Raw genomic sequence first — 57,270 nt, 5'->3', positions numbered from 1 at the left:
GGCGGCGGAAGCCGCACTGGCGCATGTGGAAGACGGCATGCGCCTGGGCATCGGCACGGGGTCGACCGCCGAGGCGTTCGTGCGGCTGCTGGCCGAGAAGGTCGCGGGCGGCCTGCGCGTCGAGGGCGTTCCCACATCCGAGCGCACCGCGCGGCTCTGCCTGGAGCTCGGCGTGCCGTTGAAGTCGCTCGACGAACTGCCGGAACTGGATCTGACCATCGACGGCGCCGATGAAGTCGACGGCCGGCTGCGCCTGATCAAGGGCGGCGGCGGCGCGCTGCTGCGTGAGAAGATCGTCGCCTGCGCCTCCCGGCGCATGATTGTCATTGCCGACGAAAGCAAGGTCGTCGAGACGCTCGGCGCCTTCAAACTGCCGATCGAGGTCAATCCGTTCGGCCTCGTCGCCACGCGTATCGCCATCGAAAAACTCGCGACGCGCCTGGGCCTTTCCGGCGCAATCGATCTTCGCGCGTCCGGCGACGGCACCTTCACCACGGACGGCGGGCACTACATTCTCGACGCATCTTTTGGCCGCATTCCTGATGCAGATGCGCTCGCAAGAAACCTCAACGACATACCCGGAGTCGTCGAACACGGCCTCTTCATCAATATAGCGTCGCTGGCCGTCATCGCGGGACCCGCGGGAGCACGCACGCTGACGGCGAAAGAATAGACAGGAGCAAAGACCACATGTCCAAATTTGCTGGTTTCGGCCGCACCCTCGCAGTGACCCTTATCGTTTCGGCCAGCCTTGCCGGCGCCGCCAAGGCGCAGGACGTCACGGACGACCAGATCAAGGCCGCCCGCGCCGCCATCGACGCCATCGGCGCGACGAGCGGTTTCGACAACATCCTTCCGAGCCTTGCCGCTCGCGTGAAGGCGACCTTCGTGCAGGCTTCGCCCAACTTCGAGGCCGAGATCAACACCGTCGTCGATGAGCAGGCGATTGCCCTTGCTCCGCGCCGCGCCGATCTCGAAAAGGAAGCGGCCACGATTTACGCCAAGACGTTCACGCAGGACGAACTGAAGGCCATCGCGGATTTCTATTCCTCGCCTGTCGGCAAGAAGCTCCTGTCGGATGGCCCGATCGCGACGCGCGAAGTCATGAAGGCCGCCGAAATCTGGGCCGCCGGCGTCAGCCGCGACCTGCAGACGGAAAGCGGCAAGAAGCTGGACGCCACGATCGGTGCCGCCGCTCCCGCCGAGGGCGGCGCGCAACAGCCGCAGCAGTAAGACAAAAAAGGCGGCCCTGGGCCGCCTTTTTCATTCCGTCGCCGGGCATGGCGGTCCGGATCGGCCTATTCGTGGATCGTGTATTCGCCGAGTTCGCAGAGGTTCTGCGTGTCGGTGGTCGTGTCGAGGTCGGAATCTTCAGAGAATTCGAAGCGCATATCGTATTCGCAGACGTCGCGGCCGTCTGCGATGGTGATTTCGATCGTTTCACCGGGATTGAGCACGTCCTGACCGAACACATCCTCTTCCCATTTGTCGACGCCGACCGGTGAGGTGTGGAAGCGGGTGAGCACGGAATTCGTGCCGTTCTTCAGGTTGAAGACGAGATCTTCGGCAGAGGCAGCGCCGGCAACCAGGAACAGTGCCGCGGAAGAGATTGCCATCAGTTTCGATTTTGACATTTTTGTCATCCGTTCAGCCCACGATTGAGCGATATCTCTTTTAAGTGTTGCCTCACATTCGGTAAATGAAAATAGCGTTGGACGGCCTGCCGTCGGGCGAGAATCGCGCGGTTGCGAACAACGTCTTCGATGGAGACGACGGGCTTTCACTTTTGTGCTGGCTGCACCTATATGGGAGGCACGCAAGGCCGTGGATTCGCCGGCCGTTCTCAACGCCATCGTCCGGCCACGTCCGCAGGAGATCCCCATGACGGCTTTCGATTACGACCTCTTTGTCATCGGTGGCGGCTCCGGCGGTGTGCGCAGCGCGCGCCTGGCCGCGAGCATGGGCAAGAAGGTGGCGATTGCCGAGGAATTCCGCTTCGGCGGCACCTGCGTCATTCGTGGCTGCGTACCGAAGAAGCTCTATGTCTATGCGTCGCAGTTTCCCGAGCATTTCGAGGATGCCGCCGGCTTCGGCTGGACGGTGGGCGAGAGCACCTTCGACTGGAAGGCGCTTGTGGCGGCCAAGGAGAAGGAAATCACCCGCCTCGAAGGGCTCTACCGCAAGGGACTGGACAATGCGGCGGCGACGATCCTCGCCACGCGCGCCGTTCTGGTCGGACCGAACACGGTGCGCCTGACGGCCACCGGTGAAGAGGTGACGGCCGAGCGTATCCTGATTGCCGTCGGCGGGCATCCGACGCCGCATCCCGACCTGCCGGGACACGCGCTGTGCATCACCTCCAACGAAGCCTTCGACCTGCCGGAAATGCCGAAATCCATCGTCATCACCGGCGGTGGCTATATCGCGGTCGAATTCGCCAACATCTTCCACGGGCTCGGCGTCGAGACGACGCTGATCTATCGCGGCAAGCAGATCCTCTCGCGCTTCGACCAGGACATGCGCCAGGGCCTACAGTCGGCGATGATCGCCAAGGGCATCCGCGTCCTGTGCGAGGACCTCATCATCGACGTCGCGGAGGCGGCGGACGGGCGCCGCACGGTCACGACCAAGGCGGGCGAGACGCTGCATGTCGATCAGGTGATGCTGGCGCTGGGCCGCGCGCCCAACACGGGCAGCCTTGGGCTGGAAACGGTGGGCGTGAAGACGGATGAGCGCGGCGCGATCATCGTTGACGACTATTCACGGACAAACGTGCCCGGCATCTTCGCGCTGGGCGACGTGACCGACCGCGTGCAGCTCACCCCCGTCGCCATCCATGAGGCCATGTGCTTCATCGAGACGGAGTTCCGCGGCAACCCGGTCTCTCCCGACCATGACCTGATCGCCACCGCCGTGTTCTCCCAGCCGGAAATCGGCACGGTGGGCCTCAGCGAAGAAGAGGCGGCGAAGAGGTTCGACGACCTTGAAATCTACCGCGCCGAATTCCGGCCGATGAAGGCCACGCTTTCGGGCCGACAGGAAAAGACCATCATGAAGCTCGTCGTCAATGCCGCCGACCGCAAGGTGATCGGCGCGCATATCCTCGGTCATGAAGCCGGCGAGATGGCGCAGCTGCTCGGCATTTCGCTGAAGGCCGGCGTGACCAAGGACGATTTCGACCGCACGATGGCGGTGCACCCGACAGCGTCGGAGGAGCTGGTGACGATGTACCAGCCGAGCTACCGCGTCAGGAACGGCCAGCGGATCTGAGGGCCGCCGGTTTCGCAGCCGACAGGCGGCCCGCGAAGCGATCCTCATGGCGCTTGAACAGAGCCGCGAGCCGGTCGAGCGCCAGGCGCATTTCCGGGCGATGGCGGTCGTCGTCGTTGACGGCCAGCCAGAGGGGATGGGTGAGTGCCTCGATCGGATCGCCGTCGCGCGCGAGCGCCGGCAGGGCATCTCCCACGAAGGTCGGCAGCACGCCGCGCCCCGCGCCGCCGGCAATCAGCCGGGCCAGGATATCGGGCGCGTTCGTCCAGGTGTGGATCTGGTTCTCGTGGTGGCGGAACACCCATTTCTCCGGCTCCGATATGGCAACCTCCGTGCCGATCGATATCCAGGGCAGCGCGTCGCCCGGAACGGCACCGGCCGCGCGATAGACCGCATAGGCGACGTCGACGGACTTGCGCACGGCGACATTGCCGGTCCTGGGCGCATCGTGGAGAAGCGCGATCATGCTGTGGCGATGGGTGAGATCCCCGATGGCCGACAGCAGCTTGCAGCACAGCCGGAAGCCGTCATCCCTGCTCCTGAGTTCGGCGAGGTTGTCGGCGACGAAGCCGGCCAGCCAGATATTGCCGGCGACCGACACGATGGGCAGCGTGAAGGCATCGCCGTGCCAGCGGGTGATGTCGGCCGTCGTGCGGCGGATGGTCTGCACATGCTCGAACAGCACGGCGCCATCCGGCGCCAGCCGGTAGCCCTGCTGGCTGCGGACGAACAGCGTGCGGCCCATGGAGCGCTCCAGCGCCAGCATGCGCCGCCCGATCGTCGGCGCGCTGATGCCGGTTATCGCTGCTGCGCCCGCAAGGCCGCCTTCGGCTGCGACATGAAAGAAAAGCTGCAGATCGCTCCAGTCGACTTCCGACATTCCCGTTCCCTCTTCACACCACCCTTCTTAGCGCAAATTGCGCCGCTCGGCATCGCTCGCCGGTGAAACGGGCGTTTCATTCGTGCATCTACGAAGCGCGGGCGCCAGCCGCTACCTCATGACGGACATCAAGACAGGAGTTTGTCATGAGCCCGGAATGGATGATCGCCTTCGACCGGCAGGAGGCCATGTCGCATGAAACGAGACGCAAGAGCCTGGCCGATCCGCTCGAGCGGGTGGAGTGGCGGGGCCTGCAATGGGTGAACACTCTGTTCGGCCGCATGGCCGCCGCCCGCAGGCGGCAACGGTTGAAATCGAGACAAAGTCCTGTTTCCAGATGGATATTCGCGTCCGAAGTGTCTCGACGTCGCTGACAGGCAACGCCGCTTCGATATTCTGTGCTTTACCGCCTGTTACCGGGATGGCGCAGCCGTCGCAATTGCATTGCAGGCGCTGGAACTGCGGCTATGCAAGAACCATCTAACGGTTTATAAGCCCGCATCTTCAAACGGAGAGGCGCCCGCCGGTTTCGGGCGCTTCAGGACAGGTGAGTATCATGGCACAGAATTGGACCCCGAACAGCTGGCGGCAGAAGCCCATCCAGCAGGTTCCGGAATATCCCGATCTCGCCGCATTGGCGGCGACCGAAGAGCGCCTCGCGAAGTTTCCGCCGCTCGTCTTCGCCGGTGAGGCACGTCGCCTCAAGGCATCGCTCGCCAATGTCGCAGAAGGCAAGGGCTTCCTGCTGCAGGGCGGCGATTGCGCCGAGAGCTTCGCCGAACACGGTGCCGATACGATCCGCGACTTCTTCCGCGCCTTCCTCCAGATGGCCGTGGTCCTGACCTTCGGCGCCCAGCAGCCGGTGGTGAAGGTCGGCCGTATCGCCGGCCAGTTCGCCAAGCCGCGCTCGTCCGGCATCGAAAAGCAGGGTGACGTGTCGCTGCCGTCCTACCGTGGCGACATCATCAACGGCATCGAATTCACCGAGGAAGCCCGCATTCCGAACCCGGAACGCCAGATCATGGCCTACCGCCAGTCGGCTGCGACGCTGAACCTGCTGCGTGCCTTCGCGATGGGCGGCTACGCCAATCTCGACAACGTGCACCAGTGGATGCTCGGCTTCGTGAAGGATAGCCCGCAGGCCGAGCGTTACCGCAAGCTCGCCGACCGGATTTCCGAGACGATGGACTTCATGAAGGCCATCGGCATCACCTCGGAGAACCATCCGAACCTGCGCGAGACGGATTTCTTCACCAGCCACGAGGCGCTGCTGCTCGGCTACGAGCAGGCGCTGACGCGTGTCGATTCCACCTCGGGCGACTGGTACGCGACCTCCGGCCACATGATCTGGATCGGCGACCGCACGCGCCAGGCCGATCACGCGCATATCGAATATTGCCGCGGCATCAAGAACCCGCTCGGCCTCAAGTGCGGCCCGTCGCTGACCGGCGATGGCCTGCTGGAGCTGATCGACCTGCTCAACCCGTCGAATGAGGCCGGCCGCCTGACGCTGATCTGCCGCTTCGGCCATGACAAGGTCGCCGACAACCTGCCGAAGCTCATCCGCGCCGTCGAGCGCGAGGGCAAGAAGGTCGTCTGGTCCTGCGATCCGATGCACGGCAACACGATCACGCTCAACAACTACAAGACGCGTCCGTTCGAGCGCATCCTGTCGGAAGTCGAGAGCTTCTTCCAGATCCATCGTTCGGAAGGCACGCATCCCGGCGGCATCCACATCGAGATGACCGGCAATGACGTGACGGAATGCACCGGCGGCGCGCGTGCGCTGTCGGGTGACGATCTCGCCGATCGCTACCACACGCATTGCGATCCGCGCCTCAACGCCGACCAGGCGCTCGAACTCGCCTTCCTTCTTGCCGAGCGCATGAAGGGCGGCCGCGATGAAAAGCGCATGGTCGTGAACGGCTGATCGCCTTTCGTTCTTGCTTCGGTTCCCCTCGATGAGCGGGGCTGATGGAAGCATTCAGGAATGTGAAATTGACAGGACCGGGCCAGCTGGACAAGCTGGCCCGGTTTTCATTTGCGCGCTGCGCCTGCCAGGGGAAGAAGGACATGAGCGAAGTCCACACGGGACATTGTCTTTGCGGCGCGGTGCGGTTTCGCACCTCCGGTCCGTTGCGCGCGGTGACGGCATGCCATTGCAGCCAGTGCCGCCGCCAGACCGGGCATTTCTACGCGGCGACCAATGTGAGCGACGACCGGCTGGAGGTCGAGGGTGGCGAGAGCGTGACCTGGTACCGGGCGAGCGAGGCGGCGAGCCGCGGCTTCTGCCGCATCTGCGGCTCGGCGCTGTTCTGGAAGGGCGATGGATCGGACAACATATCCATCATGGTCGGTGCTTTCGACCTGCCGACGGGACTGGCCATCGGCAAGCATATCTTCTGTGCCGACAAGGGCGATTACTACGAAATCGAGGGCGACGCGCCGCGCTACGACGCCGCGCGGTGAGCCGTTCTTACTGCACCAGGGCAGGACGCTGACAGCGCACGCCCGTTACGCGGATATCGGCCTCGCCGATGCGAACGCCGACGACCAGCAGCAGATTGTAGAGCAGGTCGTCGATGGCTGGCGTCACCGCGCCGAGCGTTGCGGCCAGTGCTGCGGTCAGCACCTTCGGCGTGCCGATCGTGAGGAACAAGACCTGGATGTCGAGATCGAGATTTTCCAGCAGGGACTTCGTGATCGAGGTGAGGGCATCGCGCGTCGAGGCGGTTTTCGTGGCGCGGGCGGCGATCTCCGTCGGCGAAAAGGTGATCCTGCTTTTCGTCAGGTTCTGGGCTTCGACATGGGCGATGGCATCGATGTTGACCAGGCCGGAATCGACGATCCGGGCCTTCTTGACGCGCGGCTCGGTGGAGAAGTTGGAAAGCACGGACGGATCGACGGCGCCGATCGCGATTTCGGCAAGCCCCGGCACGGCGTCGATGGTGACGTTGGCATTGGCCGTGGTGCCGCCGAGGCAGCGGATATCGGCAAGCTTCGCCTCTGAGGCTGCCACTTCCACATAGAGCGGCAGCTTTATGCGGATGCCGGCGAGGGCCGCAAGTCCGTCGACACCGACCTCGACGGCAAGGCGCGTCTGGGCGCTGCGCACCGCGCTGCCGGGGGCGCCGAGGCGGTGGGCCGGCGTTTCCACCGGCGGCTCGCCGATGGCGAGAGCCACCTTGACGCCGGCGAGGCCCGGCACGCCCGCACCGAGGTCGAGCGCCACCTGGTTCGTGCCGTTGGCAAGGGCCGCACCGGCGGACACGATCTGCATGGCATTGACCGACATATCCCAGTCGCCGCCCGTTGCCACCGCGATGCCCTTCTTCGGGTCGAGGTTGAGAATGCGGGAAAGCGGCAGCTTGACCTTGCTCTTGCTCGTTGCCTGCTCAAGGGCGCGCAGAGCCGAATTGACGGTGCTCGACAGGCCTTGCACCGTGCGCATGGATGCCAATAGTTCCGGCATGGTGATGCCGGCGTTCAGCACGTCTTCATAGGTCCCGGCCGTCAGATTGAGCTTTGTCGCGACGGCCTTGAGGAACGGCTGGACGGCGATGTCGGTATCGACGAGCGCGCGGTAATCCATGACCTTCAAGGACAGGTTGGTGCCGAGAAGCTTGCCGAGCAGTGCGTTGAGGATGCCGTCGTTGAGGCTTGCGAGCCGGGTTCCGATCGAGAAGGCGGCTGTCTTGGTGCGCGAAGCCGCACCCGTCGCCGAAAGCACGGGCGAACGCGGCATGAACATCGAGGCGACGAAGAGGTCTGCCGGGCGCGTTAGCTGCACCCGCGCCGCATCCGCATCCGTCGTCGACGGCGTGAAGCGATCCTGCGGCAGCAGGTCCGGGTCGGCGACGTAGCGGCCGCGCTCGACCGTGGCCTCGGCAACCGTCGTCTTGCCGAGGTCGAGCGATGGGTCGGCCGGGAAGGACAGGCCGTTCCTGCCCGTGACATTGGCGGGCACGCGGTTGAGCGAGAAGAAGGCGGCCGTGGCCTTCTCGGCTTCCATAACATTCGAGGCGGCGGCGATGGCGGCGAGATCGGCATCGGCCTGAAGCGCGCGCTGTTGCACCGTGAGGTAACCGAAGTCCACGCCGAGCGCGAGCGAGAACACCATCAGCGGCAGGCTGAGGGCCGCGAGCGTGCCGATATTGCCCGCGCGGTCTTTCAAGAAGGGAAGACGGTCCATTTCACATGCCCCCCACGCGCACCGTCGCGTAGCGGCGGATCTCTTCCTGCGGCAGGGCGAAGGTGAAGAGCTTCCAGATCGGCAGGTCGCTCGAATCGTAGGCGATGGTCACCGTGAACTGGTCGGGGTTGCCCGGATCGTCTGCGACGACGACGTGCATCTTTGCCCTGTTGATGAAGGAATAGTCGAAACGCGAGGCGTCGAGATAGCGGTTGACCAGCATGACGCGCTCCGCCGGATTGAGGCCGGCCACCGCGGTGCGTGCGGCGTCCGCCGCGATCTGTTGCACCGAGTGGGTTACGCTGAGATAGATGCCGTAGGCGATCATCGTGAAGAGCGCCAGGAAGAACAGCGGCGCGATGATCGCGAATTCCAGCGCCGAGGTGCCGGCGCGGTCTTTCGACAGACGGGCGAGGGCGTGCATGACATCTCCTCCGTGGGATGGTCGGCGGTCAGGCATTTCCGCATCCGGGAGGGATGCACGTTTATCGTGCATCGAAAGTCTTAATTTCTCCTATAGATTGCTTTTTGGACGTGGCGCGCACCACAGGTTGAGGCTGGTTGTCAGTCCCGCTGCCGCAGCGCGTCGTGCAGGCGCAGCACTTCCATCTTCAAGGCGGCGATCTCGTTGAGGAAGTGCGTGTCGATCTTGTGATGAAGCGCCATCAGTTCGATTTCCGCCTTCAGGTTGACCTCATAGTCCTTCGACGCCGCGAAACGGTCGCGCATGGCCTGGCGGTTCTGCGACATCATGATGATCGGCGCCTGCAAGGCGGCCAGCATGGACAGGACGAGATTGAGGAAAATGAAGGGGTAGGGGTCGAAGGCCTCGCGGCTGAGGATGATGGTGTTGAGGACCGTCCAGACGAGGAGGAAGACGAGGAAGCCGATGATGAAGGTCCAGGACCCGCCGACGCGGGCGATGGTATCGGCGACGCGCTCGCCGAGCGATTGTTTGGACTCGTAGGCCGCGTTGGTATCCTCGGCGAGGATGCGCCCGGCGCGCGAATTCATAAGGACCTGGCGTTCGGTCTCGTCCAGCTCCTCGGCGGGCTTGCCGAAGAGGACCTGCGCGGCATCGTCTAGCGTTTTCATGGGGCGGCTCCGGGAAAGCGAATCGAAGCCTAACCTAGCGCTTTTCCGGCGAAAATCAGTAGCCCGCGCTCATCAGTTCCGCATGGGAATCGAAGAAGCGTTCCAGACCGTATTGCTTGCCGAACATGATGTCGTGCTGCAGGAAGCGGAAATCGCGCACCAGCGGGTCGATCGTCTTCTTGCGCGACCAGTCCGTCGTCGCCTTGCCCTTCGCATCGATCAGCATGTAGCGGTCGATGACGCGCAGCTTGTCGTGCACGGCGCCGAGGAAGCCCGTGTAGTAGGGGTGCTCGAAGCCTGCTTCCTTGAGGATGTAGTAGGAGAGGAACGCCGGGCTGATCGTGCCGATATCCTTCTCGGCGCCGGTCTTGTTGGACCAGACGACGAGCGGGGTCTCGTGTTCCTTCTTCATCTGTTCGGGCGTACCTTTACGCGAGGCGGTGACGCCCTTCATGTAGCCGGAATTCTGGTAGACGGTGTTGAGCGGTGGAAGATGATCGCCGAAGACGACGATGATCGTTTCGCGGTCGCGTTCCTTTGCCCAGTCCATCAACATCTTGAGGCTGTCGTCGGCTTCCTTCACACCCTGGGCATAGCTTGCCAGCATGCGCTCGCTGCGCGGATCGAGCGTGCCCTCGACACCGATATCGGTCTTCGCGTAACGGCCGTCATCATAGGGGCCATGGCCCTGGAGCGTGACGGTAAAAAAGAAGAACGGGTCTTCCTGCATATCGGCCTGACGGATGATTTCCTTCGTCAGCGCCTCGTCGGATGTGAAGTTGCCACGCTTGGCCAAAGGCGGCATCTTGTCGGCATCCTTGAAGGTCTCGAAACCGAAGGCCTTGTAGACGCTGGAGCGGTTCCAGAACCAGCCCGAGAACGGATGGATGGCGCGCGCCGTATACCCTTCGGCTCGGAAGAAGGTGGCGAGCGACGGGATCGGCTTGCGGATATACTGCTGGTAGGGAATGCTGCCCGTGGGCAGGAAGGCGTTGGAGAAGCCCGTCAGCGCCTCGAATTCGACATTGGCGGTGAGGCCGCCGAATTCCGGCGAGAAGACGTTGCCGCCCTCGTTTTCGCGGATGACCGGCATCGGGTCGGCGGAAAGCTTCACGGTTTCCAGCCGTGTCGGATCCCAGAGCGACTCGCTCATGACGACGATGACGTCGGGCTTCGTGCGATGGGAGGTGCCGGCAGGCAGAGGTTTGGATGGAATCTTGTCGATGGCATCGACCATGTAGCCCGCGGGGGCCTGCACATTGGCCATGGGCAGGTTGATGGCAAAGGCCATCATGAAGCCGTTGTGGCGATAGTTCTCCGCCTGATCCCACATGATGGGGAAGACTTTCAGGCGGTCACGCATCCAGGAGAACTCGTTGTAATCCATGATGGAGGCGAAGCCGGCCAGCAGCGGCACCGCAAGCGCCAGGCGCGCCAGGCGTTCCTTGCGGGTCAGCGGACGGAAGCGGCGCCAGGCGAAGATCCACAGGGCGATGAGGCCGGCCATGCCTACCGCGACGGCAAGCGCAAGGGCAGCCGCCGTCCACGGACGGTCCTGCACCAGCACGGGCATCAGTTCGAGGATCTGGCGCCCGAACAGCAGGTCGGTCGGGTAGAGAGGATCTGTAAGGAAGACCTGTTTCTGCTGCGAAATCACGCCCATCAGGATAACGAGCGGCGAGACCAGCAGCACGGCCTTGTGCTGCCGCCCGATCAGCGCATCCAGTGCGAGATAGAGCAGGAAGAACACGCCCGTCGTCGTCCAGCCGGGCTGCTGGAGATTGGTGAGGTAGGCATAGGTCTGCTGGACGGAACCGCGCGTGATGAGCTCGATGGCGACGACGGTTGCGAGCGCCAGGATGCCCGACACGGTGAGCGACCGAAAAACCGCCAGCGTCTTGGCATGGCGCGTGAGAAAGCCTATCCTGTCGGTGCGTTTCTCCGTGGCTTCGACTGCCACCGCTGCGGTCGTTAACAGGGCCAAGGCCTTCTCCGATTTCACAAAACTTTCGTCTCTCTGTCATATGGATGTCATCTTGAACAGGAGATGAACGCTTCCTTTAACGTTGCCCATACGCTTTGGTTCAGTCTGTTGCCGCGCAGCAATGGTGGAGCGCCGCATGCGGGCGAACCGGGTTTGCATCCCGTTGTTTTCAATCGGTGCGGCTGTTCATTCCAAAAGTGCGCGGTATGTTCTAAAGAGCTTGCGACCGTCCGAGCGTGCGGCTGCACGATCGGACACAAGAGGAGACGGGTCCGCAGAGATGACTTCCGAGACTGAAAAGACGACGCTGCGCATTGCTGTCGCGCAATTGAACCCGACGGTTGGCGATGTGGCCGGAAATCTGGCCAAGGCGCGCGCCGCGCGTGCGGACGCCGCAACGCAGGGCGCCGACCTGCTTTTGCTGACGGAACTCTTCATCTCCGGCTATCCGCCGGAGGATCTCGTGCTGAAGCCGGCCTTTCTGAAGGCCTGCCACCGCGCCGTCGAGGATCTCGCCGCCGACACGGCGGATGGCGGCCCGGGCGTCATCATCGGTTTTCCGCGGCAGGACGAGACCGGCCGCTACAATGCCATCGCCGTTCTGGATGCGGGCAAGGTCATCGCCGTGCGCGACAAGGTGGACCTGCCGAACTATGGTGAATTCGACGAGAAGCGCGTCTTCGACCAGGGCGCGATGCCGGGACCGGTGAACTTCCGCGGCGTGCGCCTCGGCATTCCGATCTGCGAGGACATCTGGGGCGAACTCGGCGTGTGCGAGACGCTGGCGGAAAGCGGCGCGGAAATCCTGCTGTCGCCGAACGGCTCGCCCTATTATCGCGGCAAGGTCGATATCCGCCACCAGGTCGTGCTGAAGCAGGTCATCGAGACCGGACTGCCGCTCCTCTATGCCAACCAGCTTGGCGGGCAGGATGAGCTTGTCTTCGACGGCGCGAGCTTCGCCTTCAACGCCGACAAGACACTGGCCTTCCAGATGAGCCAGTTCGAGGAGACCATCGCGCTCACGACGTGGAAGCGGCACGGCGACGGCTGGGCCTGCGACGGCGGCCCGGTGTCGCACATTCCCGAGCGCGAGGAAGCGGATTACCGCGCCTGCCTGCTCGGCTTCCGCGACTACGTCAACAAGAACGGCTTCAAGAATGTCGTGCTCGGCCTGTCCGGCGGCATCGATTCCGCGATCTGCGCAGCCATCGCCGTCGATGCGCTGGGCGAGGAGCGCGTGCGCTGCGTGATGCTGCCATACCGCTACACGTCGGAGGATTCGCTCAAGGACGCCGCCGATTGCGCGAAGGCGCTGGGCTGCCGTTACGACATTGTGCCGATCGAGGCGCCCGTGACCGGCTTCCTTTCGGCACTGTCGGAGACCTTCGAGGGCACGGAAGAAGGCATCACCGAGGAAAACCTGCAAAGCCGCACGCGCGGCACGATCCTGATGGCGATTTCGAACAAGTTCGGCTCGATGGTGGTCACGACGGGCAACAAGTCGGAAATGTCGGTTGGTTATGCCACGCTCTACGGCGACATGAACGGCGGGTTCAACCCGATCAAGGACCTCTACAAGATGCAGGTCTACGCATTGTCGCGCTGGCGCAACCAGCATGTGCCGCCGGGCGCGCTGGGCCCGACCGGCGAGGTGATCCCGCACAACATCATCGACAAGGCGCCGTCCGCAGAGTTGCGGCCGAACCAGACCGACCAGGATTCCCTGCCACCCTATCCGGTGCTCGACGACATCCTCGAATGCCTCGTCGAGCTGGAGATGAGCACGGAGGAGATCGTGGCGCGCGGCCACGACGCGGCGACCGTCCACCGGATCGAACACCTGCTCTATATCGCCGAATACAAGCGCCGCCAGTCGGCGCCCGGCGTGAAGATCACCCGCAAGAACTTCGGCCGCGACCGTCGCTACCCCATCACCAACCGCTTCCGCGACCGGGGGTAGCGAGACGGGCGACTGCCCGCTTGCGACTTTCGGCAGATTTCGTGTTGCGGGCTTGATCGTTCGGCCGTGCCGTGCACAATCCGGCCGTCAGGTGCCCGCTTGCGGGAGAATCGGGAAACCGGTGCGGGGAAACCCAGGTCCGGTACGTGCCCAACGCTGTGACGGGGATGGCTTGTCCATAAAACCTTGAATCGATTCAGGGTTTTGCCACTGGTTGTTCAACCGGGAAGGCAGGGCGAGGCCGTGTGAACCGAAGTCAGAAGACCGGCCTGGCGAGATAGACCGAACCGCGCGGACGGCGGCAGGTTTTGCGCATTGTTGGGGAGATGACGATGCGAACCGAACCGTGGGACCCTCTGGTCCGGGCGGATGCCTTTCCATGTGAGGAGAGGCAGGCCGTCTACCGCGCCATCGAAACACGCCGCGACGTGCGCGACCAGTTCCTGCCCGATCCCTTGCCGGACGATCTGGTCCGCAGGCTGTTGCAGGCGGCGCACAATGCGCCGTCGGTCGGCTTCATGCAGCCGTGGAACTTCCTTCTCGTGCGTAACCTGCCCACCCGGCAGGCGGTGCATGCGGCCTTCCTGAAAGCCAATGCCGAGGCGCAGGCGATGTTTTCCGGCGAACGGCAGGCACGCTATCGCGCGCTGAAGCTCGAAGGCATCCTGAAGGCACCGCTGTCCATCTGCGTGACCTGCGATCCGACACGGGCAGGGTCCGTCGTGCTGGGGCGAACGCACAATCCGCGCATGGATGTCTATTCCACCGTCTGTGCCGTGCAGAACCTCTGGCTTGCGGCGCGGGCGGAAGGGGTGGGCGTCGGCTGGGTCAGCATCTTTCACGATAGCGATATCCGCGCGATCCTCGGCATTCCTGACCATATCGAGATCGTCGCCTGGCTGTGCGTCGGTTTCGTCGATCAGCTCTATGGTGAACCGGAGCTGGCCGTGAAGGGCTGGCGGCAGCGCCTGCCGCTGGAGGAACTGGTCTTCGAGGAGCGCTGGCCGGACGTCAGTTGACGTCGGCACCGGCCGGGCGGCCGAGGTCGATCGCGGATTCGTTTTCCGGCAGGAAGGCCGGGCCGACCGTGCGCACCTTTTGCTTGGACGGGTCGTAATCGCGCTCGGCAGCCTTGACCGGAACCTTCGCCTCTTCCTTGCGGGGCAGGGTGTGGATCGTGCTTACGGAGCCGGCCCCGCCATCGGGCGCCGTTTCCGTCGTCGTCTCCCCGCCGGCCGCCTTTTCGCGCTTGATCATTTCCTGATAGTAGGCCGAAAGGTTGCAGCCGCAGGCGCCGGGCTTGGAGAGATCGCGCGTGCGGTAGGCGAAGGCGTTCTGCAATTCGACATAGGCGCGGCCGGTGACCGTGGACGTCATTTGCTCGGTTTCCTGCCCGCGGCCCATCGCCTGGTAGAACAGTTCCGTCTCGGTCTGCGGGCACATCATGGCGCAGACCTGCTGGTCGCGGCGGAAATCCATCGGCGACGCGTTGGAGGAGATCGGGAAGAAGCCACCGTCGCAGGTGCGCACGCAGACGGTGCGCAGGCTCCCGTGCCCGGCATTGCCGCCCAGCGAGCGCAATTGCAGCCGGTCGCTGCCTTCGGGCGTCGTTCCCAGCGGCAGGGTGCGCGTGTCGTCGAGCGAGCGCAGGCGCTCGGTCGCGGCAACCGGCGTCACCTTCGCGTCGTTGCAGCCCTCGGCCTCGAGCCTGGAGAGCAACTGGTTGCGCCTGGCTTTCGACGTGCCGCCACCCGACAGGTCACGCCGTTTGCTGTCGAGGATCTGGAGGTTCTGCTCCATCTTGACGATCACGGTGGCGAGCGTGGCGCAGGCATCGGCATTCGCGCCGCCGATCACGATGATGCTGCCGCTGGAGCAGCGCAGGCGGCGCTGGTCGCTCCTGGCCTGCCGCAGCTGGATGTTCTGGCGGGCGATGGCGGAAGCGTATTTGCGGGCGTTCGCGGTATCCACCACGACCTTGGGGAGGCCTGCGAGTTCCGCTTTCAGGCGCTGGCACACGTCGGCCAACGCCGTGCCGCCGGAGAAAAGAAGCGACAGGCCGGTTGCGACGGCAAACAGGAAGCGACTGCGTCCCTTCACGGTATCGATCCCTATCGATCTTCGAGCATGTCGAAACGGCCGGCGAAAACCGGTCTTCGTCAGCTTATCATAGGGCGCACCGGGACAAGTGCAACGCCGACAGGCATTCGTGATTAACGGCCTCGATATCCGCCTGCCTTGCATCCGCCTTGGTCAGCCCCTAGATTGCGGCCATCGTCAATGCCGACCGGATGGTGCTTCATGGATTTCAACCCGACCACAAATCGACTTCGTTTTGTCATCGGGGATATCCGCATCCATGCCGCATTCCATCGCGCTTTCCAAAATCTCGTGGTCCACGCCTGACGGGCACACACTTCTTTCCGATCTCGACCTGACCTTCGGCGCCGCGCGCACCGGCCTTGTCGGCCGCAATGGCGTCGGCAAGACGACGCTGCTCAGGCTCGTCACGGGCGACTTCGTCCCGCAATCGGGGACCATCACCGTCGACGGCACGCTTGGCGTGCTGCGCCAGACCGTGCAGGTCACCGCTGGCGAGACCGTCGCCGATCTTTTCGGCATTGCCGATATGCTCGACCTCATCGCCCGCGCGGAGCGCGGCGAGGCGGACGCCGACGCGCTTGCCGATGCCGACTGGACCGTGGAGGTGCGGTTTTCAGCCGCGCTCGCGCGTCTCGGGCTTCAGGCGGGCCCGGACACCCTGCTTTCGGCCTTGTCGGGCGGGCAACGTACCCGGGCGGCGCTTGCGGCCCTGGTGTTCCAGGAGCCGGACTTCCTGCTGCTCGACGAGCCGACGAACAATCTCGACCGTGAGGGCCGGCAGGCGGTGCTCGACCTGCTTGCGGGCTGGCGGGCCGGCTCGGTGGTCGTCAGCCATGACCGCGAATTGCTGGAGACGATGGACGTCATCGTCGAACTGACATCGCTCGGCGCCAGCAGCTATGGTGGAAACTGGAGCGCCTATCGGCAGCGCAAGGCGCTCGAACTGGCCGCAGCCCATCGCGATCTCGCCGATGCGGAAAAGCATGCGGGCGAGGTGGCGCGTACCATGCAAGCCATCGCCGAACGGCAGGCTCGCAGGGACAGTGCCGGCCGCCGCAAGCGGGCGCGGGGCGATATCCCCCGCATCGTTCTCGGTGCCATGAAGGAGCGCAGCGAGCTGACGGGCGGTGCGAATGCGCGGCTTGCCGAAGGCCGGCAGGCGGAGGTGGGCGACGCCGTCGCCAAGGCCCGCGCGCGTATCGAAGTGCTCCAGCCCCTGACGGTCAGCGTGCCGCCGACGCACCTGCCGGCAAGCCGGGTGGTCCTGCGCATGGAGGATGTCACGGCCGGTTACCGGCCGGAGCAACCGGTTATCCGCGATTTCTCCCTCGTCGTCACCGGGCCGGAGCGCATCGCCATCACCGGCCCGAACGGTTCGGGAAAGACCACGCTCCTGTCGCTGCTGACGGGCGACCTGCAACCGGCGAAGGGCAGCGTGCGCCTTTTCACCGATCTCGCCCTGCTCGACCAGCGGGTGAGCCTGCTCGACCCGGCCCTGTCGATCCGCGACAATTTCCGGCGGATCAATCCCGGGGCGGACGAGAATGCCTGCCGGGCGGCCCTGGCGCGCTTCATGTTCCGGGCGGATGCGGCCTTGCAGGTGGCGGGAAGCCTCAGCGGCGGGCAGTTGCTGCGGGCCGGTCTCGCCTGCGTGCTGGGTGCCGGGCAGCCGCCGGCGCTGCTCGTGCTGGACGAGCCGACGAACCATCTGGATATCGATTCCATCGAGGCGGTGGAGGCGGGCCTGCGGGCCTATGACGGCGCGCTTGTCGTCGTCAGCCACGATGCGGCGTTTCTGGAAGCGATCGGCATCACGCGCAGGATCAGCCTTTCGGGACCGTCCTGACGAAAACGGCCGCCGGTTTGCCGGCGGCCGTCCGTCTCGATAGGCCGCTTGCGGCATCAATCCGGGTAGGAGGCTTCCACCACGGCAAGTGCCGCCATGTTGACGACGCCGCGCGACGTGGCCGACGGCGACAGGATATGGGCGGGCAGGGCGGCGCCGAGCAGGATCGGGCCGACATGCAGGCTGTCGGTCATGGTCTTGACCACGCCCATCGTGATGTTGGCGGCGTCGAGGTTCGGGAAGACCAGCAGGTTGGCTTCGCCCGACAGTGTCGAGTTCGGCATGACGCGCTGGCGCAGCGTTTCGGAAATCGCGGCATCGCCGTGCATTTCGCCATCGGCTTCCAGCGTCGGGTCGATTTCACGCACGATATCCATCGCGCGGCGCATCTTGTAGGCGCTGTCGGAATCGCGCGAGCCGAAGTTCGAGTGCGAGACGAGGGCGGCACGCGGCGTGATGCCGAACCGGCGGATTTCCTTGGCCGCCATCACCGTCATTTCCGCGACTTCCTCGGGCGTCGGGTTGAAGGTGACGTACGTATCGGTGAAGAAGGTCGCGCCGCGCTGGGAGATCAGCAGGCTGAGGCCGGAGAAGTCCAGCACGCCCGGCTTCTTGCCGATGATCTGGCTGACATCGCGCAGGTGCTTGGCATAGCGCCCTTCGACGCCGCAGATCAGCGCATCGGCCTCGCCGCGCTTGACGGCCAGCGCACCGATGACCGTCTGGTTGGTGCGCACGATGGTGCGCGCGGCTTCCGGGATGACGCCCTTGCGGCCGACGATGCGGAAATAGTCGTCCACATAGTCGCGGTAGCGCGGATCGTCTTCCGGATTGATGACCTCGAAATCGCTGTCGGGGCGAATGCGCAGGCCGTAGCGCTTGAGGCGCGTCTCGATGATCTGCGGGCGGCCGATGAGGATGGGCTTGGCGATTTCCTCTTCCAGCAGCACCTGGGCGGCGCGCAGCACGCGCTCGTCCTCGCCTTCGGCGAAGATCACGCGCTTCTTCTCGGCATTTTTCGCCGCCGCGAAGATCGGCTTCATGATGAAGCCCGAACGCCAGACGAAGCGGTTCAGCTGGTCGAGATAGGCGTCGAAATCGGCAATCGGGCGCATGGCGACGCCGGTTTCGGCGGCCGCGCGCGCAACGGCCGGCGCAATCCGCAGGATGAGCCGCTGGTCGAAGGGCGAGGGGATGAGGTAGTTCGGGCCGAAGACCGGCGTTTCGCCGGAATAGGCGCGGGCGGCGACGTCGGACACCTCTTCGCGGGCGAGCGCTGCGATGGCGCGCACGGCGGCCATCTTCATTTCCTCGTTGATCGTGCGCGCGCCGCAATCGAGGGCGCCGCGGAAGATGTAGGGGAAGCAGATGACGTTGTTGACCTGGTTCGGGAAGTCCGAGCGGCCGGTGCAGATCATCGCGTCCGGGCGGGCGGCGCGCGCCTCTTCGGGCATGATTTCCGGCGTGGGATTGGCGAGCGCCATGATCAGCGGCTTTTCGGCCATGCGCACGAGCAGTTCCGGCTTCAGGACGCCGGCGGCCGAAAGACCGAGGAAGACGTCGGCGCCGTCGATGGTTTCGGCCAGCGCGCGCTTGTCGGTCTCCTGCGCGTAGACGGCCTTCCACTGGTCCATCAGCGCTTCGCGGCCCTTGTAGACGAGGCCTTCGATGTCGTGGACCCAGATGTTTTCGACCTTGGCGCCGAGCACGACGAGCTGGTTGAGGCAGGCGAGCGCGGCAGCACCCGCCCCGGAGGCCACGATCTTGGCGTCGGCGAGCGATTTTCCGGCAAGCTCAAGGCCGTTCAGGACGGCGGCCGCCACGATGATGGCCGTGCCGTGCTGGTCGTCGTGGAAGACGGGGATGTCCATCTTCTCGCGCAACTGGCGCTCGACTTCGAAGCATTCGGGAGCCTTGATATCCTCGAGGTTGATGCCGCCGAAGGTCGGCTCGAGCGCGGAGATGACATCGACCATCTGGTCGACGGTCGGCGCGTCGATCTCGATGTCGAAGACATCGACGCCGGCGAATTTCTTGAACAGGACGGCCTTGCCTTCCATGACGGGCTTGGAGGCGAGCGGGCCGATATTGCCGAGGCCGAGGACGGCCGTGCCGTTGGACACCACGGCGACGAGATTGGAGCGCGCCGTGTAATCGGCGGCCGTGCTCGGATCGTCGCGGATGGCGAGACAGGGCGCGGCGACGCCCGGCGAATAGGCGAGCGCGAGGTCGCGCTGGTTGCCGAGCGGCTTGGTGGCGGTGATCTCGAGCTTTCCGGGACGGGGATAACGGTGGAAGAAAAGCGCCTGCTGGTCGATGTCTCCGCTTGCGGGGCCGTTCTGCGTCCGCGGTTTGTCACCGGTGCTCATGATACTCCTGCCATATTCTGTTTTCGTTGCGGCCTTCGTGGCACAAAACCGCCGCGAGGTGAAGTTTAACGGGTGTACCATAAAGCCGCATTCAACAGCCGGTGCAATGCCTATTTGCCTTTCGAAAATGCATAGCTGTGTCATCAATCTGAAATAGGACTCTGGTTTTCAGGAGACCGAGAGCCGCCCGTCATGACGATGATCGCGGTGGCCGGCCACCCGGAGACGAACGCATGACCGTGACCCCTGCCGACCCCGACGTCCGCCACTTCCGCACGCTCTTCATCTCGGATGTGCATCTGGGATCGAAGGCCGCCAAGGCGGATTTCCTGCTGGACTTCCTGCGGCATCACGAGGCCGAGACCATCGTGCTGGTCGGCGACATCGTCGATGGCTGGCGGCTGAAGCGCAACTGGTACTGGCCGCAGGCCTTCAACGACGTCACGCAGAAGATCCTGCGCAAGGCGCGCAAGGGCACGCGCATCGTCTATATCCCCGGCAATCACGACGAGTTCCTGCGCGATTTCCCCGGCACGCATTTCGGCGGTGTCGAGGTTGCCGAGCGCATGATCCACGAAGGCGCGGACGGCAGGCGCTATCTCGTGCTGCACGGCGACGAGTTCGACGTGGTCGTGCGCCATGCCCGCGTGGTCGCCTATCTCGGCGACTGGGCCTATGATGCGGCCATCGCCATCAATGTGGTCTTCGCCGCCATCCGCCGACGGCTCGGCCTGCCGTACTGGTCGTTCTCGTCCTGGGCGAAGCAGCAGGTCAAGTCGGCCGTCAACTTCATCGGCGAGTTCCAGAAGGTCGTGGTCGAGGAGGCGCGCCGCAACAATGCCGACGGCGTCATCTGCGGCCATATCCACCACGCCGTCATCACCGAGATCGACGGTATCCGCTACATCAACAGCGGCGACTGGGTGGAGAGCTGCACGGCGATTGCCGAACACCATGACGGCGAGATGGAGCTGATCACCTGGCAGACGATGGCCTCGCGGCCCGCCGCGGTGCTCGCCGTGTCGCATCAGATGCCGACCATCGAGACGCGCGAACGGGTTGGCGCGGAGGCCGCCTGAGGCGTCGCCGGCAGGCGCCGACGCCTGAAAAATCCCGGATTGGCCTGCGCGCTGCGGCATGATAGAGCGGCAAGCGTTTCAATGCAGGTTTCCCGCCAATGACGCCCCCCTCCGGGTTGAGAGTTACCACCGGCGCGCCGCCGTTCTTCGCCGTGCGGATCGCGCTTGTCTTCTGCGCGCCGATGATGGTCAACGGCATTGCGCTCCCGTTTTTCCCGGTCTGGCTGGAAACGCTGTCGCTTACCGATTTCCAGATCGGCATCGTGCTTGCCGTGCCGCTGTTCGTGCGGGTCTTCACCGCGCCGGTCGCAGGCGTCATCGCCGACCGGATCGGCGAGCGCTCGATCGTCCTCCTGTGGTCGGGGCTGCTTTCGCTTTTGACGGCCCTGGCGCTGTTTGCGACCGGCTCGTTCTGGCCGATCCTGCTGCTCTACACACTGCAGGGCGCGGTCTATTCGCCCTATGTGCCGATCACCGAGGCGATCATGCTGTCGGGCGTGCGGCGCTGGAACTTCGATTATGGCCGCATGCGCCTGTGGGGCTCGCTGGCCTTCATCGTCGCCACGATGGGCGGCGGCTGGCTTGCCGGGCTCTATGGCGGCGCCATGGTGCTGCCGGCGATGGCAGTGGCTTTCGTCCTGACTGTCGTGGGCGCGCTCATCGCGCCGAAGATCGGCAAGCCGCGCCGGCCGTCACCGATCGCCGCCATAGCGACCATGCCGACGAAGAGCACGCTGCGCCAAAGCGATGTGCAGCTGATGCTGATCGGCGTTTCCCTCGTCAATGCCAGCCACGCCATGCTGTTCGCCTTCTCGGCGATCTACTGGCAGAAGATGGGCTTCAGCGGCGTCGATGTCGGCATCCTCTGGAGCGCGGGCGTGCTGGCGGAAGTGGTGTTCTTCCTGCTCGCCGTCCAGCTCAGGCGGCGTTTCAATCTCTGGTCGATGATGATCGTCGGCGCGTCGGTGGCCGTGGTGCGCTGGATCGTCTTTCCGATGGAGATGTCGTTTGCCGGCTATTTCGCGCTGCAATGCCTGCACGCCTTCACCTATGCGCTCATCCACATGAGCGCGCAAAGCCGGCTCGTGCAGCGGGTGGCGGAAGAGCAGGAGGCGGCGGCGCAGGGGCTGTACTTCTTCTACACCGGCATCTTCACGGCGCTGGCGACCTTCGTCTCGGGCTATGCCTTCAGCTGGTATGGCGTTCAGGGCTTCTACCTGATGTCGCTTGTCGCCGCAGCCGGTCTCATCTGCGTCGTGGCAGGCCGGTTGCTCGCGCCGTCGGCTCAGCCCCAGAGCGCCGGCTCCGGCGGATAGACGTCGGAGCCTTCGTAGCGCAGGGCCGGCTCCCGGTCGCGCGCCAGAAGCAGCGGGCCGTCGAGATCGACGAAGTCGGCGCCCTGCGCCAGAAGCACGGCCGGCGCCATGCCGAGCGACGTGCCGACCATGCAGCCCACCATGATCTTCAGGCCGTGGGACCGTGCCGCCTGGCGAAGCGCCAGCGCTTCCGTCAGCCCGCCGGCCTTGTCGAGCTTGATGTTGATGGCGTCGTAGCGGTCGGCGAGGCCGGCGACATCGCGCGTGCGGTGCACGCTCTCGTCGGCGCAGACGATGACCGAGCGCGCCATGCCGCGCAGCGCCGAATCGTTATCCGCCGGCAGCGGCTGTTCGACGAGCGCGATGCACGCCTCCTCGCAGACGGCGAAGTGATGCGCGAGATTGTCCGGCGTCCAGCCCTCGTTGGCATCGAGGATGATGGCGCTGTCGGGTGCGCCTGCGCGTACGGCGCGGATACGGGCTTCATCGTCAGCCGTTCCGACCTTCACCTTGAGCAGGGGACGCCAGGCATGTTCGGCGGCCTGTCGCTGCATGGTGTCGGGTTCCCCGAGCGAAAGCGTATAGGCCGTGACCAGCTTCTGCGGCGCCGTCGTATCCAGCACCTGCCATGTCGGCACGCCGGACAACTTTGCCTCCAGGTCCCAGAGGGCGCAGTCCAGCGCATTGCGCGCCGCACCCGCCGGCATGAGGCGGGCAAGCTCCTCGCGGCCGACGCCGTCCTCGATGGCGCCGCGCATGTCCTCGATGGCGGCAAGCACGCCCGGCACCGATTCGCCGTAGCGCGCATAGGGCACACATTCGCCGCGGCCGAGGGCACCCGAGGCGCCGATCGTGCAGGTCACCACCTCGGCCGTCGTCTTCGCACCGCGCGAAATGGTGAAGGCGCCGGCAATCGGGAAGCTCTCGGCGGCGGCGAGAAGTGTTCTGTTCATCGGATCGGCTCTCCCGGTATTGAAAAAAGCGCAGGGCGAGGGGCTTTTGCCCCTTCGTTCGGTGACAGACGATGCGCGAGTCGATAAGACAGGGCATGTTGTCCCACGCACGGGAAGATGCAAGACACTTGGCCACGAACACCGATACCCCCGCAGAGATAAAGACCGAGAGCCGGACGGGTGGAGACGGCGAGATCTGGCGTCTCTCCGGCCGCTGGATCAACACGACGGCGGTCGCCGCCTCCAAACAGCTCGACGGCATGAAGGGCGGCACGACGGGGCCGCTGGAGATCGACCTCGGCGGCGTCGAGGAAATGGATACTGCCGGCGCCTGGCTGTTGCGGCGCGCCATCACCGCGCGCCAATCGGGCGGTGGCGAGGTCACCATCACCGACCGGCCGGGCGCAAGCTATGCGGACCTCATTGCGGCACTGCCCGAAAAGCTGGCCGAAGCCGGCGATACGCGCAGCGCGTCGGGCTCGCGTTTCGAGCGCATCTTTGCGCCCATCGGCCGCGTCGTGGTCGACATCTGGAACGACTCGGTCGCCGCCATGTTCATTCTGGGCTCGGCGGTGCGTGGGGCGCAGCTCAAGCTCGGCCGCAAAAGCGGCGTTTCGCCCGCCGCCATCGTGCACCAGATCGACCATATGGGCGTGCGCGCCGTTCCGATCATTCTGCTGATGTCGTTCCTCATCGGCGCGATCATCGCCCAGCAGGGCGCCTTCCAGCTGCGATACTTCGGGGCGGAAGTCTTCGTCGTCGATCTCGTCGGTATCCTGCAGCTGCGCGAAATCGGCGTCCTGCTCACGGCCATCATGATCGCCGGCCGCTCCGGCAGCGCCATCACGGCCGAAATCGGCTCGATGAAGATGCGCGAGGAGATCGATGCGCTGAAGGTGATGGGGCTCAGCCCCATCGGCGTCCTTGTCTTTCCGCGTCTGGTGGCGCTCACGGTCGCGCTGCCGCTTCTGACGATCATCGCCAACTTCGCGGCGCTCGCCGGTGCCGCCTTCGTGGCCCGGGCCTATTCGGGCATCACCTTCGACACGTTCCTGTCGCGCCTGCGCGAGGCGATCGATCTCTCGACCATCGTCTCCGGCATGATCAAGGCGCCCTTCATGGCGCTGATCATCGGCATCGTCGCATCGGTGGAAGGCCTGAAGGTCGGCGGCAGCGCCGAATCGCTCGGCCGCCATGTCACCGCCTCGGTGGTGAAGTCGATTTTCGTCGTCATCCTCGTAGACGCCCTCTTCGCCGTGTTCTACTCCGCAATCGACTTCTAGGAATGCAGATGGACCCGGTTACGGCAGATCAGAAGGACGTCATTCTCTCGGTCAAGGACCTGACCGTCGGTTTCGGCACGAAGATCGTGCTCGACAAGCTCAATCTCGACATCTACCGCGGCGAGATCCTCGGATTCGTTGGTGCGTCCGGTACCGGCAAATCCGTTCTGATGCGCACCGTGCTGCGGCTCCTGCCGCGCCGCGGCGGCAATATCCAGATCTTCGGTACGGATTTCGACAAGGCGACGGATTCCGAGCGCATGGCGCTGGACATGAAGCTCGGTGTCCTCTTCCAGCAGGGGGCGCTGTTCTCGTCGCTGACGGTGCGGGAAAACATCCAGGTGCCGATGCGCGAATATCTCGACCTTCCGCAGGCGATGATGGACGAACTGGCGCGGCTGAAGATCGAGCTCGTCGGCCTCGCACCCGATGCCGCGGAAAAATTCCCCTCGGAGCTTTCGGGCGGCATGATCAAGCGCGCGGCGCTGGCCCGTGCGCTGGCGCTCGATCCGGCGCTTGTCTTCCTGGACGAGCCGACATCGGGCCTCGATCCCATCGGCGCGGCCGAATTCGATGCGCTGATCGCCAAACTGCGCGACACTCTGGGCCTCACCGTGTATATGGTGACTCACGACCTCGACAGCCTGTTTTCGGTTTGCGACCGCATCGCCGTGCTCGGGCAGAAGAAGGTTCTCGTGGAAGGCACCATCGAGGACATGCTGGCCTTTGACGATCCTTGGGTGCAGTCCTATTTCCAGGGCAAGCGTGCACGATCGATCGTGCGATAGACATGAAGGGCATCCGGGAGCATCCCGTCCCGGCGGATGGAACTGCAAGCAGGACTGAAGAATGGAAACGAAAGCCAATTACGCCCTCGTCGGTTTCTTCACCGTGCTGGTCATGGCAGCCGCCTTCGTGTTCGTCTACTGGATGTCACAATACGGCCGGGGCGGCGACATGGCGCAGCTGGCGATCCGCATTCCCGGTTCGGCCAACGGTCTGTCCATCGGCTCGCCCGTGCGCTTCAACGGCATTCCCGTCGGTTCCGTGCGCAGCCTTGCCATCGACAAGGACGATCCGCGCTTCTCCGTCGCCATGACCGAGGTCGCAACCAGTGCGCCCGTGAAGAAATCCACCTCCGCCGTGCTGGAAGTGCAGGGCCTGACGGGTGCGGCCTATATCGAGCTTTCCGGTGGTTCCGCCGGCGATCCGAACATCCTGCGCGACGCCTTCGACAACGAGACGGCCGCCGTTCTCCAGGCCGAGCAGTCGAGCGTGACCAACATCCTCTCGACGGCCGACAAGATCCTCAAGCGGGCCGATGCCGCCATTACCGATGTCCAGGGTTTTGTCGCCGATGCCCGCGGCCCGCTCACCAAGACCATCCAGAATGCCGAGCGCTTCTCCGATTCGCTCGCTGCCAATGGCGAGAATATCGACGAGTTCCTGAAGAGCGTCGGCGGGCTTTCCGAGACGTTCAGGAACCTCTCCGGCCGGCTGGATTCCACGCTCGCCTCGGTCGATTCGCTGATCAAGGCCGTCGATCCGAAGAAGGTCGAGGACTTCGTCGGCAATGTCGACAAGGTCAGCAAGGATATCGCCGACGCCTCCGGCAACGTGAAGGAGACGGTCGAGGGCTTCCGCAAGACGGCCGAGACCTTCGATACCTTCGGCAAGAATGCGACCGTAACGCTCAATAAGGTCGACAGCCTGATCGCCGCCGTCGACGCGCAGAAGGTCAGCGGCGCCATCGACAACATCTCTGTCGCGACCCAGGATGCGCGCAAGGCGATCGCGTCCGTCACCGGCGTCGCCGACAAGATCGGCAACCGCCAGGAAGACATCGACCAGATCATCACCGACGTGCAGCAGATGAGCAGCAAGCTCAATGCGGCGTCCACGCGTGTCGACGGCGTGCTCGCCAAGCTCGACGGCTTCCTGGGCGAGGGCGATTCCGAATCGCTGTTTGCCGAGGCCAAGGCGACGTTGCAGTCGATCAAGCAGGCGGCGGATACGCTGAACGGCCGCATAGGGCCGATTGCCGACGGGCTTCAGCGTTTCTCGGGCTCGGGCCTTCGCGATGTCGAGGCGCTGGTGCTCGATACGCGCCGCACCATCCAGAATCTCGACAGCGCGATCTCCGGTTTCGAGCGCAATCCCCAGCGCCTGCTGTTCGGCGGCGAGACCGTCAAGCAGTATGACGGTCGTACCCGCCGCTGACCCCTTGAAGTGTGGCCGTATTTACACAACGGCTGCTCGGGTCTCGCTTGCGTGCAAGGACTTGGCCCACACTACCGTGACAGCCTGCAAGGCCGCTGCTACATATCGATATCAAGGGTTTCGAGGACAATATGACGGTATCGGGTATGGAGATGTGGCGGAGAGGACCTGCGACGCGGATCGTACTCTCGGCCGTTCTGGCTGCGTCACTGACCGCCTGCGGCGGCGGAGCGGCCAAGAACGATACGTTCAGCCTCACATCTGCGGCACCGATCGAGGGGCCGTCTGCGAAGAGCCGGCAAATCCTCGTGCCGCAGCCGACCGCGCTGAAGGCGATCGACAGCGAACAGATCGTCATCCGCCCGTCGCCATCGGAGATCCAGTATCTCTCGCAGTCGCAGTGGAGCGACAGCCTGACCAAGATGGTGCAGGCCAAGCTCGTGCAGGCTTTCGAGAATACCGGCCGTCTGGGCGGTGTCGGTACGCCCGGCCAGGGGCTGGCCATCGACTACCAGATCGTGACGGAGATTCGCGCGTTCGAGGTTCAGACCTCCGGCGCCGGCACCGCGATCGTCGAGATTTCCGCCAAGCTGCTCAATGATCGCAACGGTTCCGTACGGGCGCAGAAGGTGTTCCGGGCGACCGCGCCGGTTCGCGGAACGGGTAACACGGCTTTCGTGAAGGCGCTCGATGCGGCCTTCGCCGCCGTCACCGCCGACATCGTCGGCTGGACGCTGAAAACGATCTGATCGATCGATCTCTTATCTAAACGTTTTCGGCCGCGCGCAGCCCCTTGAGGTCGCGCGCGGCCTTGTCTTTTCGTGTCAGGCCGCTTCGACGCCCTGGATGGCCGAGACCTTCCAGTCGCCACCGTTGCGGCGCAGGAACGTCCAGACCTCGACGGTTTCCGTGAGATTGTCCGGATCGCCGGAGACCAGCTTGCCCGAGGCGCGGTCGCGCATCACATCGATGCTCTCGTAGCGCATGGCGACCGTGGCGTAGTCGTCGGTGCCTTCGCGCCAGGCTTCCGCCACGTCGCCCTGTACGAGATGGATGTCGCGCACCTCGTTGCGCAGGCCCTGCGTGGCGTTGTCGCCGATCTCCTCGGCGAGATAGGACATCGCCTCCGGCGTCGTGATCTGGCGGAGCGTGCGGAAGTCTTCCGCCGCATAGGCGGCCTGCAATTCCTTCAGCATGCCTTCGAACTGTTCGAGATCCTGCTGTCCTATGCCGATCTCGTCGCCGGACTGCGGCTGGACTGCGGCCTGTCGCTCGCCGCCGCCGCCGATGCGCGGGATCTCGAAATCCGAGCCGTTGCCGCCCTGATAGGCGCTGCGCGCCGCGCCTGCGCCGGCATAGGCCGGTGCATTCTTCTGCGCGAACATCCGCCGGATGAACAGGAAGGCACCGGCGATGAGCAGCACCTGGAGGATCAGGCCGAGGAAGCCGATGCCGCCGCCGAGCCCGTGGCCGAGCATCATGCCGACAAGGCCGCCGAGCATCAGGCCGCCGAGCATGGAGCCGCCAAAGCCGCCGAACAGGCCCGGACGCGGGTTCGTCGCCGTGTTGTTACGGCCTGCCGCCTGCTGGGTGGTGGATGGCTGGCGCGTCATCGTGCGGTCGATGGGCTGGGCTTCGTTCGGCGCGGTGCGCGTCGTCGAGGGCGTGGAGAAGGTGCGGGTGCCACGGCTGCCGAAACCGCCGCCGGCGCGACGGGCCTCGGCCACGTCCACCACCGTCATCATCACGACCAGCGCCACGGCCAGCGTCGCGAGAAGGCGTCCAAACCCCTGTATTGCAATCATATTCGTCTCTCTCCCTTGCGGCATCAGGCCTTTTGCTGGGGATATAGAGGCTGGCGGCCGCGAATATAAGAGAAGGGCGGGCGGAAACGACACTGCCGGCTCACAAATGCGTTATCGGCCATAACGCAAAACGGCCGCCCCTAAGGACGGCCGCCAAGTCCTGCACGATCCGCTTCACTCAGTTGAAGCGGCCTGCCGCGTGGGCCAGCATTGTGTAGACCTTGCCGGTGTCCGAGGTGAGGTAGGTCTGCGTCATCGTCTTGTCGCGGTCGTTGCGGGCCACGTCGGCGAGCAGCTTCTCGAAATCCGAGATGTAGCGGTCGACGGCGGTGCGGAACTCCGGCTCGCGCTCGTACTTGCGCTTGATCTCGTCGAAGGTCTGCTGGCCCTTCAGCGTGTAGAGGCGACGGGTAAAGACGTCGCGCTCGCCACGCTGGTAGCGGCGCCACAGGTCGACTGACGCATCGTGATCGATGGCGCGGGCGATGTCGACGGACAACGAGTTCAGCGATTCGACGACATGGCGCGGGTTGCGGCTGTCGGCGGGGCGGGCCGCCTGGCCTTCGCCCCGAGGCTGGGCGAACTGGGCTTCCTCACGCGAGACGGCGCCGCGCAGGAGATCGCGCATCCAGCCGCCTTCGCCGCCCGCCGTTCTGGCATCGGTTTCGGCGGGCAGGGGCTGCGCGCGCTGCGGCACGGTGGCGGCGGCTGCGCGCTCCAGCCCGAGGCTGCCGCGAAGCTGCGGCTGTTCCTCGCGGCGCGGCTCGACGCGGGCCTGCTGCTGGACGGGCTGCTGCGCAGGTGTCGCCTGGACGGCCGGGCGCGAGACTTCGAGAGCGGCCGAGGATTTGCCGATGATATCGGACAGGTCCTGCAGCGCCTTGATCTGCTCGCTGACGGCGCGCCGCATCTGGGCAGCGTTTTCCTTCGCTTCTTCCGGCAGGTCGAACGCGCCGCGCTTGAGTTCGCCACGGGTCTGGTCGAGCTCGCGGCGGATTTCGCCGGCGGCGCGGCGGATTTCCTCGGTGGCGCCGGAGAATTTGCCGATGGCTTCCTCGACCGCCTCGCGCATCGCGTCGCGCATGACGGCCGTCGCGGCCTCGGACTTCTTGCCGGATTCGTTCAGCAGGCGATCGACATCCGAAAGCGAGGCGCTGACGCTGCCGCGCAGGCGGTTTGCGACTTCCTTGGTGCGCTCCTCGGCGCGTACGAAGGCGCCCTCGACGGACTGGCCCGCTTCCTCGCCGGCCTTGACCAGCGAATCGCGCAGCGTGGCGGCGGCGGTCTCGGCACGTTTTTCGGTCTCGCTCAGGATGCGGCCGACTTCGGCGAAGGAGCCCTGGATACCGCCGCGCAGGTTGCCGGCGATCTGGCTGGAACGTTCCTCGGCGCGGCTGAACGCACCTTCCACCATGCCCTCGAGCGAGCGCATGGTGCCCTCGATTTCCTCCGACCGCTGGACGAGGCCGACGGAGAGCGCGCGCAGCGCATCCTGACGTTCCTCGAGCGTCGAAACGAGGTTGGACTGGGCCGCGGCCAAGAGGTCCGACGCCTGCGACAGGATCTTCGAGTGGTCCTCGAAACGACCGACGATGCCGCCGATCTGGGAGAGGGTGCCGGCGGCGATATCCGACAGGCGGTCGACCTTGCCTTCCAGCAGGCGCGACGTGGTGGCGACCATTTCGGAGGCGCGTTCGGCCGACGAGCTGAAATGCTCGGCCGTGCTGCTGAGGCGGCCGTCGATGGCGCCCAGCGTCTGGCTGGCCGCATCGACCATGCCGGCGATGGCGCCGTTGCTTTCCGAAAGGCGGGCGATCAGGCCCTCGACATTGGCCTGGAGGCCGTCTTCGATGGCGCGCATCGCGCCGGCCGCTTCGTCCGTGCGGGCCGTGATGGCGGCCAGCGTGTCGGCGGTGCGGGCGGAGATCGCGTTGATGAGCGCGGCGTTCTCGTTGCGCAGGCGATCGGCGCTTTCGCGGGCGACGCCGGAGATGCGCTCGGCAGCCTCGCGGCCGACGGCCGCGTAATCGTCGATGACCGGGCGGGCTTCCTCATTGATGAGGCGCGACAGCTCTTCCGTGCGGCTCGCCAGCATGGAGTTGAGTTCGCGGGTGCGCTCGTCGAGCGTGGAGCGGATGGAGGCACCGCGCGTGTCCAGCGCCTTCTGGACCTCGCCGAGACCCTGCTGCAGGGCCTGGGCCTGACCGGCCAGACGGCTTTCGGTCTCCTCGATGGAGCGGGCGAAGGCCTCGTTGCGGGTGGAGAGGTTTTCGGCAAATTCGGCGCCAGTGCGGGCGATGTTCTCGGCCACTCGCTGGGCTTCCGTGCCCATTTCCGTGGCCGCACGGGAAACCGCGCCGCGCAGCGAACTGCTGATGCTGACGAATTCCTCGCCGGTCTTGGCCAGCGACTGGGCCGAGCGCACGGCTTCGGCATCCATGTCCTGCGCCGCCTGCGAAACGGCTTCGCGCAGCGTCTGAGCGAGGCCCGCAGCCTTGCCGTCGATCGTGCGGTTCACATTGTCGAGGCCGATCGTGAGCGCCCGGTCCATCGTGCCGAGGCGTTCCTCGATGCGGCCGGTCTTGTCATCGATCGTGGCCGCGATGCGTTCGGAGGCTTCGCCGGCAATCTGGGCGATCTGGTTGGCGCGCTCGCTCAGCGTGCTGTCGATGCGCCCGGCGGCCTGGTCGGTAACCTGCGCAATCTGGCCCGCGCGCTCGGTCAGCGTGCTGTCGATGCGCTGGGCGGCATCGCCCGCAACGCGCTCGATATCGCCGACATGACCGGCGAGGGTGGCGGCGATCCGCGCCGTGGTTTCATCGCCGATGCGGTCGACTTCGGCGATGGGTCGGGAGAGGGCGTCGGAGACGCGCAGCGAGACGTCGCTGCCCACGCGCTCCAGGTCGGCCAGACGCTCGCCGAGCGTGTCGGAGATGCGGGAGGCTGCCGTGTCGACGATGCCGGAGACGTTGTCGACGCTGTGTTCGATGCGGGCTTCCAGCTTGCCGAGGTTTTCTTCCAGGCGGCTGCCGGTGGTGTCGAAGCGGTTGGCGACGCTGTCGACGGTCTGCTCCATGCGCGCGCCGAAGGCATCGGCGGCCTGCGCGATCTTGGACGTGGTCTCGCCGAGGCGTTCGGCGACGGCATCGGTGCTTTCGCGCACGCGTTCGTTCAGGAGGTCGGCGCTGGTGTCGATGGTGCGGCGCAGTGCTTCCTGCTGCTGCTCCAGCGAGATTTCCAGCATGCCCGCGCTCGTGGCGATGGTTGTGCCGATCGCGGTGGTCTGGTCGTTCAGCGTCTCCGTGAGCTGGTCGCGGCCTTCGCTGATGGCGACATTGATCGCATGGATGCGGTCGTCGAGCGTCGCGCGGATCTGTTCATGCGTCGAGACGAGCGAGCCGGCAAGCTCCGAGGCGCGGCCCGAAAGGGCTTGCGCGATCTCGGCGGCGCGGCCGGAGAAGGCATCGGCGAACTCGGTCGCCTGGCCATGCAGCACGCCGCCGAGCTGCTGGCTGCCTTCCGACAGCACATGCTCGACACGGTCGGCTGCGTTGTCGATGGCCGCTTGCATGGAGCCGGCGCTGTTGGACAGCACGGAGGCGAGGTTGGCTGTGCGGCCGGTGATGACCTCGTCGATCTGGCGGGCAGCGCCGGTGAGCGCGGTCTCGACGCGATTGGCCGCCGAACCCACGGAATTCTCCAGCTGGCTGCCGGTCTCGTGCAGCATGGCCGAAAGGGCTGCCGTGCGCTCGGTAAGCGCGCTGTCGAGGCGGTTGTGGCTTGCCGCGATGGTGGAGGTGATCTCGTCGGCGCGGGCGCCGAGCGCTTCTTCCATGCGAACCTGTGCGGCCTGGATGTCGGTCGCGATGGCCGTGCCGCGGTTGTCGAGCGCTTCCGTCAGGCGGCGTTCGCTGCCCGAGATGCTTTCGGCCAGCGCATCGGCGCGCGCGCCGAAGCCGCTTTCGATACGGCTCTGCACCTCGGCGAGCCCGCCGAGCAGGGCGGACGACTTTTCGGACAGAACCGCGCCCACGCGCTCATGTGCACCGCCGACAGCGTTGCTGATGGCTTCCGCGTGGCCGGAAACGGCGCTTTCGAACACTTCCTGGCTGGTGGCGATGGTGGTCGCCAGCGCGAAGGACTGGTCCGTCAGCGTGTTGCCCAGGCGGTCGATGCTGGAGGTGAGGATGCCGTCGATCGCCTCGCGGCCGCTGGCGACGGTCTCGTTGATGCGCGCAAGGCTCTCCATCAGCTTGGAATCGAGCGAGCCGGCGCGCTGGTCGAAGGCCTGAGCGAATTCCTCGACGCGCTGGTCGAAGGCGCCGGCGATCTGGCCGACGGTCGCCTGCATGCGCTCGTCGAAGAAGCCCGAACGAAGGTCGAGGTCCATGACGGTGTCGTCGGCGGCGTTCTTGAGGCTCTGGCGGAACTGCGCGCCCTTTTCGTCCAGCGCCGCGTTCATCGACTGGAGAACGTGATCGAGGCCGCTCGTCACCGCGTGCTGGCCGATCGAAAGGCTTTCGCTGATCTCGCGGGTGCGGGCGATCAGCGTTTCATTGAGCTGCTTTGCGCGCTCGTTGAGCGCGGCATTGAGCTTCTCCGTGTTGGCGTCGAGCGAGGTCGCGCGCGTTTCGAACTGCTGGAGAAGATCGCGGCCGCGGCTGTCGAGGTTCTGCGTCAGCTGTTCCAGGCGCGTATCGAATTCATTGGCAAGCGCAAGGCCGGAGGAGCTCAGCGTGGACAGGAGGTTGTCCGTGCGCGCGGCGAGCATGGCGCCGATGGTCTGCGTCGCGCTGTCGGACTTTTCCATCAGCATCGCGGCGCGCGTGTCGAGCATGGAGGCGAAGGCCTCGCCGGACGTGGCAAGCCGCGCCGTGATGCTCTCACCGGCGCTGGCCAGTTCGTCCTTCAGCTGCTCATGCGCGCCGGAAATGGACGAGCGGATGCGTTCGGCGTGGCTGACGATCGCCTCGCGTTCCGTGCCGAGTTCCTGCACGAGCGTGCGCACGCGCATTTCATTGTCGGAATAGCTGCGCTCGAGGGCGTTGACCTCGGAGTGAACGAGCGTTTCGAGTTCCGTGGCGCGTGCGATGGTGCGCTCGATGCCTTCGTTCATCGCCGACACTTCGCGGCGCACGGCCTGGCCGACGGACATGATGCGGTCGGCAGCAACGGTTTCCGGCTCGGAGAGGCGCAGGGCGACTTCCGCCATGGAGCGCGCCGCGCTGCGCAATTCGTGGGCGCGCGCGATCATGATGGCGAAGGCGAAGAACAGCATGATCGGCATGATGATCGCGACCAGCATGCCGATGGCGCCGGGCAGGGCGACCAGATCGGCGATGGAGCGGATCTGCCAGATCTGCGGTGCATAGAGAAGATTGGCAACGCCGACGCCGCCGATGACCCAAAGCACGGAGGCGAGCGCGGCCATGCGGATCGGGCCGCGCGAGGAGCGCATGTCGAGCGACTTCAGGATCGCGGCGGGCGTCTTGCGCGAACCGTCATTGGCGGGCGCGAAGACCGGCGTCTTCGGGCCGGGCTCGGGGTTCAGGTTGCGCGGGGTCTCGGCGGACGCCTGCTGACCTTGCGTCTTTCCCTGAATTCGACTTGCTGGTTCAGACACACGGGCCTCCGACGAATCCGTCTTCGAAGGCGTCTCCGCGGTCAGATCGTCGAAATCGATTTTCAAGGCCTCTTCAAGAGCCTGGAATGCCTTGTCGTCGATCGACTCAATGGTCTTGTTCGTCGCCATGCGGGTACGCCTCGTTACCATGTCCGGGTCGAGCCCTATACGCGCCGCCGCTGCTCGGGCGTATTCGAGATCGTCCGGTTGGCGGCCGGTCTTGCCGCGAACCCTCATGGTTGCGCAGCGTCCGGACCGCCGTTCATTCCCAATTCGTTCGATAGACCGAAATGACGGAAGCGTGTATATCCGCCAACGGCTTATCCACCGGGACTATCCGGCCGTATCGTAGTGACACATTAGCCTGTATCACACAATTGATTGCCATCTCCCTTAGGCTGAAACTTAACAGAAAGTTAATTTCAGCCGATTCTGTATCGCAATGGAAAGCTTGAGAAAAAAGCCTTTTTTCAGGCATTAACCATAGTTTGCGATTCATGCCCATTTTGCGCCGCCTTTTAATTCGATAGGGGCGTCCGCCACCCACAATGGCATCCGTTTCCACGCGTCAGGCGGGCGAACGGACGGGCAGGCCCGTAAACGTGGCATGCTCCATAACGAAACAAGCGCGCGCGGCGCGAACAAGGATATTGGCAAATGGCAGCGCTCAACATCGCCTTCGATACCCCCGACAACGCCAGCGGCATCTGTGCCTCGAATGGACGGCCGATCGATTTGGTACACCTTGGCCGCCAGACCATGGGCGACAAGGCGCTGGAGCTGGAAGTGCTGCAGATGTTCGCGCGGCACGCCCGCCAGAGCATGAAGGAACTGGCCATGTTCGAGGGCGAGGCGCGCGCCTCGGTCGCGCATCGCCTCAAGGGGTCGGCGCAGTCGGCCGGCGCCACGGCCGTGGCGCGCGCCGCCGCCGCGCTGGAGGAAAACCCGGCGGATGCGATTGCGCTCGCCGCCGTCACGGCCGCCGTCGTCGAGGCCGAGAACTTCATCCTGAAGCTCTGCCGCTGACCGGAACTGTGGCATAACGGCAGCCCCTCGCCCCCGGATGGCCGGGCGGCAAGGCGCGATGTTGACTGTGGAGGGGTTTTGTTGGAAACCTCGGCCGCAACGCCGGCAGGCGGGCGGCTGCCCGCTGCGCCGGACAGAGGCCCCGGGGCCGCTCACAGAATTCGGAAGCCATCATGAGCAAACTCACCATCGTCGCCTTCGACGGCACCCGTCACGAACTGGATGTCGCCAACGGCTCCACGGTCATGGAAAATGCCGTGCGCAATTCCGTGCCCGGCATCGAGGCCGAATGCGGCGGCGCTTGCGCCTGCGCGACCTGTCACGTCTATGTCGACGAGACCTGGACGGCGCTTGTCGGCCCGCCGGAAGCGATGGAAGAAGACATGCTCGATTTCGCCTATGACGTCCGGCCGACCTCGCGGCTTTCCTGTCAGATCAAGATGTCGGATGCCCTCGACGGTCTCGTGGTCCACGTTCCCGAGCGCCAGGCCTGACATCAAATTCCTGAAAACGGATTACGGCCAGCCGGCGCGCCTTGGCGCGACCGGCCCCATTGTCGTGGGCGCGAAAAATCACCGGCGTTACCGTGCAGGGATCGAGGCGCAGGGACGAGGCAAAAAAAGCCTCGCCGGTCTATGGGACAAGCGAGGCGAGGAGGGCGCATCGCAGCGAGGAAAGGGAGGAAACAACCTGCTGCTATGATGTGGATGCGCCAGGAGAACCTGTTACAAACTGCTTCATGCTGCACGGGGAGAAACATATCCTCCCGGTCACCGTTGAAATGAACATAGGGTGATTTGCGCATTTGCGCTATCGCAAGAATTCATCCGTCATTTCACACATAAAACGACAAAGCTTGCATCGCATCGCGGTTTTTCATCGCAATTGTTCTGGCAATACTGAGCGGCCGGGCGGCCTTTACTCACTTCCCGTTTTTCAGGCGGTGCGTCAGCAGGCGCATCATGCGGTCGTTGAAGTTCTTCGATTCGATGCGGTCGAAACGGGCCTGGTCGGCATCGTGACGCGCGACGGCGTCGGCGGTGGCGCGGTCCACCCGCGCCTGCATGCGCTCGCAGTCGGGTTCCGACGGCAGACGCCGCAACTTGCGCTCCAGATCGCGGGCATGGGTGCGGGCGATCTCCGCATGCCGCTCCTCGTGGCGCTTGATGTCGCTTGCCAGCGTATCCCAGATCAGCGCCAGCGACGGGGTCGCGCGATTGCGGTTCTTCCAGCGCGGCAGGATGATCTGCGTGGAGAGCACGACCTTGGCCTCGCCGACCGCACAGCGGTTGTTGCGGCGCACGTAGGTTACCGAGCCGCCCCACTTGATCTTCGTCGCGCCCGGATGCCGCGAGCCGCTGCGCTTCATCATCGGCCCGCGCTTCGACAGTTCCGCGTCGAGTTCGGCGGCGGTGCGTCCGCCGACCGGGAAATAGGAGAAGGTCTTCGTGGTGATCGTCTGTGCACCGGCTGGCTGGAAAGGGAGCGAGGCGAGGGCGGCAAGGGCCATCAAGCGGGCGATGGTCTTCATTCGAATCCGTATTCCTTTCGCGCCGGCGGGCAAGCCCGACGGTGTGCCGGCAATGCGCCGGTTGAACTTCGTCTAAGCTTGGGGCATAGGCTCGGCAAGCGCAACACCCATTCGGGATCGCTGGTTAACCGCCGGAGGAAAACGCCATGTTCTCGCCGTTCGATCCCTTCCGCTGGTCGCTCGCCCATGGCCGGCTTCTGGAGCTCGGCCCGCGCGGCATCCTGATGGCGATCGTCAACGTCACGCCGGACTCCTTTTCCGACGGCGGGCGCTTCGACAGCGCGGACGCCGCCGTGGCGCGGGCGATCCTGTGTCTCGAAGAGGGTGCGGAGATCATCGACATCGGCGGCGAATCGACGAGGCCGGGTGCTGCATCCGTCTCGGCGGCCGAGGAGCAGGACCGGATCCTGCCGGTCATCGAGGCGCTCGCCGGCACCACGGATGCCATCATCTCCGTGGACACCTACCGCGCCGAAACGGCGCGGCTTGCGGTCGCCGCGGGCGCCCATATCGTCAATGATGTGCATGGGTTGCAGCGCGAGCCCGATATCGCCGCGGTCGCGGCGCAGAGCGGGGCGGGGCTCTGCATCATGCACACCGGGCGCGACCGCGAGAAGCGGCCGGATGTGGTGGAGGACCAGTATCTCTTCCTCGGGCGGTCGCTGGAGATCGCCCGCGCAGCCGGTGTGCCGCGTGAGGCCATGGTGCTCGACCCCGGCTTCGGCTTTGCCAAGGACGCGGACGAGAACCTGGAGCTGATGGCGCGGTTCGGCGAACTCTACGGTTTCGAGCTGCCCATCCTTGCCGGCACGTCGCGCAAGCGTTTCCTCGGCGCGGTAACGGGGCGCGAGGCGGCGGAAGACCGCGATGCGGGCACGGCCGCCACGACCGCCTTGCTGCGCATGGCCGGTGCGGCGGTCTTCAGGGTACACGATGTCGCAATCAACAGGGACGCATTGGCCGTTGCCGATGCTATGCTTTCAGCGCGGCGCAGGGTCGCTGCGCGCGAGGTGCAGGGCGAAACGCCGGCGAGACAGGATATACCATGACCACCAGCTACACGATCACGCTCAAGAATTGCGCCTTCTTCGCCCGCCACGGCCTGCACGATGCGGAAGAGTTTCTCGGGCAGCGCTTCTTCGTCGATGCGGAACTCGACGTGCTGCCGCTTCGCCCGCTGTCGGACGACGCCATCGATTCGACGGTGGATTACGGCGTGGCCTTCCAGGAAATCGAAAAGATCGTGACCGGCCAGCGCCGTTATCTGATCGAGGCGCTGGCCCAGGAGATCGCGACGGTTCTCTGTGCGCGTTTCCCGCAGATTTCGCGCGCCCGGATCACCGTGCGCAAGCCCAATGCGCCCGTGCCGGGCGTTCTGGACTATGTCCAGGTCACGGTCGATCATGTCGTCTGAGACGTTTCGCCGGGCGACGCTCGGCCTCGGCGGCAATATCGGCGATCCCGCCCACGCGATGGCCGCGGCGCTGCGCGCGCTCGATGCGCGGGCGGATTGCGGTGTGCTGGCGGTGTCGCGGCTTTATCGCACGCCGCCCTGGGGAAAGACGGACCAGGACTGGTTCTTCAACGCCTGCGCGCTGATCGAAACCACGCTGGCGCCCGAGCCTCTGCTCGACATCTGCCTCGGGATCGAGCGCGACATGAAGCGCGAGCGCATCGAGCGCTGGGGACCGCGCACCATCGATATCGACGTTCTGACCTATGAAGGTGTGGAGCAGGCCGGCGGGCGGCTGGAGCTGCCGCATCCGCGCATGACGGAGCGCGGCTTCGTGCTCATGCCGCTTGCCGATGTCGCGCCGTTGCTAATGGTCGAAGGTCGGCCCGTCACCGCATGGTTGGAAGCGGCGGACGTCGCGGGCATAGAGCCGGCAAGCGCCGGCCCGGACTGGTGGCGGACTACTTGATCGAACCGACGGCGATATCGTCGAGATTGCGGTCGAGCGACAGGCCGATGACCGGGATCATCTTGTCTTCGACCTTCACCGAGATGGTGATGTTCATCTTCTTGTCGCCGTCGAGGCGTGCGATCATGGCGCCGTTCAGCTTCTGGCGGTTGATGCCCACCACGACCTTGTTGCCATTGACCTGGCCGGACACGATGTCCATGCCCTTGCCGGCGGCGCCGTCGAGGAACTTGCCCTTGTAGGTGCTGCCTGCCTTGCTGATCAGCGCGGACATCGGCTGCTTGAACACGCCGACGCGGCAGAAGCCATCGAGCTGGATGCCGGCGCCCTTGGCGGCGACGGGGTTGCCCGTCAGGTCGCAGTTGAACTTGGTGCCCTTGTATTTTCCGGCGACGATTTCACCCGCGCCCTGCCAGTTGCCGGCGACCTGTTCGAAGAAGGCCCTGTCGCGCTGCGAGGCGGATGCGGGAAGCGCAATGGCGCTGGCTGCGAGAATGGCCGCTGCGGAGGCGCGGGCGATCAAAGAGGTGCGCGAGTACATGAACGATCCTTGATGGGCGATGGCCGTTGGCCTGCTTTGTGCGTTCAGGTTTGCGCGAAAATGGTTAACGGACGGTTTCCGGCGGGCGTGCTCGCGTCTTTTGATGGCGCATGACGGCCCGGGAAACCGGGGTGTTGCAGCAAGGTCACGCCTCGTCGCGGCGGCTGCCCGTGGTGCCGGGCGTCAGGTCGCCGATGAAATCGCCGATGCCGGGGCGCTTGAGCGCGCGAAAGGGCATGGGCCGGCAGAGGTCCATGGCGGCGATGCCGATGCGGGCGGTCATCAGGCCGTTGATGACGCCTTCGCCGAGCCTTGCGGAGAGTTTCGAGGCCAGCCCATGGCCCAGGACCTGCTGCACGAGGCTGTCGCCCATCGCGATCGATCCAGTCACGGCGAGATGGGCGATCACGTCACGCATCAGCCGCAGCATGCCGATCTTGCCCGGGCGTCCGCCGTAGAGTTCGGCCATGCTGCGCACCAACCGGCTGCTTTCATAGATGACATAGCCGAGGTCCACCAGCGCGCGCGGGCTGACGGCGGTGACGATGGAGACGCGCTTGGATGCGCCGAGGATCAGCGCACGGGCCTCGCGATCGAGCGGGCTCATCAATTCGCGCTCGGCAAGCTCGATCAGATGAGCGGCATCGATGATCTCGCCGTCGGTTTCGGCAAGCCGTGCACGGCCGCGCGCCGTCTGCGGGCGGGCGGCGAGCAACTGGACGAGACGGGCGACCATGGCCCGGCCGCCGGCCGGCGTGGGCGAGGCGGCCGCCTCCTCGATATCGTGCTTGAGATCCTGCACGGCCGCGAGGCGACGAAGGCCGATCAGCTCGCGCAGCACGACGCCGAGAAGGGCGAGGACCGCCACCACGGCGGCGGCGAGGGCGAGGTATCCCAGCCAGTCGTTGCGGCTGAACAGGTCGCGGATCAGGGCATCGACCCAGAGGCCCACGGCGAGCGATATCAGCACGCCGAGCGCGCCGAAGACGATGCGGCCGAGCGTGATGCGACGCGGGCGCGGTGCGGCGACGGGCGGGGTAAGGTCGGGCAGGTCCGCCGTCGTTGCGATGAAGGGGTCCTCCGCGTCCGGGGTCAGCCTGACGGGCGCGTCGAAGGCTGCGGGCGCACGGGTGCGTTCGCTCTCCGGCCGGGTGGTTGCCTCGGCCGGCAGGGAGAAGGCGGCGGGCTTGCGCGGACGGTCGGTCATGCGAGCCGGTCTCCGATCAGATATTGCAGCGCGCGGTCGAGCCTGATGTGCGGCACCGACAGTTTCAGCCCGCCGCCGGTTTCCTCGATATGGGGCGGGCGAAAGCGCACGAAGTTGAGCAGGTGTTCGCCTTCAGGAGCCGATTCAAGCGCTTCGAAAAGTGAATCCGGATTCTTCGGCAAGTCACCGGGAAATATCGCGGTTTTGCGTTCGCCATCGAAAATTTCGCCGTTGATTTTTTCACCCGCCATGGGCACGCCGACGATCACGGGCAGGTCCTCGCCGCCATGCTTGACGGTGGCCTCGCGGGTGGCGCGCACGGAGGCGAGCGCCATCACCTCGATGCCCGCGCCGCTCATGCCGATGCGCTCGATGGCGCGCTCGACGAGGCGGCGGGTGACGGCCTCCAGTCGCGGATGGCTTTCATGGTGCAGATGATCGGCCTTGGTGGCGGCGATCACGATGCGGTCGATACGCCGCGTGACGAAGGAGGACAGGAAACTGTTGGACCCGGCACGGAAACAATCCAGCACGTCGCCGAGCGCGCGTTCCAGATCGTGCACGGCCTCCGCGCCGCGGTTGATCGCCTGGAGCGCATCGATCAGCACGATCTGCCGGTCGAGGCGGGCGAAGTGCTCGCGAAAGAACGGGCGCACCACATGGGACTTGTAGGCTTCGTAGCGCCGCTCCATCATCGCCTGCAGGGAACCGCGCGCCGGGTTGCCCTTGGCAAGGTCGGGCAGCGGCGCGAAGGTGAGCGCCGGCGAGCCTTCCAGATCGCCCGGCATCAGGAAGCGGCCCGGCGGCAGGGTGGAGAGCGAGCGCTCGTCGGATTTGCAGGCGCGCAGATAGGCGGTGAAGGCCTCTGCAAGCGCGCGCGCCGTCGCCTCCGACGCGTCGGCCGCCGGATCGACCGTCGCGGACAGAGCCAACCAGTCGCGGGCAAGCTCGGCGCGGACACCGGAGCTTGCGAGTGCAACGGTCTTTTCGCTGAAGGTCCGGTAATCCTGCGCCAGCAGGGGAAGATCGAGCAGCCATTCGCCGGGATAATCGACGATGTCGATGGAGAGTTTGCCGGGCGAAAACAGCCGGCCCCAGCCGGAGGCGCTCTCATATTCCAGCGTGAGGCGGAGCTGTGAAATGGCGCGGGTCGAATCCGGCCAGACGCGGTCGGCCACCAGCGCACGGATATGGTCCTCGTACTGGAAGCGCGGCACGGCATCGTCCGGCTGCGGTTCCAGGCGGATCTTCGAGACCCGGCCGGAGCGCCCGGCCTCGAACAGCGGCAGGCGCCCGCCGTTCAGTAGATTGTGCACGAGCGAGGAGATGAAAACCGTCTTGCCGGCGCGCGACAGGCCCGTCACGCCGAGCCGGATCGACGGGTTGACGAGATTGGTGGCGCGGCCCGTCAGCGCGTCGAGCGCGAGCAGGGCTTCATCGGTCAGGGTCGTCAGGCTGGGGGGCACGATTTCTCTTCCATCATCGAAGGCGATATAGGAAACCCGACGACGCCGAAAAAGAGGCGCCGGGACGCCCGCGCGTCTTCCGCGCGTCTTTCAGCGCAGGGGGCGCGGCGCCATGAAGCCCGCCAGGCAGGCGCCGCCCTGGTCGCCGTATGTCGGGCGGTTGTCGAAATCCAGGATGGCGAGACCGGCGGTGGGATAGCCCAAGGGCGCCGCGGTCTCGGCGATCTCACGGCCGACGAGGCTATGGAAGAACGCCTCGACCATCGGATTGTGACCGACGATCATCACCGACGTTTCCGCGCGTGCGGCGAAGGCCAGTTCGGCATAGGTCTCGATTCCGCCGGAATAGAGCGAATCCACATAATCGATCGGCAGCTCCTCGCCGACCGTGCGGCGGAACGGCGCCGCCGTCTGACGGCAGCGCAGGGCCGTGGAGGAGAGGATGAGGGCCGGCCGGTAGCCCTGGTCGGCGGCTTCTTCGGCGATGACCTCCGCCTCGGCGAAGCCTTCGTCGTCAAGAGCGCGCTCGAAATCGGACTGGCCCGGCTGCGCCCAGGCGGCGCGGGCGTGGCGAAGGATGTAGAGCCGGAAAGCCGGCGTGCCGAGAGATGTCAAATCGATGCTCCATCCGCCCGCGGCCGACCATCAGAACCGCTTTCCGACTTCATGTCTTTCCCCGCGGCAAAGATCAACCGGTTTCGCGGGCGGATGCATTCACGATTGCGGGGAATGGCAGCGCGGCCCGTCAAATAAAATCTTGATAGGGCGCCCTTGGGGGACGGAAAGTCGTGCCTATATTCTCGGCACGCGCCGAAGGCGGAGCAGGCGGTCTTCCTTCCAACGGCCGCGGCAATGCCGTCTTCGGCGCGATATGGGAGCGGCTGTTTTGCCATCCTATTGTAATTTTGATGAAATATTACTCTGGCAAGGTCCAAAACATAGGCACGCGTGAAAACCGTGGGTAAGTCTCAGAAGGCTTGAAACGGCGTAATTGTAGGGATATACAGCGCGCCTTGAGATGTTCTTCAGGAGAATCGCGTTGAGTGAGAAGATCGATCTTAGCAATTTCGTCCTCAATGAGGACGATGAATTCATGAGTGCCAACCAGCGGGCTTACTTTCGAGCGAAGCTTAACGCCTGGAAAAACGACATTCTGCGCGAAGCGCGCGAAACTCTCGAACATCTGGCCGAAGAAAGTGCCAATCATCCGGATCTCGCAGACCGGGCATCCTCGGAAACCGACCGCGCCATCGAGCTTCGGGCTCGTGACCGCCAGCGCAAGCTGATCTCCAAGATCGATGCCGCGTTGCAGCGCCTGGACGAGGGGACATACGGGTACTGCGAGGAAACGGGTGAGCCGATCGGCCTCAAGCGTCTCGACGCCCGTCCGATCGCAACGCTGTCCATCGAGGCGCAGGAGCGTCACGAGCGCCGCGAAAAGGTGTATCGCGACGAATAGGCGTCTGCCTGACGGGCGAAACGGGCACCGGGGGCCAACCCTTCACGCTCGTTCCTCAGGATGCCGAAATAACTCAAACCCCTGGAGCTTCCGCTTCCAGGGGTTTTTTCTTGGCCGCATCAGCCCTTGCGGTTGGCGGCGATCTCGCCGAGCAGGCGGGCCATCTCGGCTTCCGTCTCCTCACGGCTCTTGCCGGCCGGTTGCTGCGCCTGTCCGGCCATGGCGGCGGTCTGCGTCGGGTTCGACGTCGGCTGGGCAGCGGTGCGCACCTGGCCGGCACCGGCGGTCGGCGCGGGATTGTTCGCCATCTCCGCTTCGAGCAGCTTTTCGAATTCGCTGACGAGGGCCGGATTGTCCGCGGCGCTGCCTTCCGGTCTGACCGGCGTCGCCGTAACGGCGGTTACCGGGCGCTGCTGCGCGACCTGATGGCTCTGGGCGGGAACGACAGTCGGGTTCACGGCGCCCACGGACGAAGCCGTTGCGGTTGCCACGGGCTGCGGCGTCAGCACGCGCTGGCGGTTCTGCTCCAGCAGGTCTTCCACGCGCTTTTCGGACGTGCGCTGCTGCTGGCCTGGCTGCGTCTGCTGCACGGCGGAAACCGGCTGGGACACGCCACGGGCGGGAACCGGGCGCGCATCCTCATCGCCGGCATAGAGCACCTTGCCCATGGCGGAGACGCCATCCTGTGCCGCGGCCGGCCGTCGCTCGGTGGTGGTGGTGGTCGGGGTTGCAGCCGTGACGCTTGCCGCCGGCCGGGTGACCACGGGCGTCTCCACGGCGGCGACGGCGGGTTCGCGTCGTGTGGGCTCGGCTCGCTCGACCGTCTCGACGGGCTTTTCGGCAGGCGGCGCGCTCTCGCTCGGCGTCGTCACGATCCGCGATTCGATGACGATGTCCGTGGGGCCGCCGATCATGACGAGGTGTTCCACGTCGTCGCGCCGCACCAGAACGAGGCGGCGGCGCGTATCGATCGCGGCGGCATCCAGCACCGCAAGGCGGGGCGTGCGGTTGCGGCCGCCGCGAATGAAGGGCGAGGACGGACGGCCCCGGATGATCCACAGCACCAGCGCGAGGCAGAGAAGGCCGAGCAGGACGACGACCACGGCGATGACGAACTTCTGACCGTTGTCTGCGAGGATCTCAGGCAACATGGCGCGTGCACTCCTTTTGTCCGGTCGGCCCCAGCCGCTCACCACGGCATCTGACGGCCTTTTGCGAGGTCCTACAAGCGCTTGGCGACGGTTGTCCAGCATCCATTGCCGTCGCGCTTGCGTCGTAACTATGGCGGCGCGCGGAAAATACGAGGGTTTTGGCGGTAATATTCCCTGTGAATTCGCGGCCTTGCTTCCCCTCGGCGGCTTTTTGCGCTTCCCTCGGGCAGCTAAACATGATTCTCGCATCGTTGCCGCGCCACGTGAAGGGCAGGCGCGTTGCATATGAGGGATTGATGACGACGATGAAACGGCCGGGCGACGACAATCTGCCGATCGTGGACCGCGGCTTGCGGCCGGCGATGGCGCTTCGCGTCGTGCTGCTGGCCGTCGTGCTGGCGGCCTCGGCCGGTGCCTTCATCGTTTTCAAGAATCAGCTCGACAACGAACTCGTGCTCGGCGTGCTGGGCGTGCTGGCCATGGCGGGCATCTTCTTCGTCGTGTCGGCGTTGATCGGCTTCATCGAGTTCATGCCGGAACCCGCCGGTGCCGACGATCTCGCACATGCCTTTCTCGACAGCCATCCCGACGGCACCGTCATCACGGATCGCAAGGGGCGCATCGTCTATGCCAATGCCGCCTATGGCGCGCTGACCGGCGCGCGGGGCGACGCGGAAGTGCAGTCGCTCGAGACGCTGCTGTCGCGCAACCGCGACGCCACGGAAGCCGTCTACCGCCTCACCAACGGCCTGCACGAGGGGAAGGAGGGGGCCGAGGAATTCCGCGTCCAGAAATCCCTCGACGCGTCCGCCTCGGCCGGTTCCGGCGCGCACTGGTACCGGCTGAAGGCCCGCGTGCTGCCCAACGGCAAGAAGGCCGGGCGGCCGCTCTATATCTGGCAGATCTCGGATATCACCTCGGAGCGTGACGATCAGGAGCGGTTCTTCAAGGAGTTGCAGAACGCGATCGATTATCTCGACCACGCGCCCGCGGGCTTCTTCTCCGCCGGCCGCAAGGGCGAGATCGTCTATCTCAACGCGACGCTCGCGGAGTGGCTGGGCATCGACCTCACGAAGTTCCATCCGGGATCGCTGTCGATCGCCGATGTGGTGGCGGGCGAGGGGCTTGCGCTCATCCAGTCCGTGCAGGCCGAGCCTGGCCTGAAGCGCACCGAGACGCTCGATCTCGACCTGCGCAAGACGAATGGCCAGAGCCTGCCGGTGCGCATCGTGCACCGCGTGTCCTCCATGCGCGACGGTGCGCCCGGCGACAGCCGCACCATCGTCCTGGCGCGCGAGGAGGGCGGCGAGACCGACCAGTCCGCGTCGATCGCCTCCATGCGTTTCACGCGTTTCTTCAACAACACGCCGATGGCGATCGCCTCCGTCGACGGCAACGGCCGCATCCTGCGCACCAATGCGCCGTTCCTGAAGCTGTTTTCCGGCGTCGTGTCGCGTGACGACATCGATCGCGGCGCCAAGCTCGAGACCATCGTGCACGAGACGGACCGGCTGCGCCTCCAGGCGGCATTCGATGCGGCCAAGGACCGGCAGGGCGATATCCCGCCGATCGATTCGCTGCATCCCGCCGACGACGGGCGGCATTTCCGTTTCTACGTGAACGCCGTCATCGACCAGAGCGACGAGGCGCCGGAGGAGGCGGCCATCGTCTACGCCGTGGAGATCACCGAGCAGAAGGCGCTCGAGACCCAGATGGCGCAGACCCAGAAGATGAACGCGGTCGGAACGCTCGCCGGCGGCATCGCGCACGATTTCAACAACGTGCTGACGGCCATCCTGCTCTCGTCCGACCATCTCCTGCTGTCGGCGCGTCCCGCCGATGCAAGCTTTGCCGATCTCATGGAGATCAAGCGCAACGCCAACCGCGCCGCGGTGCTGGTGCGCCAGCTGCTCGCCTTCTCGCGCAAGCAGACGATGCGCCCGACGGTGCTCAACCTCACCGACGTGATCGGCGACCTGCGCATGCTGGTCGACCGGATGACCGGCACCAATGTGAAGATCAATGTCGATTACGGCCGCGACCTGTGGACGGTGAAGACGGATCTCGGCCAGTTCGAGCAGGTGCTGATCAACCTCGCCGTCAACGCTCGCGATGCCATGCCGGACGGCGGCACCATCACGTTCCGCACCCGGAACGTGGAGGCCGAGGAGGCCGCTGCCCGCAACCTGCGCGACCTGCCGCCCGGCGACTATGTCGAAGTCGAGGTTTCCGACCAGGGAACCGGCATACCGCCCGAGATCATCGACAAGATCTTCGAGCCCTTCTTCACGACCAAGGATGTCGGCAAGGGCACGGGCCTCGGCCTCTCGATGGTCTACGGCATCGTCAAGCAGACCGGCGGCTACATCTATCTGGATTCGGAAGTCGGCAAGGGCACGACCTTCCGCATCCTGCTGCCGCGCCATGTGGAAGAGGCCGTTCCCGCCGATACCGCGGCCGATGCCGCGCAAACCGGCGCCCAGCCGGTCGCGTCCGTCGCGCAGATTGCCGAAAAGGAGCCACGCGACCTCACCGGCGGTTCGGCCGTCGTGCTGCTCGTCGAGGATGAGGAAGCTGTCCGCCGCGGCGGAAAGCGCATGCTGGAAACCCGCGGCTATACGGTGCACGAGGCCGGATCGGGCGTCGAAGCGCTCGACATCATGGACGAATTGAACGGTGCCGTTGATATCGTCGTGTCCGACGTGGTGATGCCCGAAATGGACGGGCCTTCTCTGCTGCGCGAACTGCGCAAGTCCTATCCGGATCTCAAGTTCATCTTCGTCTCGGGTTACGCCGAGGACGCCTTCGCCCGTAACCTGCCTGCCGATGCCAAGTTCGGCTTCCTGCCAAAACCGTTCTCGCTGAAGCAGCTGGCCGAGGCCGTGCGGGAAATGCTGGACGAAGGGTAGGGCGTCTTCGCTTCACGTGCTTATCCGACGGTGATTATATTGCTTGCAAATACAGCAAGAGACTAGGCTTGGATAAAATTGAGCCAGTATCTGGTCGTGGCGAGATGGATCATGCCGGAGAAGCTATTCGCGAGTTGATCTTCTCTGGTTGCGACGGCACGGTTGATTTTTTGATGTCCGGACGTTCGCTCGATGCAATTTCACTGCTTGTATAGCGTCCGGCCGAATAGCTGACTTCGGTTGCAGCGGGGCTCTATCAATGCCAAAACGGCGACATGAAGAACATCCAGATCATCGATGATGCTGACAACGCTACCTACAGCCTTTTCCAAGCGACGGAGGCGGAGTTTGAAGCAATCTTCCCGAACGGACGAGATATCGAATTGGCCGAGGATTTGCTCGACCGACTTGGAGAGGAAATGGCCGGTGCTGTGTTGGCGCCAATCTGGAGCCGCCCAATCCTGAAGCGCGATGCGCTTGGCATCCATGGCACTCTGTTTTACGACAATGACCGTCGGCGCGACCACATCCCGCCGTCAAAGCGTGAAGTGGATTGGAACGAAGGCGCGATCAACCAAGCCCAACGAGACTTGTTCGCCAAGCATCGCTAGTGTTCCCACGTCGCGTAGCGAAAAGCGGCCGGACAAAGCCGGCCGCCTCCGTTCTTCAACTAAGCCACCATCGCGACGGCGATTTCGGCCGCAAGACGGGCGTTGTTCTCCACGAGCGCGATGTTCGTCTTGAGGCTGCGGCCGTCGGTCAGGTGGAACAGGCTGTCGAGCAGGTAGGGCGTGACGGCCTTGCCGGCGATCTCGTCGCGCTCGGCATTGTCGAGCGCACGGGTGATGTAGATTTCCATCTCCTCGCGCGGGATCTCGTCGGCCTGCGGCACCGGATTGGCGATCAGCATGCCGCCGTCGACGCCGAGCTGGTCGCGCACCGTCTGGAAGTTGGCGATTGCCGCCGGGCTGTTGAGCGTCAGCGGGCTCTTCAGGCCCGAATCGCGCGACCAGAAGGCCGGGAAGATGGCGCTGTCATAGGTCACGACCGGCACGCCGCGCGTTTCCAGCACCTCCAGCGTCTTGGGGATGTCGAGGATCGCCTTGGGGCCGGCGCAGACGACGATCACGCCGGTGCGCGCGAGTTCCTCGAGGTCGGCCGAGATGTCGAAGGTCTCTTCCGCGCCGCGGTGAACCCCGCCGATGCCGCCGGTGGCAAAGACCCTGATGCCGGCGCGCGCAGCACCGATCATCGTGGCGGCGACCGTGGTCGCGCCCGTGCGGCGCTCGGCAATGGCAAACGCCATGTCGGCGCGCGATACCTTCATCGCGCCCTTGGTCTGCGCCAGCGCCTCGAGCTGGGCGGCTTCCAGGCCGATATGCAGCACGCCCTCGATGACGGCGATGGTGGCCGGCACGGCGCCGTTGTCGCGGATGATCGTCTCCACGCTGCGCGCCATCTCGAGATTGCCCGGATAGGGCATGCCGTGCGTGATGATCGTCGATTCGAGGGCGACGATCGGCGCGCCGCGGGCCTTGGCGGCGGCGACTTCGTCCGAATACTGCATCGGCAGGAGGGAGGAGACGGGTCTGGTCATGCGATGTCCTTGAAGGATTTTGGGCAAAAAAGTCTCATGACAGGATTTCGGCAGGCGGCACAAGAGAAAGTGCGTCGGCAAGGGCCGTCTGCGACATTTCTTCCGCGACGGCGAGCGGCGAGCGCACGGTGATGACGGCGGCGGCGACGCCATGGCGCAACGCCTCATCGATCGGCGTTCCGCGAAGCCACGCGTCGAGAAAGCCGGAGGCGAGCGAATCGCCCGCGCCGGTGACATCGCCGAGCGCCGGTATGGCCGGCGGTACCACCGAAGCGGCACGCTTCTCGTCAAAGGCGATGACGCCTCTGCCGCCGCGCGTGACCACGCCGGCGCGAAGGCCGACGGCGCGCAGCGCGTCGGGCCAGTCGGCCGGGTTTTCCGGGCTGGCGCCGCAGAGCGTGCGCGCCTCCGCCTCGTTCATAAACAGGAAGGCGAGGGCGGGCAGGGTTTTTCCAAGGCGCACGACCTTGGCCGGCGAAATGGCGATGGCGGCAAGCGGAATGCCGGCTTCCCGCGCCATCGCCGCCATCGCCTCCAGCGTTTCCGCCGGCAGGTTGGCATCGGTCAGCAGGGCGCCCGCTTCGGCAATCGCCTCGCGCATGGCGCGCTGTTGCAGCCGGCGCGGCGAAAACAGCCGGTAAAGCTCCATGTCGGCCAGCGCGATGACGAGGTTGCCGTCGCGCTCGATGATCGCCGTGTAGCTCGGGGTCGCGCGGTCGAGAAAGGTGAAGGGCGTGTCCTCGACGCCCGCCGCCTGTGCGGCGGCCGCGACGATCTCGCCGTCCGTGTCGCCGCCACGCGGCGAGACCAGCCGCACGCGGCGGCCGAGCCGGGCGAGATTGCGCGCCGCATTGAAGGCGCCGCCGCCCGCTTCCACGAACCACCCGCCCGGATTGCTGGCGCCGGGCACCGTCTCGCCGGCAATGCGCCCGCGCCTGTCCACATGGGCGCCGCCCATCACCAGTATCGTTCTGTCCGTCATCACAGTCCTTCGCATCCGCATGCCGATTCGTCCGTCCCAGGCAGGTTGCAGGGCGGTCAAACCGTTGTTTTCAATCCACGATCATCCACTTGAAACGAAAGTAGAACACACGTCTGATTTGCCAATTCACTCAAATGGATGAACGGTCCTTGCAAAAAGAGAACAAAATGTGTACATAGCTTTCATCGGCGGGTTCGTTGCCTGTCTTGCTTCAATAACCTAAAGGTGGACAAAATGGCACAGAACAGTTTGCGGCTCGTAGAGGATAAAACAGTGGATAAAAGCAAGGCACTCGAAGCGGCTCTCTCCCAGATCGAGCGCTCGTTCGGCAAGGGCTCCATCATGAAGCTCGGCGGCAAGGACAGCGTGGTGGAGATCGAGACGGTTTCGACCGGCTCGCTCAGCCTGGATGTGGCGCTCGGCATCGGCGGCCTGCCCAAGGGGCGCATCATCGAAATCTACGGGCCGGAAAGCTCGGGCAAGACGACGCTGGCACTGCAGACCATCGCCGAGGCGCAGAAGAAGGGCGGCATCTGCGCCTTCGTGGACGCCGAGCACGCACTGGATCCGGTCTATGCCCGCAAGCTCGGCGTGGACCTGGAGAACCTCCTCATTTCGCAGCCGGATACCGGTGAGCAGGCGCTGGAAATCACCGATACGCTGGTCCGTTCCGGCGCCATCGACGTGCTGGTGGTCGATTCGGTCGCGGCACTCACGCCGCGCGCCGAAATCGAAGGCGAGATGGGCGAAAGCCTGCCGGGGCTTCAGGCCCGCCTGATGAGCCAGGCGCTGCGCAAGCTGACGGCCTCCATCTCCAAATCCAACACGATGGTCATCTTCATCAACCAGATCCGCATGAAGATCGGCGTCGTCTACGGTTCGCCGGAAGTGACGACGGGTGGCAACGCCCTGAAGTTCTATGCCTCCGTGCGTCTCGATATTCGCCGCATCGGTGCGGTGAAGGAGCGTGACGAGGTGATCGGCAACCAGACCCGCGTCAAGGTCGTCAAGAACAAGATGGCGCCGCCCTTCAAGCAGGTCGAATTCGACATCATGTATGGCGAGGGCGTTTCCAAGACCGGCGAGCTCATCGATCTCGGCGTCAAGGCCGGCATCGTCGAAAAGTCGGGTGCCTGGTTCTCCTACAACAGCCAGCGTCTCGGCCAGGGCCGCGAGAACGCCAAGACGTTCCTGCGTGACAACCCGGACCTCGCGCGCGAGATCGAGACGTCGCTGCGTCAGAATGCCGGTCTCATCGCCGATCGCTTCCTGGAAAACGGCGGTCCCGATCCGAACGATGCCGACGACGCGGCGAACATGTAGTCTTCCCGCAACGCTTTCGGAAAACGACGGAAAACCGGCCTTTCTTCGCGAAGGGCCGGTTTCTTCGTGTCTGGACAGGTGCCGGGCCGGACGATAAAAGCCTTCAGTTCTCGCGCATGCCCGCGGTTTCAGGCCTTCCTTCGGAAGGCGTCGGGCGAAGCGCGGTTTCGACGGAATTCGCGGATGGACGGTCCACAAGGCCTTCCGGGCGGGCACTCCGGCCGGCGAGGCGGTGTCGCGTCGCTGTGGGGCAATTGGGTGGATGACGCGCCGGTTCCGGTGCAGACAGTGCTAAGATGAAGGACGCGATATGAGCGGCGTGAATGACATCCGGTCGACTTTTCTCGACTATTTCCGCAAGAACGGGCACGAGGTCGTGGCCTCCAGCCCCCTTGTGCCGCGTAACGATCCGACGCTCATGTTCACCAATGCCGGCATGGTGCAGTTCAAGAACGTCTTCACGGGGCTGGAGACGCGGCCCTACACCAAGGCAACGACGGCCCAGAAGGTCGTGCGCGCCGGCGGCAAGCACAACGATCTCGACAATGTCGGCTATACCGCACGCCATCTGACCTTCTTCGAGATGCTCGGCAACTTCTCCTTCGGCGATTACTTCAAGGAGCAGGCGATCGAGCACGCCTGGACGCTCGTCACCAAGGGCTTCGACCTGCCGAAGGATCGTCTTCTCGTCACCGTCTATGCCGATGACGACGAGGCCGCGCTGCTGTGGAAGAAGATCGCCGGTTTCTCCGACGACCGCATCATCCGCATCCCGACCTCCGACAATTTCTGGCAGATGGGCGATACCGGCCCCTGCGGCCCCTGCTCGGAAATCTTCATCGACCAGGGCGAGCATGTCTGGGGCGGCCCTCCGGGCTCGCCGGAAGAGGACGGCGACCGGTTCCTGGAGTTCTGGAACCTCGTCTTCATGCAGTTCGACCAGACCGCACCCGGCGAGCGCAGCCCGCTGCCGCGTCCGTCCATCGATACCGGCATGGGCCTGGAACGCATGGCCTGCATCCTCCAGGGCGTGCAGAGCGTTTTCGAGACCGACCTGTTCCGCACGCTGATCGCCGCCGTCGAGGAAACGGTGGGCACGAAGGCCGAGGGCGAGGCCGCCGCAAGCTGCCGCGTCATCGCCGATCACCTGCGCTCGTCCGCTTTCCTGATCGCCGACGGCGTGCTGCCCTCGAACGAAGGCCGCGGCTACGTCCTGCGCCGCATCATGCGCCGCGCCATGCGCCACATGCAGCTGCTCGGCGCCAAGGAGCCGCTGATGTGGTCGCTGCTGCCGGCACTCGTCGGCGAGATGGGCCGCGCCTATCCGGAACTCGTGCGCGCCGAGGCGTTGATTTCCGAGACGCTGAAGCTCGAGGAAACCCGTTTCCGCAAGACGCTGGAGCGCGGCCTCTCGCTGCTGTCGGACGCCACCGTCACGCTCAAGAAGGGTGACATGCTGGACGGCGAAACCGCCTTCAAGCTCTACGACACTTACGGCTTCCCGCTCGACCTGACGCAGGATGCGCTGCGCGCCCGCGAGATCAATGTCGATCTCTCCGGCTTCAACGATGCGATGCAGCGCCAGAAGGCCGAGGCCCGCGCCAACTGGTCGGGCTCGGGCGACAAGGCGACCGAGGCCGTCTGGTTCGAGCTGAAGGAAAAGCACGGCGCCACCGAATTCCTCGGCTACGACACCGAAACGGCCGAAGGCGTGGTTCAGGCCATCGTCGTCGACGGCAAGGCCGTCGGCAGCGCCAAGGCCGGCGACAGCGTGCAGATCGTCGTGAACCAGACCCCGTTCTACGGCGAATCCGGCGGCCAGATGGGCGATACCGGTGTCATCACCTCGGACAATGCCCGCCTTGCCGTTACCGATACGCAGAAGAAGGGCGAGGGGCTGTTCGTGCATAGCGCCGTCGTCGAGAACGGCACGCTGAAGCTCGACGATGCGGTCGTGCTCACGGTCGATCATGCGCGCCGGTCGCGCCTGCGCGCCAACCACTCCGCCACGCACCTGCTGCACGAGGCGCTGCGCGAGGTTCTGGGCACCCATGTCGCCCAGAAGGGTTCGCTCGTGGCGCCCGAGCGCCTGCGTTTCGACGTTTCGCATCCCAAGCCGATGACGGCGGACGAACTGCGCGTCATCGAGGACATGGCCAACGAGATCATCGTGCAGAACGCGCCGGTCACCACCCGCCTGATGTCGGTGGATGATGCCATTGCGGAAGGCGCCATGGCGCTGTTCGGCGAAAAGTACGGGGATGAGGTCCGTGTCGTCTCCATGGGCACCGGCCTGCACGGCGCCAAGGCGAACCGGCCCTATTCGGTCGAGCTTTGCGGCGGCACGCATGTCTCCGCCACCGGTGAGATCGGCCTTGTTCGCATCCTCTCGGAAAGTGCCGTCGGCTCGGGCGTGCGCCGCCTGGAGGCGCTGACGGGCGAGGCCGCTCGCGCCTATCTCGCCGAGCAGGACGAGCGCGTGAAGTCGCTTGCGAGTGCACTGAAGGTGCAGCCCGGCGAGGTTCTGGCCCGCGTCGAGGCGCTCGCCGACGAACGCCGCAAGCTCGAACGCGAACTGACCGAGGCCAAGAAGAAGCTCGCCCTGTCCGGCGGCTCGGCCGGCGGTGACGATGGCGTGCGCGATGTCGCCGGCATCAAGTATCTCGGCAAGGTCGTGACGGGCGTCGAGCCGAAGGACCTGAAGAGCCTGGCCGACGAGGGCAAGAAGAGCCTGGGCTCCGGCGTCGTCGCCTTTATCGGCGTCTCGCCGGATGGCAAGGCGAGCGCCGTCGTCGCCGTCACCGAGGATCTGACGGGCCGTCTCAGCGCCGTCGATCTCGTGCGCGTCGCCTCCGAAGCGCTCGGCGGCAAGGGCGGCGGCGGGCGTCCCGACATGGCGCAGGCCGGCGGGCCCGATGGCGCCAGGGCGGCCGAGGCGATCGACGCCGTGGCCGCTGCCATCGGCGGCTGACCGCGCTGCCGGCGGCCGGAATCGACCCGATCTGATACGCTACGGCGGGCCTTGGCCCGCCGTTCGTTTGCGAAGTCTTCAACGTTTCCGTGTAGCGTGGTGCCGCGCGGAGTTTTTGTTTTGATCGAAGATCTCGTCAGTATTTCGACCTTGATGATGTGCACGTTCCTGTCGACCACCGTCGTCGGGATCTTTCTGCTTCAGGTCTGGCTGACCGATCGGCGCCATGCGGCTGCGGGCTACTGGTGCCTGTCCATGTGGGTGGGCTCGCTCTGCACGCTGCTTTTCACCTTTCGTGCATTCGGTTATCCGCTCGTGACGGTTGGGCTTGCCAATATGCTCGCCGTCTTCGGCTATGCCATGACGTGGGCCGGATTCAGGGTATTCGACAACCGCCCGGTCCACGGCGTCGTCGTGCTGTCCGGAGCGGTTCTCTGGCTCGTTGCCTATCTGGGCGTGGATGCGGTGGCGCAGGACGTGAACAACCGCGTCATCATCATTTCGCTGATGATCACCGCCTATTCGGTGGCGACGGGCGTGGATATCTGGCGCGGCCAACGCACCGACCCGCTACCGACGCGGTTTCTCGCCGCACTCTTCTTCGTGTCGCATGGCGTCATCTATTTCCTGCGCGTGCCCATGACCTTGCTGGCGCCTTCGGCCTTCGGCCACGGCACGGCCTATTCGGCATGGTTCGCGATTTTCTCGCTGGAACTGTTCGCCCATACGATCCTGGCGGCCGTCGCCATGCTGGTGCTGATCAAGGAGCGGGGGGAGGCACTGTACCGTCAGGCGTCGCGCACCGATGCGCTCACCGGCATCGCCAATCGCGGCTCCTTCCTCGATGATGTGCAGGCGCGGCTTGCCGGGCGGTCCGGCGGCAGCCTGCTCGTCTTCGATCTCGATCGTTTCAAGAGCATCAACGATACCTATGGCCATGCTGCGGGCGATGCCGTGCTCAAGCGTTTCGTCGAGACCGTTTCCGCGCGAATGGAACGTGGCATGCTGTTCTGCCGCTTCGGCGGTGAGGAGTTTGCGCTGTTTGCCCCGCATCATGGCATGGATCGGGCGGAGGCTTTCGCCCAGTCGTTGCGGCGCGAGATAGCCGCGCTGTCGCTGGATGACGGGGAGGGCCGCGCGATCAGCCTTTCCGTGAGCATCGGGCTTGCGGATGTCGAGACCTTCGGCGCCGATTTCGATCGTCTCTATTCCGCTGCCGACCGCGCGCTCTATGCCGCCAAGGACGAGGGCCGCGACCGGGTGAAGCGGGCCCAGCCGTCGTCAGGCCTCTCGGACCTCGCGAGCCGCCTGCGGGCCACCATCGCGCCCGATGCGGGAGCGGCCGCAGCCGGTTAGCCCGCGCCCGTCCTCTTTGGAAATTTCCCGGAGCCTCGGCACGATTGGGACGGCGGTCACTTGACCGTACCGTCGAGATAAAGGTCTTCACCGCGTTGCAGAGACGTGAAGGTGAAGTCGTCTTTCTTGAGAAAGCGGTCGAACCAGCCCAAAAGTTCATCCTTCGTCGCCGTGTTGCGATAGCCCACCAACCTGACGCTGAGAGGAGCACTGAAGGCGATGTCAAAGGCCGTGTCGAACTGGGTTGTGCCTGAGAGCTGAACCGAAAACGTGCCGTTGCCGTCGTGACGGATGGCGATGTCCGCACGCGTGAAAAACTCGTCGCTGTAGGTGGTGATGAGGCCGGGGGCTTCCCACCAATCCTCACCCGTCAGGGCGTTTCGCGTTCCTTCGCCCTGGAAGTCTGCCCGGATGTCCTGCAGGCTGCGATAATCGCGGTTGTCGAAGCGCTTCACCGGTATTTTGAGCCATTGTGTATCAAGCGCCGGGTTCAACCATTGGGAAACGTCATCCTCGGGGTCATTGTTGGGATCGAAGAAGAATTTTGGGGATGTCACGGTCAAGTCCAGGACGACATGGTCTTCCAGCGTCTGGCCGGGCCAGGATCCACTGCTCGCCCGCAAGGTGATGCGCGGTTCCTCAACGGCAAGGTCGAGCGGATAACTCTGATAAACAATCTTGAAATGCGCCATGTCGTCTCCCGTGTGAAACTCCCCATGAATTCCGCAGGATAGCGGCTGATGGTACACTTTGCCATGCACATCGCTCTGGATCAAACCGCTCGCAAGGGAAAACCGCGCGGTCATGCAGATGAGCAAGATTTGCGAAGTCGGACCGTGCCATGGTTCGAGGCATGCGAACGGGAGGCGAGACATGAGCAGCAATGACATATGGGCGGCCTACGAGAAGCGTCTGACGCGCGTTTCAGACTATATCCACGATCACCTGGACGAAGAGCTGGATCTCAACCGCCTGTCCGAAATTGCCTGCCTGTCCGCGCATCACTGGCATCGCGTCTATCGCGCCGTTCACAAGGAGACGCTGGCCATGACCGTCCGGCGGCTTCGCCTGCACCGGGCGGCGGGTGATCTGGTGCGCAGCGATCGTCCCGTCCGCGATATCGCCGCGCGATGGGGTTATCCCAACCTTCAATCCTTCACGCGGGCCTTTTCGGTTGCCTATGGCATGCCGCCGGCCCGCTACAGGCGGGAGGGACCCCACCGTGCCTACGCAACGGAAAACCAAGAGGAAACCACCGGCATGTTCGACGTCACGATCCGCACGCTCCCGCCGCAGAACCTGCTCTGCATTCCGCATACCGGGTCCTATATGGGCATCGGCAAGGCCTTCGAGGCGCTCTACGGCACGCTTTATTCGCGCGGCCTCTTTCGACCCGGCATGCGCATGATCGGCTTGTATCTCGACGATCCCGATCTTGTCGCCGAGGACAAGCTGCGCTCCTTTGCCTGCGTCACGGTCGATGCCGCGCCTGCCGTCGCGCCGCCGCTGGAGCAACGCACGCTGTCCGGCGGAGACTATGCCGTGCTGCGTCATCAGGGGCCTTATGCGAATATGGGTGCTGCCTATCGCTGGCTCTTCGAGGCATGGCTGCCCGCGTCGGGCCGGTCGATCCGCGACGAGGTGATGTTCGAGCACTATCTCAACAGCCCGCGGGATGTGGCGCCCGAGGCGCTGCTGACGGAGATCGGCCTGCCGCTCCAGCCGGATGGCGATACGGCGTCCTGAGACCCGCGGCGGCAAGCCCGCCCCCAAATAAAAAAGCCCGGCGCGATGGCCGGGCTTTTCATGCCTATGGGCGCCGATCAGGCCGCCATGGCCTTGCGGAGGTTT

The 57,270-nt window shown here is 65.0% G+C and carries 48 protein-coding genes and 1 riboswitch (1 of these 49 only partly in view); of the genes, 28 read left to right on the top strand and 20 right to left on the bottom strand.

The window, feature by feature from the left end:
- Positions 1 to 673 carry the 3' portion of a ribose-5-phosphate isomerase RpiA gene (rpiA, locus tag GR158_RS00240; protein WP_160869194.1) on the top strand. It extends 26 nt beyond the left edge of the window, so only the last 673 of its 699 coding nucleotides appear in the window; its start codon lies beyond the left edge, outside the window; its stop codon occupies positions 671 to 673.
- A 17-nt stretch (positions 674 to 690) separates the two neighbouring features.
- Positions 691 to 1,233 (top strand): DUF2059 domain-containing protein, encoded by a 543-nt coding sequence (locus GR158_RS00235; RefSeq protein WP_134649981.1) that lies wholly within the window; start codon positions 691 to 693, stop codon positions 1,231 to 1,233.
- 65 nt (positions 1,234 to 1,298) lie between these two features.
- On the opposite strand, the gene GR158_RS00230 is transcribed toward GR158_RS00235, so the two are convergent.
- Positions 1,299 to 1,634 (bottom strand): hypothetical protein, encoded by a 336-nt coding sequence (locus GR158_RS00230; protein ID WP_160869192.1) that lies wholly within the window; start codon positions 1,632 to 1,634, stop codon positions 1,299 to 1,301.
- 247 nt (positions 1,635 to 1,881) lie between these two features.
- Between GR158_RS00230 and gor the strand changes: the two genes are divergently transcribed.
- Entirely contained in the window at positions 1,882 to 3,270 is a 1,389-nt protein-coding gene (gene gor, locus GR158_RS00225) for a glutathione-disulfide reductase (RefSeq protein ID WP_160869190.1), read from the top strand.
- Here the strand turns inward: gor and GR158_RS00220 are convergent.
- Positions 3,248 to 4,150, bottom strand: coding sequence for a LysR family transcriptional regulator (locus GR158_RS00220; RefSeq protein ID WP_160869188.1), 903 nt, complete (start codon positions 4,148 to 4,150; stop codon positions 3,248 to 3,250). The two genes, gor and GR158_RS00220, sit on opposite strands and share 23 nt — an antisense overlap.
- A gap of 146 nt (positions 4,151 to 4,296) precedes the next feature.
- On the opposite strand from GR158_RS00220, the gene GR158_RS00215 reads away from it, so the two are divergent.
- From GR158_RS00215 to GR158_RS00205, 3 genes are all read left to right on the top strand, one after another.
- A complete protein-coding gene (locus GR158_RS00215) occupies positions 4,297 to 4,524 on the top strand; it encodes a hypothetical protein (protein ID WP_160869186.1) in 228 nt (75 codons plus the stop codon).
- Between the two features lie 182 nt (positions 4,525 to 4,706).
- Positions 4,707 to 6,080, top strand: coding sequence for a class II 3-deoxy-7-phosphoheptulonate synthase (locus tag GR158_RS00210; RefSeq protein WP_134649976.1), 1,374 nt, complete (start codon positions 4,707 to 4,709; stop codon positions 6,078 to 6,080).
- Between the two features lie 143 nt (positions 6,081 to 6,223).
- A complete protein-coding gene (locus GR158_RS00205) occupies positions 6,224 to 6,619 on the top strand; it encodes a GFA family protein (protein WP_160869184.1) in 396 nt (131 codons plus the stop codon).
- Between the two features lie 7 nt (positions 6,620 to 6,626).
- Here GR158_RS00205 and GR158_RS00200 read toward each other — a convergent pair whose 3' ends face one another.
- The 4 genes from GR158_RS00200 to GR158_RS00185 all read right to left on the bottom strand — a co-directional run bounded on the left by GR158_RS00200 (position 6,627) and on the right by GR158_RS00185 (position 11,421).
- Entirely contained in the window at positions 6,627 to 8,342 is a 1,716-nt protein-coding gene (locus GR158_RS00200; protein ID WP_160869182.1) for a pilus assembly protein TadG-related protein, read from the bottom strand.
- Between the two features lies 1 nt (position 8,343).
- Positions 8,344 to 8,766: a TadE/TadG family type IV pilus assembly protein gene (locus GR158_RS00195; protein ID WP_160869180.1), complete on the bottom strand. Its 423-nt coding sequence runs from the start codon at positions 8,764 to 8,766 to the stop codon at positions 8,344 to 8,346.
- 140 nt (positions 8,767 to 8,906) lie between these two features.
- The gene (locus tag GR158_RS00190) at positions 8,907 to 9,437 is read right to left on the bottom strand and encodes a DUF1003 domain-containing protein (RefSeq protein WP_160869178.1); all 531 of its coding nucleotides are present in this window, start codon (positions 9,435 to 9,437) and stop codon (positions 8,907 to 8,909) included.
- Between the two features lie 55 nt (positions 9,438 to 9,492).
- Positions 9,493 to 11,421 carry an LTA synthase family protein gene (locus GR158_RS00185; protein ID WP_246665498.1) on the bottom strand — a complete coding sequence of 643 codons (1,929 nt, stop codon included), beginning with the start codon at positions 11,419 to 11,421 and terminating at the stop codon, positions 9,493 to 9,495.
- Positions 11,422 to 11,701: 280 nt separating this feature from the next.
- Here GR158_RS00185 and GR158_RS00180 point away from each other — a divergent pair, with 280 nt between their 5' ends.
- Positions 11,702 to 13,381, top strand: coding sequence for an NAD+ synthase (locus tag GR158_RS00180; protein ID WP_160869176.1), 1,680 nt, complete (start codon positions 11,702 to 11,704; stop codon positions 13,379 to 13,381).
- Positions 13,382 to 13,453: 72 nt separating this feature from the next.
- A riboswitch (cobalamin riboswitch) is annotated at positions 13,454 to 13,669 on the top strand.
- Positions 13,670 to 13,713: 44 nt separating this feature from the next.
- Positions 13,714 to 14,400 carry a 5,6-dimethylbenzimidazole synthase gene (gene bluB / locus GR158_RS00175; RefSeq protein ID WP_160869174.1) on the top strand — a complete coding sequence of 229 codons (687 nt, stop codon included), beginning with the start codon at positions 13,714 to 13,716 and terminating at the stop codon, positions 14,398 to 14,400.
- Here bluB and GR158_RS00170 read toward each other — a convergent pair.
- Entirely contained in the window at positions 14,393 to 15,481 is a 1,089-nt protein-coding gene (locus GR158_RS00170) for a DUF2865 domain-containing protein (protein WP_160869172.1), read from the bottom strand. The two genes, bluB and GR158_RS00170, sit on opposite strands and share 8 nt — an antisense overlap.
- Before the next feature lie 259 nt (positions 15,482 to 15,740).
- Between GR158_RS00170 and GR158_RS00165 the strand changes: the two genes are divergently transcribed.
- Positions 15,741 to 17,330, top strand: a complete 1,590-nt coding sequence (locus GR158_RS00165) for an ABC-F family ATP-binding cassette domain-containing protein (protein ID WP_160869170.1) — start codon at positions 15,741 to 15,743, stop codon at positions 17,328 to 17,330.
- 56 nt (positions 17,331 to 17,386) lie between these two features.
- Here the strand turns inward: GR158_RS00165 and GR158_RS00160 are convergent, their stop codons facing one another.
- Positions 17,387 to 19,699 carry an NADP-dependent malic enzyme gene (locus tag GR158_RS00160; RefSeq protein WP_160869168.1) on the bottom strand — a complete coding sequence of 771 codons (2,313 nt, stop codon included), beginning with the start codon at positions 19,697 to 19,699 and terminating at the stop codon, positions 17,387 to 17,389.
- 233 nt (positions 19,700 to 19,932) lie between these two features.
- Between GR158_RS00160 and GR158_RS00155 the strand changes: the two genes are divergently transcribed.
- Together GR158_RS00155 and GR158_RS00150 are read left to right on the top strand one after the other, a co-directional pair.
- Positions 19,933 to 20,778: a UDP-2,3-diacylglucosamine diphosphatase gene (locus tag GR158_RS00155; RefSeq protein ID WP_160869166.1), complete on the top strand. Its 846-nt coding sequence runs from the start codon at positions 19,933 to 19,935 to the stop codon at positions 20,776 to 20,778.
- 98 nt (positions 20,779 to 20,876) lie between these two features.
- On the top strand, positions 20,877 to 22,094 hold the full coding sequence (locus tag GR158_RS00150) for an MFS transporter (protein WP_160869164.1): 1,218 nt from the start codon (positions 20,877 to 20,879) through the stop codon (positions 22,092 to 22,094).
- Here GR158_RS00150 and dgcA read toward each other — a convergent pair.
- Positions 22,064 to 23,047 carry an N-acetyl-D-Glu racemase DgcA gene (gene dgcA / locus GR158_RS00145; protein ID WP_160869162.1) on the bottom strand — a complete coding sequence of 328 codons (984 nt, stop codon included), beginning with the start codon at positions 23,045 to 23,047 and terminating at the stop codon, positions 22,064 to 22,066. The genes GR158_RS00150 and dgcA overlap by 31 nt on opposite strands.
- Before the next feature lie 95 nt (positions 23,048 to 23,142).
- Here dgcA and GR158_RS00140 point away from each other — a divergent pair, with 95 nt between their 5' ends.
- The 4 genes from GR158_RS00140 to GR158_RS00125 all read left to right on the top strand — a co-directional run bounded on the left by GR158_RS00140 (position 23,143) and on the right by GR158_RS00125 (position 27,299).
- Positions 23,143 to 24,330 carry an ABC transporter permease gene (locus GR158_RS00140; protein ID WP_160869160.1) on the top strand — a complete coding sequence of 396 codons (1,188 nt, stop codon included), beginning with the start codon at positions 23,143 to 23,145 and terminating at the stop codon, positions 24,328 to 24,330.
- An 8-nt stretch (positions 24,331 to 24,338) separates the two neighbouring features.
- Positions 24,339 to 25,118: an ABC transporter ATP-binding protein gene (locus GR158_RS00135; protein ID WP_160869158.1), complete on the top strand. Its 780-nt coding sequence runs from the start codon at positions 24,339 to 24,341 to the stop codon at positions 25,116 to 25,118.
- 61 nt (positions 25,119 to 25,179) lie between these two features.
- Positions 25,180 to 26,550 carry an MlaD family protein gene (locus GR158_RS00130; RefSeq protein ID WP_134649959.1) on the top strand — a complete coding sequence of 457 codons (1,371 nt, stop codon included), beginning with the start codon at positions 25,180 to 25,182 and terminating at the stop codon, positions 26,548 to 26,550.
- A gap of 146 nt (positions 26,551 to 26,696) precedes the next feature.
- Positions 26,697 to 27,299 carry an ABC-type transport auxiliary lipoprotein family protein gene (locus GR158_RS00125; protein ID WP_246665512.1) on the top strand — a complete coding sequence of 201 codons (603 nt, stop codon included), beginning with the start codon at positions 26,697 to 26,699 and terminating at the stop codon, positions 27,297 to 27,299.
- 75 nt (positions 27,300 to 27,374) lie between these two features.
- On the opposite strand, the gene GR158_RS00120 is transcribed toward GR158_RS00125, so the two are convergent.
- Together GR158_RS00120 and GR158_RS00115 are read right to left on the bottom strand one after the other, a co-directional pair.
- Positions 27,375 to 28,355 carry a Tim44 domain-containing protein gene (locus GR158_RS00120; RefSeq protein WP_160869154.1) on the bottom strand — a complete coding sequence of 327 codons (981 nt, stop codon included), beginning with the start codon at positions 28,353 to 28,355 and terminating at the stop codon, positions 27,375 to 27,377.
- A gap of 178 nt (positions 28,356 to 28,533) precedes the next feature.
- Positions 28,534 to 34,107, bottom strand: a complete 5,574-nt coding sequence (locus GR158_RS00115; protein ID WP_160869152.1) for a kinesin — start codon at positions 34,105 to 34,107, stop codon at positions 28,534 to 28,536.
- Positions 34,108 to 34,635: 528 nt separating this feature from the next.
- Here GR158_RS00115 and GR158_RS00110 point away from each other — a divergent pair.
- Positions 34,636 to 35,004 (top strand): Hpt domain-containing protein, encoded by a 369-nt coding sequence (locus GR158_RS00110; RefSeq protein ID WP_160869150.1) that lies wholly within the window; start codon positions 34,636 to 34,638, stop codon positions 35,002 to 35,004.
- A 173-nt stretch (positions 35,005 to 35,177) separates the two neighbouring features.
- On the top strand, positions 35,178 to 35,498 hold the full coding sequence (locus GR158_RS00105) for a 2Fe-2S iron-sulfur cluster-binding protein (protein WP_134649955.1): 321 nt from the start codon (positions 35,178 to 35,180) through the stop codon (positions 35,496 to 35,498).
- A gap of 428 nt (positions 35,499 to 35,926) precedes the next feature.
- Here the strand turns inward: GR158_RS00105 and GR158_RS00100 are convergent, their stop codons facing one another.
- Positions 35,927 to 36,535 carry a DUF922 domain-containing Zn-dependent protease gene (locus tag GR158_RS00100; protein WP_160869148.1) on the bottom strand — a complete coding sequence of 203 codons (609 nt, stop codon included), beginning with the start codon at positions 36,533 to 36,535 and terminating at the stop codon, positions 35,927 to 35,929.
- 146 nt (positions 36,536 to 36,681) lie between these two features.
- Here GR158_RS00100 and folP point away from each other — a divergent pair, with 146 nt between their 5' ends.
- The 3 genes from folP to folK are packed head-to-tail and all read left to right on the top strand — an operon-like array spanning position 36,682 to position 38,457.
- Positions 36,682 to 37,584, top strand: coding sequence for a dihydropteroate synthase (gene folP, locus GR158_RS00095; protein WP_160869146.1), 903 nt, complete (start codon positions 36,682 to 36,684; stop codon positions 37,582 to 37,584).
- Complete coding sequence (gene folB / locus GR158_RS00090) at positions 37,581 to 37,949, top strand: dihydroneopterin aldolase (RefSeq protein ID WP_134649952.1); 369 nt, start codon at positions 37,581 to 37,583, stop codon at positions 37,947 to 37,949. Before folP ends, folB begins: the two co-directional genes overlap by 4 nt.
- Complete coding sequence (folK, locus tag GR158_RS00085; protein ID WP_160869144.1) at positions 37,939 to 38,457, top strand: 2-amino-4-hydroxy-6-hydroxymethyldihydropteridine diphosphokinase; 519 nt, start codon at positions 37,939 to 37,941, stop codon at positions 38,455 to 38,457. The genes folB and folK overlap by 11 nt, the downstream gene beginning before the upstream one ends.
- Here folK and GR158_RS00080 read toward each other — a convergent pair.
- From GR158_RS00080 to GR158_RS00065, 4 genes are all read right to left on the bottom strand, one after another.
- The gene (locus GR158_RS00080) at positions 38,450 to 38,998 is read right to left on the bottom strand and encodes a hypothetical protein (RefSeq protein ID WP_134649950.1); all 549 of its coding nucleotides are present in this window, start codon (positions 38,996 to 38,998) and stop codon (positions 38,450 to 38,452) included. The two genes, folK and GR158_RS00080, sit on opposite strands and share 8 nt — an antisense overlap.
- 145 nt (positions 38,999 to 39,143) lie before the next feature.
- Entirely contained in the window at positions 39,144 to 40,205 is a 1,062-nt protein-coding gene (locus GR158_RS00075; RefSeq protein ID WP_160869142.1) for a YcjF family protein, read from the bottom strand.
- Entirely contained in the window at positions 40,202 to 41,671 is a 1,470-nt protein-coding gene (locus GR158_RS00070) for a YcjX family protein (RefSeq protein WP_160869140.1), read from the bottom strand. Before GR158_RS00070 ends, GR158_RS00075 begins: the two co-directional genes overlap by 4 nt.
- Positions 41,672 to 41,761: 90 nt before the next feature.
- Positions 41,762 to 42,286, bottom strand: coding sequence for a histidine phosphatase family protein (locus GR158_RS00065; RefSeq protein ID WP_160869138.1), 525 nt, complete (start codon positions 42,284 to 42,286; stop codon positions 41,762 to 41,764).
- A 424-nt stretch (positions 42,287 to 42,710) separates the two neighbouring features.
- On the opposite strand from GR158_RS00065, the gene dksA reads away from it, so the two are divergent.
- A complete protein-coding gene (gene dksA / locus GR158_RS00060) occupies positions 42,711 to 43,130 on the top strand; it encodes an RNA polymerase-binding protein DksA (protein WP_160869136.1) in 420 nt (139 codons plus the stop codon).
- Positions 43,131 to 43,249: 119 nt separating this feature from the next.
- On the opposite strand, the gene GR158_RS00055 is transcribed toward dksA, so the two are convergent.
- Positions 43,250 to 44,281, bottom strand: coding sequence for a flagellar biosynthetic protein FliO (locus GR158_RS00055; protein ID WP_160869134.1), 1,032 nt, complete (start codon positions 44,279 to 44,281; stop codon positions 43,250 to 43,252).
- Between the two features lie 296 nt (positions 44,282 to 44,577).
- Here GR158_RS00055 and cckA point away from each other — a divergent pair, with 296 nt between their 5' ends.
- The 3 genes from cckA to GR158_RS00040 all read left to right on the top strand — a co-directional run bounded on the left by cckA (position 44,578) and on the right by GR158_RS00040 (position 47,801).
- The gene (cckA, locus tag GR158_RS00050; protein ID WP_160869132.1) at positions 44,578 to 47,190 is read left to right on the top strand and encodes a cell cycle histidine kinase CckA; all 2,613 of its coding nucleotides are present in this window, start codon (positions 44,578 to 44,580) and stop codon (positions 47,188 to 47,190) included.
- A gap of 68 nt (positions 47,191 to 47,258) precedes the next feature.
- The gene (locus tag GR158_RS00045; protein ID WP_160869130.1) at positions 47,259 to 47,405 is read left to right on the top strand and encodes a hypothetical protein; all 147 of its coding nucleotides are present in this window, start codon (positions 47,259 to 47,261) and stop codon (positions 47,403 to 47,405) included.
- Positions 47,406 to 47,465: 60 nt separating this feature from the next.
- On the top strand, positions 47,466 to 47,801 hold the full coding sequence (locus tag GR158_RS00040) for a hypothetical protein (protein WP_134649942.1): 336 nt from the start codon (positions 47,466 to 47,468) through the stop codon (positions 47,799 to 47,801).
- Positions 47,802 to 47,860: 59 nt separating this feature from the next.
- On the opposite strand, the gene GR158_RS00035 is transcribed toward GR158_RS00040, so the two are convergent.
- Together GR158_RS00035 and GR158_RS00030 are read right to left on the bottom strand one after the other, a co-directional pair.
- Positions 47,861 to 48,787: a pseudouridine-5'-phosphate glycosidase gene (locus GR158_RS00035; protein WP_160869128.1), complete on the bottom strand. Its 927-nt coding sequence runs from the start codon at positions 48,785 to 48,787 to the stop codon at positions 47,861 to 47,863.
- Between the two features lie 34 nt (positions 48,788 to 48,821).
- Positions 48,822 to 49,769 (bottom strand): carbohydrate kinase family protein, encoded by a 948-nt coding sequence (locus GR158_RS00030; RefSeq protein ID WP_160869126.1) that lies wholly within the window; start codon positions 49,767 to 49,769, stop codon positions 48,822 to 48,824.
- A 234-nt stretch (positions 49,770 to 50,003) separates the two neighbouring features.
- On the opposite strand from GR158_RS00030, the gene recA reads away from it, so the two are divergent.
- The 3 genes from recA (at position 50,004) to GR158_RS00015 (ending at position 55,419) form a co-directional block, all read left to right on the top strand.
- A complete protein-coding gene (gene recA, locus GR158_RS00025; protein ID WP_160869124.1) occupies positions 50,004 to 51,092 on the top strand; it encodes a recombinase RecA in 1,089 nt (362 codons plus the stop codon).
- Positions 51,093 to 51,402: 310 nt separating this feature from the next.
- On the top strand, positions 51,403 to 54,063 hold the full coding sequence (gene alaS / locus GR158_RS00020) for an alanine--tRNA ligase (RefSeq protein ID WP_160869122.1): 2,661 nt from the start codon (positions 51,403 to 51,405) through the stop codon (positions 54,061 to 54,063).
- Positions 54,064 to 54,183: 120 nt separating this feature from the next.
- Complete coding sequence (locus GR158_RS00015) at positions 54,184 to 55,419, top strand: GGDEF domain-containing protein (protein ID WP_134653313.1); 1,236 nt, start codon at positions 54,184 to 54,186, stop codon at positions 55,417 to 55,419.
- Positions 55,420 to 55,475: 56 nt separating this feature from the next.
- Here the strand turns inward: GR158_RS00015 and GR158_RS00010 are convergent, their stop codons facing one another.
- Positions 55,476 to 56,111: a hypothetical protein gene (locus GR158_RS00010; RefSeq protein WP_160869120.1), complete on the bottom strand. Its 636-nt coding sequence runs from the start codon at positions 56,109 to 56,111 to the stop codon at positions 55,476 to 55,478.
- 181 nt (positions 56,112 to 56,292) lie between these two features.
- On the opposite strand from GR158_RS00010, the gene GR158_RS00005 reads away from it, so the two are divergent.
- Positions 56,293 to 57,165: a GyrI-like domain-containing protein gene (locus GR158_RS00005; RefSeq protein WP_160869118.1), complete on the top strand. Its 873-nt coding sequence runs from the start codon at positions 56,293 to 56,295 to the stop codon at positions 57,163 to 57,165.
- The last annotated feature ends 105 nt before the right edge of the window (positions 57,166 to 57,270 follow it).

Source organism: Shinella sp. AETb1-6, assembly GCF_009826875.1.
GTDB classification, from domain to species: Bacteria; Pseudomonadota; Alphaproteobacteria; order Rhizobiales; family Rhizobiaceae; genus Shinella; species Shinella sumterensis.
The sequence above is the reverse complement of the archived record's forward strand: the minus strand, read 5'-3'. Positions and strand labels throughout refer to the sequence as shown.

Bases quoted from the DNA above. Each gene is read 5' to 3' on its own strand.
- GR158_RS00235 (WP_134649981.1), top strand. From the start codon at position 691: ATGTCCAAATTTGCTGGTTTCGGCCGCACCCTCGCAGTGACCCTTATC.
- GR158_RS00230 (WP_160869192.1), bottom strand. From the start codon at position 1,634: ATGTCAAAATCGAAACTGATGGCAATCTCTTCCGCGGCACTGTTCCTG.
- gor (WP_160869190.1), top strand. From the start codon at position 1,882: ATGACGGCTTTCGATTACGACCTCTTTGTCATCGGTGGCGGCTCCGGC.
- GR158_RS00220 (WP_160869188.1), bottom strand. From the start codon at position 4,150: ATGTCGGAAGTCGACTGGAGCGATCTGCAGCTTTTCTTTCATGTCGCA.
- GR158_RS00215 (WP_160869186.1), top strand. From the start codon at position 4,297: ATGAGCCCGGAATGGATGATCGCCTTCGACCGGCAGGAGGCCATGTCG.
- GR158_RS00210 (WP_134649976.1), top strand. From the start codon at position 4,707: ATGGCACAGAATTGGACCCCGAACAGCTGGCGGCAGAAGCCCATCCAG.
- GR158_RS00205 (WP_160869184.1), top strand. From the start codon at position 6,224: ATGAGCGAAGTCCACACGGGACATTGTCTTTGCGGCGCGGTGCGGTTT.
- GR158_RS00200 (WP_160869182.1), bottom strand. From the start codon at position 8,342: ATGGACCGTCTTCCCTTCTTGAAAGACCGCGCGGGCAATATCGGCACG.
- GR158_RS00195 (WP_160869180.1), bottom strand. From the start codon at position 8,766: ATGCACGCCCTCGCCCGTCTGTCGAAAGACCGCGCCGGCACCTCGGCG.
- GR158_RS00190 (WP_160869178.1), bottom strand. From the start codon at position 9,437: ATGAAAACGCTAGACGATGCCGCGCAGGTCCTCTTCGGCAAGCCCGCC.
- GR158_RS00180 (WP_160869176.1), top strand. From the start codon at position 11,702: ATGACTTCCGAGACTGAAAAGACGACGCTGCGCATTGCTGTCGCGCAA.
- bluB (WP_160869174.1), top strand. From the start codon at position 13,714: ATGCGAACCGAACCGTGGGACCCTCTGGTCCGGGCGGATGCCTTTCCA.
- GR158_RS00165 (WP_160869170.1), top strand. From the start codon at position 15,741: ATGCCGCATTCCATCGCGCTTTCCAAAATCTCGTGGTCCACGCCTGAC.
- GR158_RS00160 (WP_160869168.1), bottom strand. From the start codon at position 19,699: ATGAGCACCGGTGACAAACCGCGGACGCAGAACGGCCCCGCAAGCGGA.
- GR158_RS00155 (WP_160869166.1), top strand. From the start codon at position 19,933: ATGACCGTGACCCCTGCCGACCCCGACGTCCGCCACTTCCGCACGCTC.
- GR158_RS00150 (WP_160869164.1), top strand. From the start codon at position 20,877: ATGACGCCCCCCTCCGGGTTGAGAGTTACCACCGGCGCGCCGCCGTTC.
- dgcA (WP_160869162.1), bottom strand. From the start codon at position 23,047: ATGAACAGAACACTTCTCGCCGCCGCCGAGAGCTTCCCGATTGCCGGC.
- GR158_RS00140 (WP_160869160.1), top strand. From the start codon at position 23,143: ATGTTGTCCCACGCACGGGAAGATGCAAGACACTTGGCCACGAACACC.
- GR158_RS00135 (WP_160869158.1), top strand. From the start codon at position 24,339: ATGGACCCGGTTACGGCAGATCAGAAGGACGTCATTCTCTCGGTCAAG.
- GR158_RS00130 (WP_134649959.1), top strand. From the start codon at position 25,180: ATGGAAACGAAAGCCAATTACGCCCTCGTCGGTTTCTTCACCGTGCTG.
- GR158_RS00125 (WP_246665512.1), top strand. From the start codon at position 26,697: ATGGAGATGTGGCGGAGAGGACCTGCGACGCGGATCGTACTCTCGGCC.
- GR158_RS00120 (WP_160869154.1), bottom strand. From the start codon at position 28,355: ATGATTGCAATACAGGGGTTTGGACGCCTTCTCGCGACGCTGGCCGTG.
- GR158_RS00115 (WP_160869152.1), bottom strand. From the start codon at position 34,107: ATGGCGACGAACAAGACCATTGAGTCGATCGACGACAAGGCATTCCAG.
- GR158_RS00110 (WP_160869150.1), top strand. From the start codon at position 34,636: ATGGCAGCGCTCAACATCGCCTTCGATACCCCCGACAACGCCAGCGGC.
- GR158_RS00105 (WP_134649955.1), top strand. From the start codon at position 35,178: ATGAGCAAACTCACCATCGTCGCCTTCGACGGCACCCGTCACGAACTG.
- GR158_RS00100 (WP_160869148.1), bottom strand. From the start codon at position 36,535: ATGAAGACCATCGCCCGCTTGATGGCCCTTGCCGCCCTCGCCTCGCTC.
- folP (WP_160869146.1), top strand. From the start codon at position 36,682: ATGTTCTCGCCGTTCGATCCCTTCCGCTGGTCGCTCGCCCATGGCCGG.
- folB (WP_134649952.1), top strand. From the start codon at position 37,581: ATGACCACCAGCTACACGATCACGCTCAAGAATTGCGCCTTCTTCGCC.
- folK (WP_160869144.1), top strand. From the start codon at position 37,939: ATGTCGTCTGAGACGTTTCGCCGGGCGACGCTCGGCCTCGGCGGCAAT.
- GR158_RS00080 (WP_134649950.1), bottom strand. From the start codon at position 38,998: ATGTACTCGCGCACCTCTTTGATCGCCCGCGCCTCCGCAGCGGCCATT.
- GR158_RS00075 (WP_160869142.1), bottom strand. From the start codon at position 40,205: ATGACCGACCGTCCGCGCAAGCCCGCCGCCTTCTCCCTGCCGGCCGAG.
- GR158_RS00055 (WP_160869134.1), bottom strand. From the start codon at position 44,281: ATGTTGCCTGAGATCCTCGCAGACAACGGTCAGAAGTTCGTCATCGCC.
- cckA (WP_160869132.1), top strand. From the start codon at position 44,578: ATGACGACGATGAAACGGCCGGGCGACGACAATCTGCCGATCGTGGAC.
- GR158_RS00040 (WP_134649942.1), top strand. From the start codon at position 47,466: ATGAAGAACATCCAGATCATCGATGATGCTGACAACGCTACCTACAGC.
- GR158_RS00035 (WP_160869128.1), bottom strand. From the start codon at position 48,787: ATGACCAGACCCGTCTCCTCCCTCCTGCCGATGCAGTATTCGGACGAA.
- GR158_RS00030 (WP_160869126.1), bottom strand. From the start codon at position 49,769: ATGACGGACAGAACGATACTGGTGATGGGCGGCGCCCATGTGGACAGG.
- recA (WP_160869124.1), top strand. From the start codon at position 50,004: ATGGCACAGAACAGTTTGCGGCTCGTAGAGGATAAAACAGTGGATAAA.
- alaS (WP_160869122.1), top strand. From the start codon at position 51,403: ATGAGCGGCGTGAATGACATCCGGTCGACTTTTCTCGACTATTTCCGC.
- GR158_RS00010 (WP_160869120.1), bottom strand. From the start codon at position 56,111: ATGGCGCATTTCAAGATTGTTTATCAGAGTTATCCGCTCGACCTTGCC.
- GR158_RS00005 (WP_160869118.1), top strand. From the start codon at position 56,293: ATGAGCAGCAATGACATATGGGCGGCCTACGAGAAGCGTCTGACGCGC.